The organism is Autumnicola musiva (assembly GCF_031846585.1).
GTDB classification, from domain to species: Bacteria; Bacteroidota; Bacteroidia; order Flavobacteriales; family Flavobacteriaceae; genus Autumnicola; species Autumnicola musiva.
Window position 1 is genome coordinate 173,014 of the sequence record NZ_JAVRHK010000001.1, and the last position, 57,671, is coordinate 230,684.

Consider the following 57,671-nt stretch of genomic DNA (forward strand, 5'->3'; position numbering starts at 1 on the left):
TCATTTGATTTAAGGCTTTCGCCGCCATTGGCCCTCTCCAAACCACAGCCTGGTTAGGCTTGGTAAAAAAACCTATAGACAAAATTTTTACGCCATAATTTTCAACAGGTTTCATTTTGGATTTACCATCTACATTTACCGAAAGTGGCCTTTCTGCTTCCACATCAAACATCATAGGCGTTGAAGGACCGTAGATATCAGCATCAAGAATTCCTACTTTAAAGCCCATTTTAGATAAAGTCACCGCAAGATTGGCTGTAACGGTAGATTTTCCCACACCACCTTTTCCTGAAGCAACAGCAATAATATTATTTATACCGGGTATTGGCTTACCTTTTATTTCCGGCTTTTTCTTTTCCGGGGCCTCCACCTTTATATTTACCTTTATTTTGGCTTTTTCATAAACCTTCTCGTGGATAGCCTTCATCACATCAACCTCTGCCCTCTTTTTAATATGGAGTGCGGGAGAACCCAAAACAAGGTCTACCTCTACCTCATCTCCAAAAATCATAATGTTCTGAACCACTCCGGCTTCAACCATATTTTTACCATCTCCGGCTACGGAAACCGATTCAAGAGCTTTTAAAATATCCTTCTTATTCAATACCACAATTTTACATTTTTCAGCAGAAAAATATTCTGCTCAATTCTTAGCCTGACAGGCTTCTCTTTATATCAAATTCCTAATTTTAGAACCAGCTTATATAGACTGATTCTAAATGCAAATATAAGTTGAAAACCTAAGAATACGAAGTATTTACCTGGAATTGATTAAGGCAGAAATACGCCTGATCTTAGATTTTTAATACTAGTAGGATTTATGATTAAGTTCCTTCAAGGGATTCCAAAATATTTCTTTAAAATTCTCTATTTGAAGCTCTTTAACTTTAACTCCCTCCTCCTCCAGTAATACCTGCATTGCGTTTGTCCCGCTAAAATGATTTTTCCCGGTAAGCACTCCATTCCGGTTTACCACTCTGTGAGCAGGAATGCCGTCCATTTCTTTTGAAGCATTCATTGCCCAACCTACCATTCTCGCACTTTGGGGAGAGCCTAGAAACCGTGCAATTGCACCATAGGAAGTTACCCTGCCGGCCGGAATTTGCTTTGCTACTTCATAAACTTTTTCAAAAAAGCCGCTGTTAGAATCTTTTTTCATGCATTATAAATTCTAACCAGTGTAATAATTACCAAAATTAGCATAAGGGCCGCCATGAAATAATTAGAATATTTGGCAAAAGTATCTGTTTTACCTTCAATCCTGTTAAAAAAGATCACGTACAGGTACAAACTGGTAAAAGTTCCCATTGAAGCAGCCACAGCAAAAGTAATAATCCTGTACCAGTGGTAATTCAACCCCACACCTACATTTAAGGCTCCTGCTATTGCAACAAAATACGGAATAGGAAAAACATTTAAAGCTGCAATCAGCATCCCTTTAAACACGCTGTTGGAATTTGCTTTGTGAGATTTATGCTCTATACCCGTTTTTCTTTTTGCCATCACAAAAAAATAAACCCCAAGGATTAGAAAAATAACCAGCCCAGCACGAAGCAGAATGTTCTGTACAAAAGGATTTGCAAAAATGTACTTAGCTAGCAGCACCGCTATAAAAGCCTGCAGCAATACAATGGTTGAAGCCCCGGATGCTACATAAATTCCGCTTTTTTTACCCGCTTTTACGCAAGTTTTTGCCACCGTCATATTCACCAAACCGGGAGGCAGGACTCCAAGCAAGGCTGCAAAATAAGTGATAACAAAAAGTTTAGCTTCTTCCAATCTTCTATTTTATCCTGAATTTCACGTAAGTAATAGGTTTTCCTCTTTCAAGATACTGTTTTTCATAGAAAGTTTGAATCTCCCGTACTTCTTTTGGGGAATATTCATTTTTATAAATATCATGATGAGCATAAATTACTTCATGACCCTCTCCATGCAAAAGCCCAAGGGTATAACCATGCATAAATTCGCTGTCGGTTTTTAGATTAACAAAACCTTCCGGTTTAAGAATATGTTTATACTTCTGCAGGAATTCTGTATTTGTTAAACGGTGTTTTGTTCTTTTATACTTAATCTGCGGATCGGGAAAGGTAATCCATATTTCTTCCACTTCATTTTCAGCAAAAACGTGATCAATAAGTTCTATTTGTGTGCGTAAAAAGGCAACATTGGAAAGATTTTCTTCCAGAGCGGTCTTAGCTCCACGCCAGAACCGTGCACCCTTTATGTCAATTCCTATAAAATTAGCTCCGGAGTTTTGCTTTGCCAGCCCAACACTGTATTCTCCTTTTCCGCAGCCCAGTTCCAGGATAACAGGTTTATTATTTCCGAAGAATTCATTCCACCGGCCCTTCCATTTGAAATTTTCATCGGTTAATTCTTCCCGTGAAGGTTGAATAACATTTGAAAAATTCTCATTTTCCCTGAATCTCTTAAGCTTATTTTTACTTCCCACGTGATTATTTAATATTTTGGTAAAATTAACGAAAATAGACCACTCCATTAATTCCCTGTCCTTTACGCTTTGACAATTACCTTTTTATCCAACATTTGTCTAACATAAGCTTTTTTTAAGAGTATCTTAAGACTATGGTGGCCAAACAAACCTTATAAAAGCTCAACCCTTTTTAACTTAAAATACTTTGTAAAAGTACGGTTTTTAGATAGATCTTATTTTATCCGTGGTATATGAGGTAAATGATTTTATGATAAATCCAAAGGTGTGAAGCCAGATAGCACAACCCACCACATTTAATAAATTACATTGATGAAACCTTGGATAATGTACAAATGATTGATGGTAGTGATATCATAGCCAGAATGTTAATAGAAGAGGGTGGAAAATAAGGTTCTTTAAATACTGTATTGATTTTTCTTTCTCTTCATAGTTGTTCTAATAATGAATTAAAGAAATTAGCCTCCTAATTTATAAAAGATTAAATTTCTAACGTTTTAATTATAAAGTGCTTCCAAATAAATTACCAAATATCCTCTAGGTCTCAAAATGACTATATCCATAGTTCTTTTGATAAAAGCTAATTAAATAGACTTCGAGTTATCATTACCTTCTTAACTTTTGCTACGGTAGCTGTACTTTTTCCAGTTATGTCAGCAATGTCTCTATACTGCATGCCCTTCTTCAACTTAGCTACAATAAGAGGATGCCTTTCTAACAGTTTCGTATCGGACTGTATTGACCCTGGTTTACGGCCCTTAAACTTACCTTTAGCCTTTGCTATCTGAATACCCTCTCTAGTCCTTTCTTTGATTCTTGAACGTTCCATCTCAGCAATAGAACCCATTACACTAACCACAACCTTCGCAATAGGGTTCTCCTTACCATTAATAATGGTTTGAAAACCTTCCTTGTTACTCTGAACATTAATTCCATTTTGGGTAAAGAGTTCGATGGTATGAAGAATATCTATTAAATTACGTCCTAGACGGTCAATGCTGTCGATATATACAGTTATATCTTCAGAAGACTTTTTAAAAGATGTTATTTGGTCAAATAATTTTACGGCTTCGGGCCGCTCCATAAAAGGGATATTACCCTGAACTTTATCGACAAATAAGTTGTTCGGTTTAAATCCAGTAATCTTTTTAAAGCTTTCAGTTTGTCTACTTAAGTTTTGACCTGCAGTTGAAACCCTAGAATAAAAATATAAAGGCATGGTGGAATAGTTTTGAATAAAAACAAAGATACAAAATAATTCATTTTTAGACTATAAATTATTTTAAAACATTATGGACGGTTTTGCTGAGCCTGGCGATTAATTATTGAATTAATTTAAAACTACAGTCTAAATTTAAAACATACTATTATCAAAAAGGATTTCTTGATTCCTCCTTTGTGATAATCATTCCATCACCAACAGTTTTATGATTTTTTAAAAAGGTGACAATAAGACTGTTTTAAAAATTCAAAAACCGTTAGATTCGTATCAATATAAAAAATAAATGTAATAGGGCATTTATTAGCTTGGTACCAGTAATTTAAAAACAGATGTTTGGAATAAAAAGTAAAATAAATGATGGAATGCTATATCTCTTAAACGATATGGTCGAAAATCAAGTTGTTAATGCAAAAAAAGAATTAACTGAACTTCCAGAAGAAAATAGTGAAAGAAGAGAATTTTTAACTGCTCAAATTGCAGCTTATGAAGCACAACTTAAACAATTCAAAGAAGACATAGATAAACAACTGTCTGAGAAATTTCAGTTTTCTGTTGAAGAACTTTATGCAATGTATGGTCAATATGACCGTAAATATATATCAGTAGAGTTCCATAAATTTTCAGAGTCTGCTGCAAAATTTGGTAGGAATATTGGTGGAGTTCTAACATATTATAAGAAAGAACGAGAGGAGTTAGAGGATGCTATTTCACAAGAAAATGTTCCGAGAACAAATGGATTGGTAAAGATTGACTGTTCAAAAGACGAGAAACTGTCTGATGGCCAAAAAAAAGAGCTAATCGAAAACGGATTTGTTTCAGGCGATATTTATGAAGTTTTAGCTTCTGACTTTCCAGTTGCAAAATCTTATAATCAGACTGGAGTAAAAGATATTCCTAACACAATTACTGTAAATGTCGACCCGACTGACTTTGACCCAAATAGCGCTTACTTATGGTTATATGGTCAGAGAATAAAAAATGGAGTCTTTCTAATCGAGGAAGAAATTGCTAAATTCTGCGGACTTTCTTTGTATTTAAAACCTGGTTCTGAAAACTATGATTTCGTTAAAGAAAATGGTTTTGATGAAAATGGTCAAAAACTGACAAAGGTTAGATATTTTGAACTTGAGGCTAAACTTTACGCCACAGATATAAGTAAAGAGGAACTTTTAGAATTTAACGAATTTCTTCAAGCTCGCAAAGTAGAAAGAATTGAAGCAATCAAAAAGGAAATTAAGAGGTCGACTAATAAAACCCTCGAACAATTTGCAGAAGAATATCCTGATATTTATTCTGAACTTCAAAAATCAAGGGTTCAATTTGAAACCGAAAGTCTTGAATATCATGAGGTAGTTATACCAATTTATTGGGATTACCCAAGTTTCCTTCATATATATTTAAGACATTGTGATGAACTTGCTATTGAAGGCCATTTTGAGAATAAAACGAAATTTCAGTACACTCAAAAAGATATTAAACGGATTTTAAAAATTGCAATAGAAGAATTAAAACCACAAATAAACGAGAAATTAAAAGAAGGAAAGGATTTCAGAATTTATGGAGATAGGTCATTATATTTTAATGGTAATCACTATTCTCTACATATTTTGGCTGATGGTCGAGTAGCAGCATTCCATCCAATGGAAAATCCGACTGAATAAAACTACTGGTAACACATATAAAAACAATGCTAAAATCTGTCTCAAATCCAAACTCCTTGCTCGCTTGCTTAGTGGATTCTCCTGCTTACAATCACGCTTGCCAGCTCGCTGTTTTTATACGGGCCGTTGGCGGTAATTAGAAAAAATGACGGATATTGATTTTGACATCTTAACTCAGAAGGTAACGAATACAGCATTACAAGTTACACCAATTATAAGTGTTCCCAATCCACCTTCTGCCATTCCTTTGGGCTGTGGAATTTTTCTCAAAATAAATGATGACAGATATTTAATTAGTGCAGGACATCTTTTAAACTTAGAGGATTGGCCAAAACTTATGGTTCCTGGAGCTGATGATAAATTGGTTTTACTAAACGGGGTTGTTATAACAACGTATAAAGACTCAAGTACTAACAATAAAATTGATTTTGGCATATTAAAATTTTCAGCAAGGCAAAATAAGCATTTCGTTGGTGGAAATTTAGGTTTTTGTAATCCTTCAAATATTATTGTAAATCATAAAGTCCAACAAGGTGGATATTATGTAATTGCAGGATATCCTGTCTCGGGGGTAAAAAAAACAAGTGGCAAAGCTGAATTCAAGCCTATTCCAGTTAAATTTTTGACATACCCAATAAAAGAAAATAAATATGAAAAATTTGGTTTCAACCCTGACCACTTTATTTTAGTGAAATATCAAAGAAAACTAGTCCCATTTGGTTCAAAGGAAAAACAAATTACCAAAGAATTAAAAGGAATTAGTGGAAGTGGACTTTGGTATATTCCAAATTGGAATGACAGAAAAAAAGGAGTTCCTAAATTCTATCTTGTCGGGATTATGACTGAGAACTATAAAGACAAAGGATTTGTAGCAGCATTGAGAATTGATTTTGCGACAGAGGCAATTAAACAGTTTTTTATTTATTCACCATTTGAGCATACTCAATTTGATTTCGGAGTTAATATTAAAAACTTATATGGTTCGGAAATAAAATAACTACCGCCAATAACAACATATCTAAAAAATGCTTAAACCTGTCTTAAATCGAAACTCGGTGCTCGTTTGTTGATTGACCTGAGGAAAAAATTCGCCATCTTGCACTGTCAAAATTTAAACATAAAAAAATCATTAGAATGAATAAAGAACAACAAGAAGAATTTGAAAATCAGAAAAAACAATCGATTTTAAAGAACTTGAACATATTGAATAATGACCCAAAATTTGCAAATATAAAGAAATGCTATTTCAACAATTTTGAAACTATCAAATCTTTGATTTTAAGCAGTAATTCGCACCTTGCCATTGAGGATATAAATGAATTATGTCAATTGGATTACAATAAAATGGACAGTTTTGTAATGAAGGATATCAACAACGGGATACAGCAGAATATTATAAATAAATCCAACATAATATAGTCCACCGAAGATTAATATCCTTTTTCTAATGATGCTGCCCCAGGGATGAAGTCGTAGGGCACGCTCGATTTTTCATTACAATAATTGGAAAGGTCCAATTACGAAAAAATTGGGGGTATGAAAAGAGATTTTAGCTTTAAGAAGTCGTGAGTAAAAAGGATTGAGGCTTCGGGAAGGTGTTATATGTTGTAGAAGTACTTTGAAATTATCAGTAAAACGAGTTAGTTACCCTTTGAAATGGGCTATTGGGGAAGCCCCATAAATATTGATAAAAGCTTCGAGGGTTCTGGAGCCTCTTTTTCTGACTAAAATCACTCTTATTTACCAGACATATAAGAATATCTTGCCAAATCTAAATTGGAAACCATTGTTAAAGTATAGTCTGAACTGAAACAAGGGGTAAATGGAATTGAAATGCACCTTGAATATGCGTAAGAGCTAAAACTTATCTATTTTTAATTTGTGCCTGTAGTAATAGGTCTTTTCACGTGGCAACATATTCTCCCTTGAATCCTTCCTTAATTTTTCTATATTTATCTTATGGGAAATAAGGGTTATATAAAGGCATATGGTATTCATTATATTGGTGCTTTGTCAAAGATTAAAAAAAATGACAAATTTCTACAGCCAATTTTTGAAGCTATTACTAATTCCTTAGAATCAATCAGGATACTAAAGAAGAAAACTGGAATTAATAGAGGACCCCAAATTAATCTGAAATTGTACTTCACGAAAAATCTTTTATCAGAAGAGGATAAAAAATACAATTTTGAAAAACTGGAAATAACAGATACGGGCATAGGTTTTGATGATACTGAATTTGAAAGATTAATTGCCCTTAACAATGATGAAAAAGGCTTCTTCAATAAAGGTACGGGAAGAGTTCAATTTCTCCACAACTTCAATAAAACCAAGGTGGTAAGTTTTTTTAGAGATGAAACTTCCTTAACAGGTTTCAGAGAACGGATATTCACTTTGTCGAAGTCCAAACCCTTCATGAAAGAAAATTCAATCATCAGGCTGGAAGAAGGGAATTTCAATGAAATTAAAACCAATAACTCCTTTACATCCCTCACTTTCGAGGGGTTACTTGAGGAGCGAGATAAAAGTTTTTATGATTCATTGACAGTGGCAGAATTAAAAGAGCAAATTTTAACACATTATCTTGCATATTTTTGTGAAAACAGAGAAAATTTACCTCGCATTCTTATAACGCCCATTATTAATAACAAACCAGGAGAATCTTTAGAAATTATGTCTGAAGATATCCCCATTCCAGACAAAGAAGAGAATGTTATTGTTCACTACTGTACAATGCAGGAAGGTCAGGTTAAAAAAACCTCAAAGAAGGAAACTCTGAAACTTAAAGCTTTTAAGTTATCTGCAGAAAAATTGGAGAGAAATGAACTTAAACTTGTCAGCAAAGGAGAACTTGCTAATAATATTAAGTTAGAAAATCTTTTGGCCCAAGATGAAATAGACGGGAATAGATACCTATTCTTATTATCAGGCGATTATATTGATGAGAGGGATAGTGATACGAGAGGTAAAATTAGGATACCCCAAAAAAAAGAATTTAAAAAGCGGGATAGCCTTGAAATTTTCGAGGATGAGGAAATTTTGCTGGAAGATATTGAAGAGAAAACTAACAATGTAATCCTATCAATATATGATGAAATAAAAAAACACATTGAAGATAAACAGAAGAACATTAAGCAGCTTCAAAAAATGTTTTTGTTAAATCCTAGAATATTAGATTCTGTAAGAAATAAAATAAAAATCGGGGATTCAGATGATGTCATTCTGCGAAAGGTCTATGAAGCGGAGGCAAAACTAACAGCCGATGGAGATGCGGAATTGAAAAAGCAAATTGAAGCTTTGTCTCATTTGAATACCTCCCATCCCGATTATAACCGTGTGCTTATGCAGCAAGTAGAAGAAGTGGTTCGAGCCATTCCGCTGCAGAATAGAACGGCTCTAACTCATTATGTAGCTAGGCGTCAGTTAGTACTTGAGCTGTTTAATAAAATTATAAGAAAAGAGCTAGACATTCAGAAAGACAGCAAAAAAAATATGGATGAAAAACTAATGCATAACTTAATTTTCCAGCAGAGTACGGATGATACGGAGCATAGCGATTTATGGTTGCTAAATGAAGAATATATCTATTTTAGAGGGACATCTGAAGGGCAGCTGAACAAAATCTCAATAGATGGTGAACCCATCCTTAAAGAAGTGTTAACAGAAGAAGAGGATGAATACAGATTAAAGCAGCAGGGTGATGCTAACCAAAAAAGACCTGATATTTTGCTTTTTCCAAAAGAAGGCAAGTGTATAATAATAGAATTAAAATCTTTAGATACAAATATATCTGAACACCTCAATCAAATAAATAGGTATGCCTCTTTAATAAACAATCTTTCAAAAGAAAAATATAACTTCCATACCTATTATGGATATTTAATAGGTGAAAATATCGACATAGATGACATTGAAGATAATGATAGTGATTTTAAACCTGCTCATCAATTAAATTTCCTGTTCCGACCCCACAAGAGAATTGTAGGGAAATTTGGTAAGAATGATGGTGCACTTTATACGGAAGTTATAAAATATTCTACTATTCTAGAGCGGGCCTTAGTCCGAAATGAAGTTTTTATCCAAAAATTAACCACTCCAATAAAACCCAATAAAGACCATTCTATTAAAGTAACCACAGAAACCGTTGATTTATCAGAATTGGCGAAAAGGTGATTTCCAATTTTTCGAAATGCTTCACTTGTCCAATGCTCTGTGTGAAGATTTATCGAATCACCTATAATAATGACTCAAAATCAATCCAAAAAAAGATGGTAAAAAATGAAACTAAATATCTTCAATGGCTAAATGATAATGGTGTGGGTAAAAGAGATAATATTGCTTCTTCCCCCAAATCTTATATTTCCTATTTAAATACAGTTTCTCAGATTATTGGAGAAGATATATCGGAAAAAAACCTGTATAATGAAAACTGTATTTCGTTCTTGGAGGAAAAGATGAAGGGAGCAAGAAGTGCTAAATCCATTTCCAATTACAAATCTGCTATGCGGCAATATGTGAAGATGGTTCAGAAATAAAAAATACGGTTACTAGGAATTATCAAATTGGTCACACCCCTATGGTGGAGTTAAAGGAATATTTAAAGGACGGTAATAGATGCATCCTGTGCGTTGCACGAAAAAAACTTATCAGAATAACTCCTGAGGAAGTTGTTCGTCAAAGAACAATAAATAAACTTATTTCTGAAAATGGTGTCCCCCGTCAGATGATTGATGCAGAAGTTCCTCTATCATACTATAAAAAAGGTGCTAGTGGACGTGCCGATATCATTGTATCGGGTATTGCTAAAGATGGCGATAACCATATACCACTAGTCCTGGTGGAGTGCAAAGAACCCAATGTTCTTTTGACAGATAGGGTGGAATATCAAATTCTTAGGTACGACAGTGTTGTGCGGGCAAAAATTTTGCTTTTAACCAACGGGCGGGATGAAATTGTGTTCCATTATCTTTCTGAAGAAGACCGATATCAGCAACTAAATGGTTTACCACAGTATGAAGACTTGCTAGACACGGATTATTATGAGCCCAAAGAGCTTGAAGTTGTTGATTGGCAAAGGCCATCTCATAACATTCTTGATGATAGACTTATCAAAGAACTTAAAGAGTATGGTCATATAGGAGAAGATTCTGATTCACAATACCATTCCCTATTGGTAAATCTATTAGGTTTAATATTTGACCCCAATTCCAATATTGAGAGTCTAAACCTTCCGTCTAGAAGGTTGATAGAAGATGGCGGTATGCGATTTACAACATTCGGTAACGCTTCAGGAGGAGGTTTCCCTAGAGATTACAGATATTTAATTTTTGAACGAAATGACGGAGAAACTCAAATTTTAAGCTTTACCATTATGGGAAAACTTAGTGCTGTAAATCATCCCTTATATAGAAATAGCAACGGTCACTCTCTGTTCCTTTTTGCAATTGATGATTACGAAAACAGCCACCTTTCATTTGAATATGCTATTGATAGATTTGTAGTAAAAGAAAACCAAACGTTTACTTTTTGGCACGATGGGACCTTAACTCTAGGCAAAAGGGGAAGAGTTAAGAATCAGGAGGTCATAGATTACATGAAAGGTCGCAGACCTGAATTAATAAGAGATGGTAAAGTTTATTTAGGTCAAGTAGACAACAGCATCCAATTCGAGTGGCACCAAGAGGATGTCCAAAATTTAATAACAAACTTTATTGCATACTCCTTCCTTCGGGATGAGTTTAGAAACAGCAAAAAGTATTTAAGTTAATCTCTGGGTGCAAGTGAATATAAACCCCATTATGGTCTGACATTATCTTTCCTTGAGGGGTGAAATTGTACCAAGCCCATATCTCCGTATTAGTCTTATCAATGACCTGAAGAACCAACGATAATATGAGTTAAAGAGGAAGCCAAAACACTAAGCATTTTTCACGTAAGAACTGGGGGTTAAGTATAGTGAAAGCTTCAAGTTCTCATTACAAGAACTTAAATGAAATAATTAAGACAAAAGAAAAGAGAAAAAAGAATCAAACTGCAGTTCAGAAAAATTACGGATAAATTTAATTAAGATATTTCAGAACCAAAAAATCTCGCAGTCTTTGAAAAAACCGTAAAATTATTTTGCTCCATTAGCAATAGTAAAAAAAGTATAAAGGCTTTACAAAATATTAAAAGCTTTAAACTTTAATGTAAAAAATGCGATGAAGATTTCAATTTAGAGAACTATTTCAACAAGCAGTATTATTTGGTCGTTTTTAAAAAAGGACATTCCCGATTTATATTACTTGAATGTATTGAAAAAGCCAAAAGAAAATAGAAGGTAATTGAAAGAAATTGCTGCAAAACTCGCTACTTACCTTATTGGTCATATGAGCTCTGAGTGTTTATATGGTTAAGTTTTTTCCATTCTTAATAATCAGAGAATTAAAACTTTTTACGGTCTTCTATGCTTGACCTGATGACGCCATAGTCAGATTTATCAATCATTTCATTTCTTGCTAATCCATTTGCAGGTTTCGTCAGGTGCCAATTTCTACCCATTAATTCTCTTACGGGTGGATATGCCGTTATTTTTCCTTCTGGAACTATCCCGTAAATTTTTTTAAAAAGAACCGCCTCAAATAATTCATCTAAGACGTAAGTCAACATGCTTGCCCAAGCTAGTATAGGGAAAATCATAGGCCAAGCAAAACCAAAGTATTCCGCAACTAGAGTAATAGTAATAATAAAACAAATTACAAATAGCGGTAAGGAAATATATAGAAACTTTAATTCGTGCTTGTTATGACACTTTTTACACCGTGGTATATTCAATTTTTTTGTCCTGTAGGAGTAGCCCGTTATTTCCACTAAATTCTGCTTTACCACACCCACCATTTCATGTGTATAAAAAGACTTTTCATCATGAGTATAGGCTCCACAATAAAAGCATTCTTGTAAATCCATTATATATCTTTTATATAGTTATTACTCTGAATGAAATTAATGTACTCTTCCGAATAAAATCTTTTTTGAATATTTTCCTCGGCTTGTTTTTGATAATAACCTTGGGATATGAGGAATTCCAAAAAATCCTCATCATTCCATCTATCAGTAACACCGTCATCAGGTCTGTATTTAGATTCTACAATACGTTCTTTAGGTTCTCCGCTTTTATGTTGTGTAATAAAGTATATTTGAGAATTTTGTAAATCAAGTAAGTAATAACTCTGATAGGTAATATATGCGGTTTTAGAAAATTCACCCTTTTCATCATAATATGCACCTGCTTCTTCCAAACTCAATGTCTGAAAGACTAAGAAGTCAGACTGATTTACATCTAATGAAACCTGGTAGGAATGAGAAAGCAATTCCTTATTTAAAAAATGGTCCATTTCAAACACATCTTGGGCATTTTCATCAAGAGATAATCGAGCTGTAATAACTGAACTACCATCCAAAGGGAGTATCTGTTTTTGATAGGCTAAATGATGGAACCTATCTCCATCATCAATCTTTCTAAGTTTATTCTTTATCTCTGAATTTAGACTCGTATTAAACCTATTGTCCAAATCCTTGATGTACCTGTCCTCTTTATCATAAGCACTCTCGCAGCTAATTATTATTAGCAGTAACGTTAATAAGGGAAATAAGGATTTTTCTCTCATACTTTTTAACCATTTAACTGTTTATAAACTCTCTTAAGAAGATAATTTTTCACCAATACCCCAAATTCCTTATCATCCATAATCTTGGTAAAGATGTCTTGATTTTGCTCCATACGACCTATTAGCTTGTCCATAAAGGCATCTTCAAAGCCAAACTTAAAGTTCTCCATAGTATTGCTTTTAGCCTGCTCAGATAGCTTCTCATCTTTAGCTAATTCCGTTTCCATCTGGTCAAAGAATAGTTTATCTGCATCGTTAAACTCAGTTCCAAAACGGTGGTTTAATACCTCTATTATTTCGGATAATTGACCTTCTTCTTCCTTAGGTTTTCTTATACCCGCATCACCACCACTTTTCAGCTCTGCTTCTCCTTCACTTACTAGGTTTATATTTGCATCTGCAATTTTCTGTAACCTATAATACTCCAATGATACTTCATCTCCCAATTCAAATTTATTGGCTTGATTATTACGGGGTAACTTCTTTAGTAAGAACCTTCCGTATGTGTAAAGCTTTTCTAATTCAACATCAGAAAACGGCATAATTTGGGTTAAAAACGAATACAGACGAGTAAAAGACTGTAGTGCATTTTTAAAATCATCCTGAGATATTTGGTTGGTCAAATTATTACGTAATTCTCCACTACCATCTGGCAAGCGTTTATATCTTTCTACTGCAGGGTCTATAAATCCATTAAGTTTCTTCTGCTCCCCTTTGGATAAAGTAGCTGAGGATTTGTAAAAAATATTACAAAAGTTATCTACTTCAGTATCCCAAATTATCTGAGCATTTTCAATCACAGATTTTAAATCATATAAATGGTTCGGGTCTGAATTTTCCTGAATGGTCGTTAACTCGTAATAGTCCTGAAATGATTTTAATATATCTTCGGTATCATTAGCAAAATCCAGAATAAAGGTATCTTCTTTACCTGGATGGGTTCTATTTAACCTGGATAAAGTTTGAACACACTTAACACCTGATAACTTTTTATCTACATACATTGTATGTAATAATGGCTGGTCAAAACCTGTTTGATATTTATCAGCAACCAATAGTATTTGGTATTCATTAGAAGAAAATTTTGTAGGAAGTTCTTTTTCCTTAAAGCCGTTTATCTCAGGTTCTGTGATTCCTTCTGGATAAGTATCGTACATTACCTTTCCTGAGAACGCTACCAGGGTTTTAATATCCTTATAACCCTTAGACTTAATATATTTATCAAACTCTTCTTTATATCTTACCGCATGGAGCCTAGAGCTACTAACTACCATAGCTTTCGCTTTACCTCCTATTTTTTTGGCCACCACCTGTCTAAAGTGTTCTACCATCACTTCTGCCTTTTGAGCAAGATTATGAGGATGTAAAGACATAAATCTACCTATGGCCCTGGCTGCTTGTTTTTTATTGACCTTTGGGTCATCTTCAATCTCTTTAGATAATCGAAAATATGTTTTATAAGTTGTATAATTTTTAAGTACATCCAGAATGAAGCCTTCTTCAATAGCCTGCCTCATCGAATATAAATGAAAGGGTTTGGGTTTACCATTTTTATCAGGAGTTCCAAATACTTCTACTGTCTTAGGTTTTGGCGTAGCGGTAAACCCGAAAAAACTAAGATTGTTCTGCTTACCCCTGGACTCCATAGACTTTCTTATACTATCTTCAGCATCTTCATCAAGACCTGAATCCAGGTCCTCTTGCTCTGCTTGTTCCAAGGATTTAGTCGATAATACTTCTTTCATTTTTTTTGTTGCTTCACCACCCTGAGATGAATGTGCTTCATCAATTATAACGGCATAATTTCTTGAAGGTAGCTCCTCAATCTTATCCAGAACGAATGGAAACTTCTGGAGGGTTGTAATTATAATATTACAACCAGCCCCTAAAGCATCGGCAAGTTGTTGGGAATCTTTATCAATTTTTTGAACCACACCCTGTTTATGTTCAAACTGGTAAATGGTATTTTGTAATTGGGAATCGAGAACCCGTCTATCTGTAATAACGATAACGGAATCAAAAACCCGTTCATCTTGATTATTATGAAGACTGGATAACCTATAACTAAGCCATGCTATGGAATTTGATTTTCCTGAACCAGCCGAGTGTTGAATTAAGTAATTTTCACCCGCCCCTTTTATCTTGGCATCTTTAGTCAACTTTCTAACCACATCCATTTGGTGGTAACGAGGAAAAATCATTGTTTCCTTGGTTTTAACTACCCCATTCATCTCAAACTCTACTACATTTAAATGAAGAAATTTTCCGATTAGGTCTAGAAAGGAATCTTTAGCCCATACTTTCTCCCATAGGTATGAAGTCCTATAATTATCTTGGATTGGTGGGTTACCCGCACCATTGTTGTAACCAGTATTAAAAGGTAAATATCTTGTATTTTTCCCAGCTAATTTAGTAGTCATATAACACTCATCAGTATCTACTGCAAAATGAACTAGAGAACGTTTTTTAAATTTAAATATAGGTTCGTTAGGCTCACGGTCAAAGATATATTGGGTTTTTGCATTACCTACATTCTGACCAGAAAACTGATTTTTAAGCTCTACAGTCGTGATTGGCAAACCGTTTAGGGATAATACCAGATCTAAAGAGTTCTTCCCTTTACGCTCATAATACAACTGCCTGATAACGGTTAAGCTATTCTTGTTGTATAAAACTTCCGCATCTGGATTTAAATTGGTTTCAGGTTTAAAATATGCCATCTGAAATTTCACCCCATAATCAGTAAATCCATTTCTTAAAATATCCAGCGTACCCCTAAGGTCCATCTCCTGAAGTAACCTTCGAACCACTTTGGCTTCTACATCATCAACATGAATACTTTCAAGCTTTTGCCAGGGTTTTGGCTGGGAATTCTTTAAAAAATCTGTGATATACTCAGGAAAAACCCCTAGATGCGTATCAAAGTCTTTAGAATAACCACGCTTATACCCACCATCTTCAATTAAAGAATGTTCTATACTTATTTCGAATGTTGTTTCCGTATGTATATTATTGCTCATAGGCAGTTAGTTTATCTTTTTGCATTACAAATTTGATGGAGTCCAGACAAAGTACATTATAAACAAGGTTGAAAATTATATTTACCGTCTTGCATACTAACTTTTAATTGGGTTTCGGGCCTTACTCTCATCTTATCAAAGAAGTTCTTCCCTACCTTTAAAATTGAGGACCTACCTTCTTTATGGATGTAATTTATTGAGTAATTCTTCCCCAAATACTTAATGTTTACTACACGAGATTGATTGGGGAAGTAATCCTTAAAATCTACTGTAATTCTCAATTGCCCTTTTTCAATATCCTTTTTAGTGATACTATTACCAGGTTTCGGTATAACAAATGTTTTTTCACTCTTGTTTATGGGTACCTTCTTTTTCTCAGGGCTACGCTGAAATTGTGTAGCAAGTGTCTTCTGGACTTTCTCAGCCTCTACACCAATCAGTTTAGAATAGTAGGAATCTTTATTAGGTAAGGTGGCATTATGAAAAGGAACTTCATAAATAGCCGTATTGCCGTATGTTCCTATTTTCCCATAACGGTTTTGATTAAAGGTAATACCTGAATACTTTCTAAACGCTTCACCAACCTTACTATGCATAAGGCAAAGCCTATCTACTTTATTATTTTTTAAAATACCCAAAATACGTCTTACATCTTCAGGCTGAGTCTCAACTTTAGTACTATCAGTTTCCACAATAGTTCTTATCAAATCAGTAACCCCAATTCTCCAATTTTTATGATTAATAGATGTGCCACCAAATACCAATTCATCTCCTTCCAGTTTGTTGGCTATGGGCGTTTTAATTATTCCAACCCGATACAATAAGTTCCAAAATGATAGATTGTTGGTGAACCAGTGACCATTATTATTTGAGTTAACGGGTGCGTTCAAGGCCACAAAAATTAAGTCCATCTCTGGATGTATATATTCACTAAGGTTAACTTTTGCAGACATATTTTTTAATTGACCATTACTTCTTCCCGAACATCTATCTTTCCTGTTACCACCTCACTGATTAATGCTGTTTTATATTCTTTAAGAAGTTTGATTTCCTTATCAACTTTCATGATAATCTTATCAGAACGTTGATTCTCCCTGAATATAAAGTTTACGATATCGATTTGTTCTTTTTCCGATGGAAATGGAATCGGAAATTTATTCAAAGAATACAGACTTAAATTATTAATAGTCGAACCTGATAACTGTAAATTAATAAAATCAGAAGCTGATTTAGATTTGAGAAAATAATATACATAATACTTGTTTATCGAATTTATTAGCTTGAGATAGCCAACGCTCTTACTTAACATTACTTTCTCTGTATTATAAAAAGCTAAATTACCAATGGTCCCGTTTAAAGAAATTAATAAAGTGTTTTTGTCAAGACCCCTATTATTGGACATATACTCCTTTTCAGATACAAACTTTGTTTTATCAGTAATTCTAATTCCTCCTTTATAGAGATTATTACCATTTATAAAAGGGAACGAGGATTTTTCCACATAAGCTGGAGTTCCATGTAAACCATCACCAATTTTATTCGTAATAAAACCAATTCTATTCATTTCCCAATGCTTAGGAATTTCCCCTAGCCACTTCACACCAGAATTTTTCATGGGTACCTCTGCGTTTAATCCTTTTGTAACTGCTTGGTTGATAACAGCCGTTTGTTCTTCTTCCAATAGCTTAATTAAGCTTTCCTTCTTGATAACGAGGTTATCGATTTCTGTAGTTTTTTGGTTTAGGTAAGTGGTAATTGCAGTTTGTTCTTCCTTTGACGGGAGGGGAAAATTAAATTCATCAAAAACATACTGATATAGATGTTGAATAGTAGAACCAGATTTATTAAAATCGTAAAAGGCAGAAAATATATCTGATACTAATACCCAATAAAGGAACTTATTAGAATATTCTATATTTAATGGTCTGGTGACAAAAATCCCACTATTTAAGGTTGCCACTTTAGGCATATCTTCTACCAATGCTATCTTCCCAATAGTACCATCTTTAGTGATCAGCAAATCATCTTCCTTAAGTTGGATGTATGGGTCTTCATCGTAACGGTCTCTACTTATTTGATAACAATTCTCCCAATCAATTTTCCCATTTTTGAAATCTGTTCCAGTCACAGCAATACTATCACTCTCTTTTCTAAACTCATCGGAACGCAGCCCTTTCCAGCCAATCCTACCTTTTACGTAGGTGGTATGTTTTATTCTCTTTAATGACCAGGATTTAGGAATTGCACCAATCCATTCAACACCCGAATCTTTATATGAATCGTATTTATTCATTAGAAGTATTTTCCAAATTCTTTAGCCATTTTTTCCGCAGTGGTCATTAGCCACTGGAAATATTCAGGCCAATTATCCTCTATAGATACATCAGCAGTTCTTTCAGTTTTTATTCTAGAAGCTTTACGATTTTCCAATTCCATCCATACCAAATCAAAATCCAGATTATTCGAAATGGATTCCTTATTAAATTTAAGTTTTTCATATAGCTCTGGACAGTCAGGGATATAAATACCGCTGGATATCAAATTTTCTCTTGAGCTTATTGTTAGGCTTAAGTTAGCATCTGAAGTCCCGATACTGATATCATACCAATGCTGAGCCCGAGGTTTTCTTCCGACACGTAAAGAAGTATTATGCTCTTCTGTAAAGTTTTTAAACTCTTGCCAGAATTCTAATTGTGATAATTTAGTATCGGTAAGTTCTTTTGATTGACCTTCGCCTTCCTTTAGCGTTTTTGCCCATTCGTTGGGTTGAACAAGTATATGAAACTTCGGGGCAAAAGGGGATTCCCCTATTTGCCATAATTCCATGCGAATTAGAAAAAAACTAAATTGGGCGTTGGTGTTATTATTTAACCATTCTACCGCCTTTTGATGTTCTTCTCTAACATCCTTAACTATCCAGATTATAACATCGGCATCATAACCAGAAGCATAAGTAATTAACTGACCAAGATGTTTATGGTCAGTATATTCCAATTGATTCTCAATTATCACTCTCTTTTTCGAATCTTCATCCACGGCTACCAAATCAACATTATATCTTCCAATTGCCTCTTCAGCCTGTACTTCTGTAAGTGATATTCCGATTTCATCACTTAGCAACGAAATATTTTCTTCTCTGGCCAGCCATCTGGTAAAATCTAAGGCTTCATGTGCCCAATAGCTTCTTAAATCTATCTTTTTTAATGTACCTAGGTTAGTTGTCATTTATTTAATATCTTCTAATACTTTTTATTAAATGTTTTATGAAATTACCTGCTTAACCATATTATCAGTTTCCTCTTCTAATGCCAGTATATCAGCTCTAATCTCATCCAGTGAACGCAATGGCTTGTATTCGTAAAAATACTTGGTGAAGTTTATTTCGTAACCTGTTTTAGTTTTGCTTTCATCAATCCACGCATAAGGAACATGAGGTAAAACTTCCCGTTTCATATATTCCTGAATATCTTCTTTTAAGGGTATGTTTTCAGTATCACGTAGGCTACTATCGGGTTTAGGCTTACCGTTTTTATCCTTTACGATTTTGCCGCTCTTTTTAAGTGGTCTTTCTACAGTTACTTTATGATAACCAAAATCTTTATTATCAAATACTTTACAAAATTCACTTTCATCAAAATTACCATACACTTGTGTGAGTTGCTCTATTTGAGAATCAGATATTTCTTTACGCTTATTTCCTAAACTTTTACTCATCTTCTCATAGAACCCAACCCCATTGATAAGCTGTACCTTCCCACGCCTTTCAGGCTCTTTATGGTTACTTAAAAGCCAAATGTAAGTGCTTATCCCAGTATTATAAAAAAGTTGGTCTGGAAGCGCTATAACGGCTTCTAAAAGGTCGTTCTCTATTATCCATTGGCGAATTGAACTTTCATTCTTCTTAGAGCTTGGTGAACCACTAAATAAGGGTGAGCCATTTAATACAATAGCCAACCTGGAACCTTCAGGTTTCATTTTTGAAATCAAGTTCATTAGGAATAGAAAGGACCCATCGCTCTTTGATGGTAAGCCTGGCCCAAAACGACCACCATGTCCCAAATCATCATGTTCTTCCTGTACCTCTTTAGCAACTTTACCCCACTTCACTCCAAATGGTGGGTTGGTGATGAGGTAATCAAATTTTTGATTTCGGAATTGGTCACCCTTTTGCTTTGGTGAATCCTTATATTTAAGGCTATTACCTTTTTCTATATTGGAAGCTTTCTGCCCCTTTATTAGCATATCACTCTTACAGATAGCATAAGACTCAGAATTCAATTCCTGGCCAAAAACCTGTAGCCTAGCATCTGGATTTAATTCGTTAAGATATTCTTCAGCAACCGACAACATTCCTCCAGTTCCTGCACAACAATCAAAAATGGTTTTTACCACACCTTTTTTTGTTAGGATATCACGGTCGTTCATAAATAGAAGATTAACCATGAGTTTTATAACTTCCCTAGGGGTAAAATGTTCCCCAGCCGTATCATTACTTATCTCAGCAAATTTTCTAATGAGTTCTTCAAACATATAACCCATTTCCAAACTGGTCACCTTTTCTGGGTGTAGGTCCACTTCCTGAAACCGCTTGAGCACCATAAATAGTAGATTGTTATCATCTAAAATAGTGATTTGAACATCGAAGTTAAACTCTTCAATTATCTCCCTGGCTTCTTGTGAAAAACCGTTGATATAGTTCCTCAGATTAGATGCTAAGTTATTCGGGTCGGCAATAAGTTTATCAAAATTGAAGTTGCTTCGATTATGGAAGTTATATCCAGCCTCTTTATTTAGTATTGGGTCCAGGTTTTGAATATTCATGTTTTTAACCTGATCATATTTCTTTAAAACATTGACTTTGGTGTTTTCCAAGACACAATCTAATCTCCGTAGTACTGTGAACGGAAGTATTACCTTTCCATAGTCACTTTGCTTATAATCTCCTCTTAGAAGGTCTGCTATAGACCATATAAAATTAGCTGATTCTTTAACGTTGGTCATTATATTCTATAAATCTTAATTTTTGTTAAATATATAAAAAGTATGTCTAGAAGCTTTATATCTTCCCGTAAGGGATTTGTAATCTTCTAAACTCATATCCCCACCCTCTTTTTTCATTATTTAGTATTTACTAAAGTATTCTTATAATTAAAAACCCCTCCAGGTGTACACCTGTGGAATGATTTACTATAGTAAGTTAAACTAGGGTAGAGCCTAAATTAAAAAGGTAAATTACCTATAGTAATATTTTCATGAAGTATATCTCCAATATATGATTCATTTGAGTTGAAGTAGCTTACCTCGAATTCATAATTATTAACAAAACGTGGTAAAGCTGAATTAAGTTTCCATGGTAAAAACAAAAGACCATCGTGTAATCTTATACCTTCATTATCCAGATGGTCATTATAGGTAATTATTATATCTTTCTCAAATCTTGTCATTTGTTTATAAAACGAGCCTTTTTCCACCTGAGCTGTAAGTGAAGCCAAATTTGCTGCACTACTTTTCTCGTAGCCACAAATTTCATGATAAAACCTTTCAGCTTCATTCCTCTTCAGATGATAGGAGTTTAAAATGTGACTATATAATTGTTTAGCTTTATTTCTACTGATGTCTTGATTAGAAATAATGTTCCCGTACACATCCTTATACATTTTTGTGCCAATTAATTTATCTACAAATTGGGCGTTGGCACTTACTAAATCAACAAGCACCAATTTAAATGGAATAAGGGGACGAAAAAGTTTAGGTAATCTAGTGGCGGGATTAAATACCCTACTGTTTTTTTCTTCAAAATCAGCTTCAGGGTTAATAAGATATAGTATAAAATCCTTAAAAGAATTTTTTATTGATTTCTCACTATATCTGCAAAATGCTAAGGATTTTGGATTATCCAACCCTGTTTCAACAATTCGTTTTATATCAGAAATTTCGGAATCTGTTAGGGCACTCCCCAATTCTAATTCTACTTTACTTTTAACCACATCCAAGGCACTAGAAACAGATTTATTTTCCATTTCTAAAATTTTTAAATCAGCCGCAGAAGCTCTAATAATAAAATATCTTTTGATATCTATAGGCAAATCCAGTTTTTCCATTCGATAGACAGCATAAAATAAGTGCCAATGATATAGATAATCATCAAGCTTTTCCTTAATTTCTGGCTTTACTAAATCTTTGATTTGACGAAGAGATTGGTCAGTTCGTTTCTTGAAATCTGTAAAATTTTTATCGGTAAAGTTGCGCTGGAAAAGCTTATCTAAATAAGCATATAAATCACGTTGTTTTAGTTTTTCATTATTTAATTTTTTTAATATTTCCGTATCATTTATAATCTTTAATATAATGCTAGTAAGGCGTTCCATAACTTGGTTATGATTATGAGATCCTTGTTGAGCAAAGTTCACTTTACTAACCACCTCGTCATACCGCAACTGCATATTAATTAAATCCCCCCTCATCAAATTAGTAAGTCTCTCATTGAACCTGATTGATTTACTATTTAATTCTTCCAAATTAGGTGCTTGGTAAGGAATCATACTATAACCATAACTTTGAAAATAAGATTTAATAAAATCTTTATTCATTAACTGATATCGATATATCTGTGTTAGCGTATTGGTTGCTATCGCAGCTCGATCACAAAAAAGTTCTTTTGTGATTTTATCACTTTTTTTAATCTGAAATGAATCCCAATATTTAGAAGCCTTTTGGGTAGTAAATTCTATTTCTTCCTTAAAATTATCTAATTCTAAATTTACAGCTGAGTCCACATCACCATCCAATTTACCTAATCGTGAATTCACAAATAATGCATTATGAAGCGTCCCACGGCACCTATAAAGGGCCTGAATAACCTGGCTTAAGGGTGTAGTAGTTGCAGGATGACCAGCCTCACTTATCACTACAATAGAAATATCCTGCTCGATATCAAAGCCAATAAAATATTTCCCGCTATATATAATTAAGTTATTAACGTCAAATAAATCCTCATCAGTTAGCACATCGGTTTTAACATCATATGCTTCCAATTTTAATTCTAAATTGTGGCCGACTAAACTTTTTTGAAGTTCAGATATTTTTTTGCGATGAACTTTACTGTTGTTTGAGAAACAAGCTACCTTCCGCCCCTCTTCCAGTTCCCTATGCATAAAAATGAAGGCATCTTTATACTTTGTGGTATATAAAAGATTTTTTGTTTCCTTCTTAGATGGTCCTATTTGAATATAATTAATCTCAATATTGGATGGCACATCTATATTCCTATAATTGGGAGTAGCCGTAGTAAGGGTAAAATTGGCCTTCCATTTATTAAATAGAAGTTCCAGAAAACGACCGCAATTAGCTCTTAAACTCGACTGAAATACTACATTATCATACTCATCAACCACCACAGGAATTGTTAATAGTCGGTCAAATAAATTTGGATTCTTGTCTCGGATACTGCAAATAGAATCAGGTGTACAATTAATTATTAGGTTTTGTTTATTTTTAGGAACAGAAATAAAGTAATCACTTACCGTCTTCCATTTACCATTTAAACCTGTACACTTAAAAAACTGTTTATCGCTTTTATAGCTTGAGGCAGCATATGATTTTTTTTTAATCATTGGAGTTAAGGGGCTAATTATGATTAAATTTCCAGCCTGATAATTCATTAGAGCTGTGGTCACTCCCACCCCAGGAGCAGTTTTAGTAATATATTTATTTTTCGAAAAGTCATATAGCTCTGCTAATGCTTTTCCATTTATATATTGGCCTTGAAATAGTATTTTATTTTCGTTCATTTTAGACAATAATTTACACCCTCGTAAGAGGCGAGTGTTTTTTTAGTACTTGGTTTGATTTTTAGTCAGTAAATACATCAGTTGGAGCAAACCAGAAATTAATGATGCCCTACAAATTAACTATATGTACTACTTATTGTAAGTAATATTTCAATCGATAAATATTATACAAATATATTTTGTGAAGAGCATAAAAACAACGGTTCCAACTGAAATTAATTAACAAATATTCTCTAGAATTTTAACATTTAATCAAACCTCCAATAACCCGCTTAAAAATTCGTTGTTTACTCCAATCTCATACCACCCCCTACTTGGGTTTTTCATTATACCCAGTCCTTGCCCCGTTACCGTTCTTTTCATACCTCCCTGTTAAGTAAAAATTCTATCCATGCAGGTATCCGCTTTAAAAAATTTTCATGAAAATTATGCGATTTCTATAGGTCCTTTATTCAAATTCTATGACAAGTATCTGCTAGGGGGATATGAGGTGAAAAATGTAACCTCAGGGGGATATGAGGTGAAATAGTAGCCTTCTATGTGAGATAAGCAATCTAATATTAACTATTTTTTAGTTACAACAAAAAGTCCAAAATTGGAATTATTAAATATGGCTCTAAATATTGATTTCTTAACGAAACTATTATTATAAATCATTTTATAACATTAAAATTCCTAGAAAGAATAATCACAAGTCGGCTAACTGGTCGTTGTAAGAATCTAATTTAGCATTATGTAAGCTGCTAATATAGTTTTGGGTAATAGCTATTGATGAATGTCCTAATAACATACTCAAGTGATGTACGTTCGCACCCATATCCACCAGCAATTGGCTGTATGTATGCCGAGCAGCATGGCTTGTAAATTTAGGTATTTTCAGTTTTTTAGCTATTTCCTTTAAATTGTAATTTAGCCTTTGATTTGCACTAATTAGCTTATTTTTTGCTGCGGTAGACATATATCCGTTTGGCTGCACTTCAATATCCTTGGCAAAGTCAAAAACGGTAGTAGTAAGTTCATTCGCTGTCAGTTGATACAAATACACTTTAATTAACTCATTAAGTTGCGCTTGTGAAGCTTTTAGCTTATTTGCTAATTGGAGTTGGTCCAATTCCGTTTTTTCGTGATTATCAAGCTGTAATACATACCCCTCGATATTGCTTAGATATAAATCAATCTTGTGCCTTATATCAATGGGAAAAGCAATGGATAAAAAATGGATGGCCTTGTAACTCAACTTGCTATTCACATTTTTCTTAGTTTTATTTTGAAAATAGCTGAGGTATATACCATGCTCCTTAACCAAAATATTTTCCCACTTTAATAATAGTAAGTCTCCTACCCTCATGCCACCACCATATAGCTGAAAAAGGAACATTTTGCGACCATAGTTTTGTTTGCTTGGCAATTCGATACTTGATATTTGATTAACCTGCGAAATATTTAGGCTTTTACTCTGTTTACGACACGTGGGCTTAGTTTGGGTGTCTATAAAAGGATGCACACGATATTGAACAATTTGGTATTTTACCGCCTTATTCACAATAGCTTTTAGAAAGGATAAGTATATTTTTCCAGATAAATTTCCAATACCCTTTGTAGTTAAAAATGTTTGATAAGCCTTTACAATTTCGGGGGTAAGGAATGCTAGCTTTAATGCTGGTTGTTTGGTATTAACTAAAAACAAACGGAAATTATTAAATGCTGTTCGGTATGCTGCCTTTGTCGATGGGTTTTCAATGGTAGGTATATATTTCTCCCAGTAATCCAGTATAATGGTGTTGCCAACATTTAATACCTCTATACTATTATAATTTTCATTAAGCTGCCCTAAAATGCTATTTATCTTTTCATTAAATTTTTTATAGTTAGCATTTGCTGATAGAACTTGTTGTTTATCTTTACTCCAGTGCGTTTTTAAAACCTTAATCCCTAAAGATTTTAATCTAGATTTTCGGTTGGTAGTAGTACGAACATTTAAATAAATATAACGTCTATTTTTTGGGTCTTCTTTGCCTGTAATTTTCACCGTTGTGCTCATCTTTGTTTAGAATAAATTATTAATAAAAACAGTAAAAAAGCTTTGTCCAACATTTGTCCAACAAATGGAGGATTTTAACGGTATTTATCGCATCTTGAGAGAGTACGAGATTCTAAAAAACAGGGAGGGAAATATTAACACAAAACGTTCGGAAGCCTTTCTCTAACTCTTCTCTTGATGGCTGAATTACATTCGAAAATTCTTCGTTTTCTTTAAATCGTTTAAGCTTATTTTTACTTCCCACGTATAATTTAATATTTTGGTAAAATTAACAAAAATAGCCCACAGGCAGATAACAATATATTTGTTATATGCGAAAGAAAAGAATTTTAGTAGCACCGCTTAACTGGGGCCTTGGTCATGCCACACGTTGCATTCCCATAATCAATGCTTTACAGGAAGAACAATTTGAGCCTGTTTTGGCTTCAGATGGAGCAGCACTCCTTTTACTGGAAAAAGAGTTTCCTCACCTTCCCGGTTTTGAACTACCTTCATATAATATTAAATACACCCAGTCCGGCAGCAACCTGAAATGGAAAATGATGTGGGACAGCCCCAAAATACTGAAGACTATAAAAGCTGAAAAAAAGTTCACCAAAAAACTGGTAGAGGATTATAACCTGAGCGGGATAATTTCTGACAACCGCTTTGGGGTAAGGTACAAGCACCTGAAGAACGTATTTATCACCCACCAGTTAAACGTTCTGAGCGGAAGCACTACCTACTTCAGCAGTAAAATCCACCGGAAGTATATTAAAAAGTTTGATGAATGCTGGATTCCCGATGCTCCCGGCAGTAAAAATCTAAGCGGGATCCTGGGCCATCTGCCAAAAACAGATGAAACTATAAAATACATGGGGCCGGTTAGCCGTTTAAAGAAAGAGGAGCTCCCGATAAAATTCAAATATCTCATTCTTCTTTCGGGGCCGGAACCACAAAGGACAATTTTAGAGAAGTTGCTTCTCGAGAAATTTGCAGGCACTTCAGAAAACATATTAATGATTCGCGGACTGATGGATGAAAAAAAGCAGCTTATAGGACCCACACACATTACTATTGAAAATTACCGGTTTGGGCGCGAACTTGAAGAAGCTATTAATTCTGCAGAAATAATCATCTCCCGGTCCGGTTATACCAGCATTATGGACCTGGCAAAACTGGAGAAAAAAGCTTTTTTTATCCCCACTCCCGGCCAGTTTGAACAGGAATATTTAGCTGAAAGATTAATGAACCTTGGTATCGCCCCGTTTGCCAGGCAGGATACGTTTCAACTTTCTCTACTCAAGGATATTAAAAATTATAAAGGCTTAAAGAATATTAGCTGCAGTAACAAACTAAGGGAGCTCTTTACTCTTTTCTAAAGTAAAGGAAAATTCGCTTCCAACACCAAATACACTTTCCACATATATTTTCTCTTCATGGGCTTCAATAATGTGCTTTACAATAGAAAGCCCCAACCCGGAGCCGCCTTCTTTCCTGGAGCCGCTTTTATCTACCCTGTAGAAACGTTCAAAAAGACGCGGAATATTTTCTTTGGCGATCCCTTCCCCATTATCAGTTACCCGCACAATTACCTTATTTTTAATAAGGTTTTCTATGGTAATTTCTGTAGTTCCGTCTTTTTTGCCGTATTTGATGGAATTTACTATCAGGTTTGTTAATACCTGCTGGATTCGCTCCCTGTCGGCATGCACATAGATGGTTTCCGGATAATCGGTATCAAAAGTAAGGGTGATGTTTTTTTTTGCTGCTTTCATTTCAAGCAGGTCAAAAGTATTCTGGATTAAATCTACAATATTAAAATCTTCCAGCTGAAGGTGCAGGTCTCCTGCTTCCAGTTTGGTGATCATATCCAGATCTTTCACAATATAAATAAGACGTTCTACGCCTTTACTTGCCCTGTTAAGGTATTTTTTTCTTACCGACTTATCTTTCATAGCACCATCCAGCAACGTTAAAATATATCCCTGAACGGTGAAAAGTGGCGTTTTAAGTTCATGGGAAACATTACCCATAAATTCTTTCCTATAGGTTTCCCTTATTTTTAAGGCTTCAATTTCAAGCTTTTTTGTTTCGGCAAATTTTTCCACCTCTTTGGTAAGCGTACCCATATCTGTAGTTACCTGGCCGGGGCGTAAAGTAGTAGAATCCAGCAGGGAAACATCGTCGTAGATTTTTTTAATACGACGGTAAATGAAATATTCCACCCGTTGCTGTATAATGATAAAAGTAAAAATATAAGTTACCGCTATAAAAACAATTATTGGGACCAGCTGCAGGTTCCCTACGAAAAACAGAAAAGTACTCACCAAAAAACTTACGAAAATCGTAATATAGACTGATGTCTTTATTGCAAATTTGTATGAACGCTTAAACTTTTTTGCCATTAAACTACAAACTTATACCCTACTCCTTTTACAGTTTTAAAACTGGCGTCACCAATTTTCTCCCGTAGTTTTCTTATATGAACATCTATAGTCCGGCCACCTACCACTACATCATTGCCCCAGATTTTGTCCATTATATCTTCCCTCTTAAACACCTTTCCCGGTTTGGAAGCCAAAAGGGATAAAAGCTCAAATTCCTTACGGGGAAGAAGCATTTCCTTATCGTTTTTTATGATTTTGTATTCTTCCCGATTTATAGTGAGATCGCCAATTTTAACAATATTGGCATTAGGAGTGTCGTCCTTAAATCTTCTCAACAATGCCTTCACTTTACTAACCAACACCTTTGGTTTGATTGGTTTTGTAATATAATCATCGGCACCAGCATCAAAGCCAGCCATCTGAGAGTAATCTTCTCCCCTGGCGGTAAGAAATGTAATAATGGCATCTTCCAGTTCAGGAATTTTCCTGATTTTCTCACAGGCTTCAATGCCATCCATTCCCGGCATCATCACATCAAGGATAATCAGCTGTGGATTTTTCTTCTTAGCGAGCTTCACCCCTTCTGCACCATTATCGGCAGTAATTACTTTATATCCTTCCGAAGAAAGGTTATACCCAACGATCTCCAGGATATCTGGCTCATCGTCAACCAGGAGGATAGTGATGTCTTTTTTCTTCATGTTATTAGGTAGTTAAGATAAATTAAGGGTAAAAATAAAGATAAATTTCATTCCAGGCCTCAACCTGCTCATTGGTAACCTTTAACTAACATTAACATCATAAACGATTAATATGTAATTAACCATGTGTTTACATACTTGCACTTTATTTGCGCCAGAGAATTAAACACAGGAATGAAACAAATTTTAACGTTTTTCGCAATATTATTTTTAACAGCATTACCAATGTTGGCCCAGCAGGAAACTACTGGCTCCATTGTGGGGAAACTAACCGACAAAGAAATGAACGGGGAACCACTTCCCTTTGCCAATGTAATAATTAAAGGTACATCAAAAGGAACAACTACAGATTTTGACGGCCTGTATGTACTAAATAATCTTCAACCGGGAACATATACGGTAGAATTTAGCTTTGTGGGGTACGAAACTTTAGAAGTACCTAATGTAGAGGTGGTGGCCGGGAAAGTTACTGAAGTAAACACAGGAATTGGTGCGAGTGCTGCTTCGCTTGACGAGGTAATAATCTCTACCGTTTCCCGAAGAGATTCTGAAGTTGCCCTTTTACTGGAACAAAAAGGCGCTATTGAAATTAAAGAGAGCATTGGTGCACAGGAGCTGGCTAAATTAGGAGTTTCTGATGCTGGAACAGCCACCACAAAGATTTCGGGAGTGACCAGTAGTGAAGCATCCGGAGATATTTATGTACGAGGACTTGGTGATCGTTACCTTTATTCTACTTTAAATGGCCTGCCCATCCCGTCAGATGATGTGGAACGTAAGAACATTGATTTGAACTTGTTCCCTACCAGAATCATAGAAGGGGTTGGAATCAGCAAAACTTATTCGCCACAATATTCCGCAGATCAAGCTTCCGGAAATGTTAATATTGACTCTAGGTCTTTAGTTGGCTCGCAGGAATTAAGTGCCAGTGCGAGAGCAGGTATTAACACTAATGTGTTTCAGGATGGCGTAGTAGATAACTTTAAGGCCTCCCCTAATGCTGATGATGTATCATTTGGATTCTACTCCAAGGACCTGCCTACCCAGACTGCGCTTACTCAACAAAGCTGGAATACGCAGACTGTGGATCTTCCATTAAATTATCGCTATACATTAAATGGAGGTACGAAAATCGGCGAAAAATTCAAATTTTTCTTTTCCGGGTCCCAAACTATAGAACATGAATACAGACAGGGGTTATTTCAAAATTATGACACCAATACCTTGGAAGATTATTATTCTGATGCCACTCGTTATTCGAAAACAATTAATACCACCGGACTTTTAGATTTGGGGTATGAGTTTAATGATAATCACTCACTAGGGGCTATAAGTCTTCTAATTAATAAAACCAGCGATATCGTTTATGAAGCTGGCAGAAATGGAGAAGGTTTTACCCAGGATGAAACTGATCCGGCACAAGATTTAAATCAATTCGTCAGGGATCAAAATCTACGAAATACCAGGCTATCTGTTAATCAATTGCTTGGTGACCACCACTTAGGAGATAAAAACCATCTCACCTGGGGTATTGGAGCGAATATTATTGATTCCGATGAGCCCAACCGTATAAGAAATGAAATTAATTTTAATGAGGAGCAGGTTAGCCTTGGTAGACAGGGGAACTATCAAAGCAGGAAGAGCACGCAAACTATACATGACAATGAGATAGGTGCACGCTTAAACGATGAATTTAAAATTTTTAAGAAAGATTCCTCCAGTTTAATTTTAAATATTGGAGGAAACTACAGAAATAAAGATCGGGATTTTGCTTCACAATTTTTTGGACTTGACGAACCTGATGGCACGGTTCTAAGGGCCAGCTCCATCGATAATTTAAACAGCATCTTAAATCAGGAAAATGTTGATAATGGCAGTTTAAGAAGTAACGAACAAAAAGAAGATACCTACACCGGGAACTTAAAATCAACTGCAGGATATATATCGGCAAATTATACAATTAATAAGCTCAACTTCAATGTAGGCGCCAGGTATCAAAAAGATGATATTAATGTTCATTATAATGTTAGTAATACATTTCCAAGAGAGGATATTGTAGAGAAATCTTATGATAATATCTATCCCTCTTTAAATATTCGATACGCCTTAAATGACAGAAATAATTTAAGACTTGCTGCAAGTAAGACCATTACGCTGCCAGAATTTAAGGAAATTTCTCCCTTTCCATATGTAGATCCAAGAGCACAAACTACACAGGGTAATCCTGACTTAATAGCTAGTAACGCATACAATTTGGATATTAAATGGGAGCTATTTCCCTCAAATGCTCAACTAATATCTTTAACAGGTTTCTATAAACAAATTGAGGATCCTATTCAGAAAAGCCAGGTAACGGGTTCCTCCGGATATTTCAGATTTTTTAATACTTCAGAAAAAGCTGAAGTATACGGTCTGGAATTCGATGCTGATCTCAAAATTTTAAATCCGAAAGAAGGCAGTAGTTTGGATTTTAGTATTAATGCAACAAAAATGTGGCACGAGCAGGATCTAAAAGATGTTTATAACGAGGAAGGTGCTTTAGTAAGAACTTTTAAATACAAAAACAAAACCAGCAGCGGATTGCAGGGAGCATCTGATTGGATCTTTAATGCCGCTTTAAATTATGAGACAGATTGGGAGCGATCTTTATCCGCCAATTTATCTGCTAACTATGCCTCGGATAAAATTTTCGCCTTAGGATCTACTAACAATGTTAGGGATTATGAAAATTACTATAATGACGAGATCATTGAAAAGGGTTTTGTTTCGTTAAATGCAGTATTGGTACAGGAGTTAAATGAAAATTGGAACCTAAGATTTACCGGAAAAAACCTGATTAATCCCGAAATAGAAAGAACTCAAAAAATTAAACCTATAGGCGGCCAGGAAAGAAACGAAACAGTGTTTTCCTATACACGTGGTACAGTACTTAATTTAGGAATAAGCTATAAGTTCTAGACATTACTACTAAATTTTAATAATTATTAATCAATCTTAATTCAAACCATGATGAAACTAAATTCAAATTTAACAATGGTGTTTTCGCTACTCTTACTTGCGGTTTTTGCAAGCTGTAGCAATGATGACGATCAAGTAGATCCAAATCCAGAACCTCCGGTTGAAGAGGAAAACGAATTGGTTGGATCTTTAGAAGAAGATCTAACGCTAGATTCTTCTGTAGAGTATCAATTAACAGGTATCTATAGCGTCGAGGAAGGTGCTACTTTAACAATTCCCGCTGGTACTACTATTAATACTGCAACAGGAACTGATGTTTTTATTGTTGTTCAGCAGGGCGCAATGATAGATATTCAGGGTACTGCAGATGCACCGGTAAGAATGAGACCTTCTGAAGAAGGCGTTTGGGGAGGTCTTATCCTTTTGGGTGAAGCTGAAACTACAGCAGGTTCTGATGCAACAGCCGAAGTTCAGGACCTTGTTTATGGAGGTACTGACAGTGAAGATAACTCAGGATCTATTCAATACTTAATTATCGAAAACTCAGGTGCCCAAATCAGTCCAGATTCTCAGTACAACGGGCTTACGCTATATGCAGTAGGTTCTGGTACAACTATTGAAAACGTAGCTTTATTAAACGGGGAAGATGATGGCGTGGAATTCTTTGGTGGTAGCGTAAATGCTTCAAATATCTACATAGAAAACCTACAGGATGATGCCATTGACTGGACTGAAGGATGGAATGGAACGCTTACCAATACCTACGTAAAACATACACGTAACGATTTCTCGACAGCTTTAGAGGCTGATGGTACTGAAGCGCAGCCTACCATTACTAATTTCACTGCAGTATCAGAAACCGGTGGTACTGCACTGCAGTTTAAGGCTAGTTCAGGAGCTATTATTACGGGACTTTCTTTATCCGGATATGATACCAGCATTGAGTTAGCCGATGAAGATCAGGGTGACTTTGCTAATATTCAAATTAATGGTGCAGATTCAAATCCTGATAATTCTTATTCAACTCCTAACCAAATAGACCTTTCTATCTTCTCCTGGGTTAATGATGCTTTGACTGAACCCGAAGCCCTGGCAGGATCAGTTGAAGAGGATATGACTTTAAATGCTTCCACTACTTACTATTTAGATGGCATTCTAAGCATTGAAGAAGGTGCAACTCTAACTATTCCTGCTGGTACTACAATTAATACCGCAACAGGAACTGATGTCTTTATTGTTGTTCAGCAAGGGGCAATGATAGATATTCAAGGTACTGCAGATGCACCGGTAAGAATGAGACCTTCTGAAGAAGGCGTTTGGGGAGGTCTTATCCTTTTGGGTGAAGCTGAAACTACAGCAGGTTCTGATGCAACAGCTGAAGTTCAGGACCTTGTTTATGGAGGTACTGACAGTGAAGATAACTCAGGATCTATTCAATACTTAATTATCGAAAACTCAGGTGCGCAAATCAGCCCGGATTCTCAGTACAACGGGCTTACGCTATATGCAGTAGGTTCTGGTACAACTATTGAAAACGTAGCTTTATTAAACGGGGAAGATGATGGTGTGGAGTTCTTTGGTGGTAGCGTTAATGCTTCAAATATCTACATAGAAAACCTACAGGATGATGCCATTGACTGGACTGAAGGTTGGAATGGAACACTTACCAATACCTACGTAAAACATACACGTAACGATTTCTCTACAGCTTTGGAAGCTGATGGTACTGAAGCGCAGCCTACCATTACTAATTTCACTGCAGTATCAGAAACCGGTGGTACTGCACTGCAGTTTAAGGCTAGTTCAGGAGCTATTATCACAGGCCTTTCATTATCCGGATATGATACCAGCATTGAGTTAGCCGATGAGGCTGGTGACTTTGCCAACATTCAAATTGAAGGTGCAGATTCAAATCCTGATAATTTCTACGATGCTGATGCTACTGTAGATTCCAGCATGTTCGATTGGGTAAATTAATCTTTGTATTTCTTTAATGTAAATTAGCCATTTAAAGGCCGCAAAATGCGGCCTTTACTATTTTTCAAGAAATCATTAACGTATTTGGCAAAATTTTATGGCAGGGTTTTTGAATTTTCTTTGTAAGTTTGTAGAAACCAGCCAGGAAAGAATGAAGCAAAAATACTTTTTTAGTTTCTTCATAATATGTTTACTGTTCTTCGCCATTCCGGCTGAAGCTCAGGATACTACTAGCACCGGGAATAAAACCGAAGTGCCTATTTCTGGCCTTTCCATTTATCCTAATCCCGTAACTGGCGGTAAAGTATACATAAGTACCTCCAGAAACCTTGATAAAGAAATTGAAATTTATAATGTTCTTGGCAAACCTGTTAAAAGACTAAGATTAAGAGGAAAGGAACTTGATGTTTCCTCGTTAACTCCAGGCATTTATATTCTTAAAATTGAGGAAGAAGCCAGTAAGGCCACTCGGAAGCTGGTAATAAAATAAAAAGAAAATATTTTTAACAAGCAAATAAGCTTCTATTTATAGAGGCTTTTTTACTTTCGGGTATATTCAAAAGGGATTCAATGCTTAAAGACAAAATTTTTAATATTTCTTCTGAAAAAGAATTTTATCAAACCGCTCTGGAGGTTTTTAAATTCCAATATCAACACAATAGCGTATATAAACAATTTTGTGATTTACTAAAGAAAAACCCTGAATCTGTAAATGAGCTTAGTGCAATTCCATTTTTGCCAATTGAGCTTTTTAAAACAAAAAAAATTCTTTCTTCCCGGGAAGAACCGGAGATAATTTTTTCCAGTAGCGGCACTACCGGTACAAATGTTAGCAAGCATTATGTAACTGATTTAAGCCTTTACGAAAACAGCTTTCTACAATGCTTTAAAAGCTTTTATGGCAAACCCGAAGAACTGGTAACCTTTGCACTGTTGCCCTCTTACCTGGAGCGGGAAGGTTCTTCTTTAATCTATATGGCAGATTACCTTATAAAAAAAAGTCAACATCCTGAAAGTGGTTTTTATCTGAATGAACTGGATGAGCTTGCTAAAAAGCTAAAGGAAATAGACAGCACAGGCAGGAAAATTTTACTCATTGGCGTTTCATTTGCTTTGCTTGACCTTGTTGAAAATCATAATTTTCAGCTGCAAAACACCATTATTATGGAAACAGGTGGAATGAAAGGCCGGCGTAAAGAAATGATAAGGGAAGAACTACATAATATTCTTGCAACAGGATTTGGTGTTGACAAAGTTCATAGTGAATATGGAATGACAGAATTATTATCCCAGGCGTATTCACAAGGTTCGGGAATTTTTAAATGCCCTCCCTGGATGAAGATTATTATTCGTGATCCTGAAGATGCCGTAACTGTTCTTCCGCCGGGGAAAAACGGCGGAATAAACATTATTGACCTTGCTAACTTAAACTCCTGCTCCTTTATTGCCACACAGGATCTAGGAAAAAAAATAGCTGGAGAAAAATATGAAATTCTGGGAAGATTCGATAATAGCGATATACGCGGCTGCAATTTAATGGTCCTGTAATTTCCTGAAGCAGCATTCTCTTTATAAATTCAGAAAAAATTTCTTCACATTGTAATGCAGGGAAGTTTTAGCGACTTAATATACGCGAAAGAAGTTGTCATAAATAGCAAATTTCGTTAGCCTGAACTTATTTCAAAACTACATTATCCATTTTGAAATTCTGAAATAATCCTGCCTTAACGGAAGGCATTTTTAGAGTAACGATTTTTATGATTTCCAGGCAACCACAACTTCGCAGGTTGTTAAGTTTGTTTTTATAGTTGATTGGTTAGTTAGTTGCAATCCCTCTGTGTCTCCTACGATGCAGAGGGATTTTGCATTTTAAACCACTCTTATTATATAGGTATTCTTCTTCCCTTTGTTTAGGATCACATATTTATTATTGATCAAATCTGTTTTGGTGATTAAATAATCTGCATTTACCTTTTCCTTATTTACTGAAACAGAATTCTCTTTTAAAGCCCTTCTCGCTTCACCGTTGGATTTCAGGAAATTAGTACGGGCACATAATGCACCAATCATGTCCAGGCCGGTTTCCACTTCTGCTACATGAACTTCCGCCTGCGGCACTCCTTCAAAAATGTCCAGAAATGTACTCTCATTCAGGCCTTTTAAATCTTCAGCAGTACTTTTTCCGAAGAGCACCTCCGAAGCCTTTACAGCATTCTCAAATTCTTCTTCGCTATGCACCGTAATAGTAACCTCTTTAGCCAGCCTCTTTTGAAGTAAACGCTGGTGTGGCGCTTCTTTATGCGCATTAATTAGCTGCTCTATGGTCTCACGTTCCAAAAATGTGAAAATCTTAATATATTTTTCAGCATCCTCATCACTGGTGTTAAGCCAATATTGATAGAACTTATAGGGAGAAGTTCTGTTAGCATCCAACCATACATTGCCGCCCTCGCTCTTACCAAATTTACTACCATCACTTTTGGTAATGAGCTGGCAGGTAAGCGCAAAGCCTTTTCCGCCGGCAATACGCCGAATCAATTCGGTTCCGGTGGTAATATTTCCCCATTGGTCACTGCCACCCATTTGCAGCGTACAATCTTCATTTTTATATAAATGAAGAAAATCATAACCCTGTACTAACTGATAGGTAAATTCGGTAAAAGACATACCTTCGGTTCCTTCTCCCGAAAGTCGGTTTTTCACCGAATCTTTCGCCATCATATAATTTACCGTTATATGTTTTCCTACATCCCTGATAAAGTCCAAAAAGGAAATTTTCTTCATCCAATCATAGTTATTTACAAGTACGGCTTCGTTTTTACGGCCCGAATTGAAATCCAGAAACTGGGACAATTGCGCCTTTACACACTCCTGGTTATGCCTGAGTGTTTTCTCATCAAGCAAATTACGCTCGGCAGATTTTCCCGAAGGATCACCAATCATTCCCGTTGCCCCGCCAATAAGGGCGTAAGGCTTATGCCCGCAACGCTGGAAATGGCCTAACAGCATAATTGGCACAAGATGACCAATATGAAGGGAATCTGCAGTGGGGTCAAAACCAATATATGCCGATCTAATAGCAGCATTAAGATGTTCCTCGGCTCCAGGCATCACGTCATGCAGCATTCCGCGCCACTTCAATTCTTCTATAAAGTTTTTAATCATAATATTACATTCTTCTAAAAACAGCCGTAAAGATACCATAAACCGTTAATTTTCCTAAGTGCTTTGGTTATATTTACTGCATGATTTTAGTTACCGGAGGTACAGGACTTGTTGGCTCACACCTGCTGTTTAATCTCACCAGGTCAGAAAATAAAATCCGGGCCACTTATAGAAAAAACAGCAACATTAAAGCCGTTGAGAAAGTCTTTTCCTATTACGTTTCTTCTTCGGAAGCAAAAAACCAATTCAGCAAGATTGAATGGTTTGAGGCCGATATTCAGGATATCCCTGCTCTTAGCCGTGCTTTTAGAGGAGTGAAATTTGTTTATCATTGCGCTGCCCTGGTATCTTTTGATCCAAAAGACGCTAAAAATTTAAGAAACATCAACATTGCCGGTACGGCAAATATTGTAAATCTTTGCATAGCAAATTCCATCATAAAACTTTGCCATGTAAGCAGCACGGCAAGTCTGGGGAAACCTTTGGAAGGAAAAACAATTACAGAGGAAACAGCCTGGAACCCGGAAGAAAACTACAGTGACTATGCCATTTCAAAATACGGAGCCGAAATTGAAGTGTGGCGCGGTACCCAGGAGGGAGTACATGCTGTAATTGTAAATCCGGGGATTATAATTGGTCCCGGTTACTGGGATTCTGGTAGCGGACTTTTATTCAGCAAAGTCAGTAAGGGGTTTAATTTTTATTTTCCAAAAATCACGGCATTTGTAGATGTGAAAGACGTGGTAAGGGCGATGCAGGAATTAATGATTTCTGATAGAAAAAATGAGCAATATCTTTTGGTTGCAGAAAACCTAAGCTTTAGAGAAGTCCTTTGTTTAACCGCGGGAAGCCTGGATAAAAACCCACCTTCAATAGAATTAAAAAGGTGGATGGTTTTTACCGGTTGGATTTTTCAAACCTTTGGCAGTCTTTTTGGCTTTAAAAAACAAATTACCCGGGATGCTGTAAAAACGCTCTTTGACGAATGGCACTTCAGCAATAAAAAAATAAAAAATGATCTTGATTTCACATTCACTCCTATAGCTGATAGTGTTTTGAAAACAGGAAAAATTTTTAAAAATGAAAATTAATTTTCCCGATTTCTCCTATATTTCACAGGTGGCGCAAGGCTATCTGGTGATATAGCATCTTCCCCTGGTAATTCTTTAATTGAATCACGATGTATGGAATCCATCCTGGCTATGGAGTCTTCTATTCGCACTTCCTCCTCTCTTATAGAATCTCGTATCGTTTTAATTTTTTCCAGCCTTTCCTTTACCCGCTGAAAAATACCCTCATAAATGGTGAAATTTTCAGAATAATAATCGTTGCTTTCCTGAAACTGAAGACTGTCTATATTATATTTTTTATAGATGTAATTTTCCGGCTGTATTCCTGCTTCCTCAATTATATTTCGATTTAGATTTCTTGCCGACTGCAGAATGGATAATTCCGTAAGCACATCTACCATTTTATCTTCGCCAATAAGATTATCGGGCCTTTCAGTACGCTCAATATCCTGGCAGGCTGAAATTAACAGCAAACTTATAAATAGGACTGAGAGCTTTTTTTTCATATTATCGGTCAAACGTCAATCGTTCAGCTACCGGTGCAAAAGACTGGTGTTTAAAATTTCGGTAAACCAGACGGCCGTTCACGAAAGTATGGGTGATGCGCGATTTAAAAGTAGTCCCCTCAAAAGGAGACCATCCGCATTTATATAAAGTATTGTCCGGCTGTACTGCCCACGGCGCATTCAAATCCACAAGCACAAGATCGGCTTTGTAACCTTCTTTTATAAATCCGCGTTTTTCTATCTGAAACAAAATAGCCGGATTATGGCACATTTTTTCAACAATTTTCTCCAGACTTATTTTTTCCTGATGATACATTTGGAGAAGTGCCGGTAAGGCATGTTGCACCAGCGGCCCACCACTTGGCGCCTTGGTATAAACATTTTTCTTTTCTTCCCTGGTATGCGGAGCATGATCTGTAGCGATCACATCTATAAAATTATCTTTAACTGCCTGTAGTAAAGCATCTTTGTCTTTTTTTGTCTTTACGGCAGGATTCCATTTTATAAAAGTTCCTTTTTTAGCATAATCTGATTCATCAAACCAAAGATGATGAATACAAACCTCTGCAGTAATTTTTTTATCCTTTAGTGCTTTCTTATTACTGAAAAGCCCTATTTCCTTTGCAGTAGATACATGAAAAACATGAAGCCGTGCTCCGGTTTTTTTGGCGAGTGCCACTGCTTTGGAAGAAGATTTATAACAAGCTTCCTCACTACGTATTTTAGGATGCAATTCAATTGGAATATCGTCTCCATAACGTTCCACACATTCCTGCATGTTTTTTTTAATAATTGCCTCATCTTCACAATGTGCGGCGATCATTAAAGGAGATTTGGCAAAAATTTGCTCCAGTGTTTTTTCATCATCCACCAACATATTTCCTGTAGATGACCCCAGAAATAATTTAAGTGCTGCTGTAGTTTTTGGATCAACTTTCAGGATTTCTTCCAAATTATCATTTGTTCCCCCAAACATAAAAGAGTAATTGGCGTAAGAAGATTCCTTAGCTAATTTAAATTTTTCTTCCAGAAGTTCTACAGTAGTGGTTTGTGGCAGCGTGTTGGGCATTTCAATAAAAGAGGTAATTCCTCCAGCCACTGCAGCCTTTGAACCTGTCTCAATGGATTCTTTGTGTGTTAAACCCGGCTCCCTGAAATGAACCTGGTCATCTATAAGCCCCGGCAAAAGGTAATTCCCTTCTGCATCAAAAATATTCACATCCGGGGATTTTGCACTAATGCTCTCAGCTATTTCTACAATTATTCCATCTTCTATAAAAACATCGCCTTCTTTTATTTTACCTTCATTTACGATCCTGGCGTTTTTTATCAAAACCTTTTTCATTGCACTTCAACCTTATTAAAAAGACTTTTAATCTTCATTTTTATTACCCCAAAAACAGCTTCAGAAATTATAGAGCTGCTCATTTTAGATGTTCCCTTTGTCCTATCGGTAAAAATTACCGGTACTTCTACAATTCTATATTTTAAAAGATGGGCCTTAAATTTCATTTCAATTTGAAATGCATAACCCACAAATTGTATTTTATCTAAATTTATATTTTCCAGCACTTTTCTTTTGTAACAAACAAAGCCCGCCGTGGTATCCTGAATATCCATTCCCGTAATAAAGCGCACATACCTGGAGGCCAGCCAGGACATTAATACCCTGCTCATTGGCCAGTTTATCACATTAACCCCGGTTTTATACCTGGAACCGATACTAACATCTGCACTATCCCTTCTGCATGCATTATAGAGTCTTACAAGATCATTGGGATTATGGGAAAAATCGGCATCCATTTCAAAAATATAATCATAATGCCGCTTCAGAGCCCATTTAAACCCGGCGATATATGCCGTTCCCAAACCAAGTTTGCCCTGTCTTTCTTCCAGAAATAGCAACTCCGGGAATTCAGCCTGCAAAGTACGTACACTCGTTGCAGTACCATCGGGAGAATTATCATCAACCACCAAAATATGAAATTTACGCCGTTGAGAAAATACATTCCTTATAATGCGTTCAATATTTTCAATTTCATTATAGGTGGGTATAATAATTATCCCTTTTACCATCCCGGAAAATTTTGCACAAATGTAGACATTTTAACTAATGCTTTCCCTTGTAACAAGCCCAAGTTTTTCCACCAATATTATACATTTGTAAAAAAATACCCTTGCAAGCAATAGAAAGACAAGTAGATTCTACAGATTGGATAACAATAATACTTGTGGCCTGCATTCTGTTGCTTGCCATAATAAGGAATGGTTATCCACAGCGTCTCAGAGAGTTCCTGTCATTACTGACGTCCAACAAATTTATGATGTTTAGAGGAAAAGAGAACAATGCTTTTCATCCTTTTAACATATTATTGTTTACAGTAAACATGGCAGTTGTATCCCTTTTCCTGTTCATGCTTTTCACTTTTTTTGTGGACAAAGCAGAAGAATTTTCTCCGGTAATTTTATACATTAGAATCGCCACGGGATATACCTGCTTTGTGATGGTAAAAACAGGTGTGGAAAAAATAATTGCCAATATCTTTCAGCTGGACCAGCAAATGGATGATTATATCTTCAGGAAGCTGGGTTACAGGAATTTCCTTTCTCTTTTTCTTTTTTCCGCAGTTATAATGTTAACCTATACCATTAGTCCCACCCGTAATATCTTATATGGTCTGCTGCTGTTTCTGCTCGTAAGCAACGCTATATCTATGGTTATGGTCATAAAGCAAAATCAACGGATAGTTTCACAGCAGTTGTTTTATTTTATTTTGTACCTTTGCGCTCTCGAAATTGCCCCTTATATTATTTTGTACAAGCTATTTACAGATAATTGGGGATAAAATAAAGACCGATATATGAAAGTGAAAACAATTTTGATTTCTCAACCTGAACCTAAAGTAGAAAACTCTCCATATTTTGAGCTTGAGGAAAAACAAAAAGTAAAAATTGATTTCATCCCTTTTATACATGTTGAAGGCGTGCCATCTAAAGAAGTAAGACAGCAAAAAATAGATCTTACCAAATACACCGCCATCATCTTAACCAGTAGAAACGCCGTAGACCACTTCTTTAGAATTGCTGAAGAAATGCGTTATAAAGTGCCCGATACCCTTAAATACTTTTGCCTTAGTGAAGCCGTAGCCTATTATCTTCAGAAATATGTTGTTTACAGAAAACGGAAAATATATGTAGGAAAGAGAACTTTTGCTGAACTTTCCCCGCTTATTAAGAAATATAAAAGTGAAAAGTTTTTACTTCCTTCATCTGATATGCTGAAGCCTGATGTTCCTAAAACCCTTAATAAATTGGGGGTAGAATGGCAAAAAGCAGTGCTTTATCGAACTGTGGTAAGTGATTTGTCTGATTTGAGGGAGGTGACATATGATATTCTTGTATTTTTTAGCCCTAGCGGTATAAAATCCCTTTTTGAAAATTTCCCTGATTTTGAACAAAAAGAAACACGAATAGCTGTTTTTGGAAATACTACCATTAAGGCCGCCAAAGAACACGGTCTAACCGTTAATATTAAGGCACCAACAGCAGAAACACCTTCGATGACCATGGCACTTGACAAGTATATTGCTCAGGTAAATAAGAAATAACTTTTTTAGAGTTCCCGGGTTGGCTGTAAAGGTTCAGGAATTTTAAGCTGTAGACTGGAAATCTAGAATTGGAGGTCACACCTCATATTTTTTATATGTCAACTGCCCACTCCTCACTTTAATCATTAAAAAATCCGGCATCTTTCTAAAAATACCGGATTTTTGTTTTCAACTAATTAAACTCAAACAACAGGTCCTCCATTTATAATTTCCTTATTTGCAAAGCTTTTGTACTGCCTGAAATTAGATTTAAATGAAGATGCCAATTCTCTAACTTTGTGATCATAATTCTCTTTATTGCTCCATGTGTTACGTGGGTTAAGAACTTCAGATGGCACATTATTACAGGTTAAAGGTATGTGTAAACCAAAGACATCATGCGTTTCAAATTCAACATTATCAAGTTTTCCTTCCAGAGCAGCACTTATCATTGCCCTGGTATAATGCAATTTCATACGGCTTCCGGTACCATATGATCCTCCTGTCCAGCCGGTATTTACCAGCCATACATTTACATTGGCATCTTTCATCTTTTTGATAAGCATTTCAGCATAACGCGTGGGATGCAGCGGCATAAAAGGTGCCCCAAAACAGGCTGAAAAACTTGGCACAGGCTCGTCTATTCCCGCCTCTGTTCCCGCTACTTTAGCCGTATAACCGCTAATAAAATGGTAGGCAGCCTGGCCGGGTGTTAATTTGCTGATAGGAGGCAAAACACCAAAAGCATCGGCAGTAAGGAAGAAAACATTCTTAGGATTTTCCCCAACCGAAGATTCCTGAATTTTATTAATATAGTCTATAGGATAGCTCACCCGTGTATTAGGTGTTATTGAAGTACTTTTAAAATCTACATTTCCTTTTTTATCTAATATCACATTTTCCAGAATTGCCCCGGGTTTTATAGCGTTAAAGATTTCCGATTCGTTTTCTTCAGTGAGATTAATGACCTTTGCATAGCAACCGCCTTCAAAATTAAAGATGGTATTTTCCGGGGTCCAGCCGTGTTCATCATCTCCTATCAATTTTCTCTCAGGATCTGCTGAAAGGGTTGTTTTTCCGGTTCCGGACAAACCGAAGAAAATAGCAGTATCCTCTGCTTCACCTACATTGGCTGAACAGTGCATGGGTAAAGTCTTATGGTACATTGGCAGGATAAAATTAAGTGCTGAAAAAATCCCTTTCTTTATCTCTCCCGTATAGCCTGTACCTCCAATTAAGACTATCTTTTTCTTAAAATTAAGTATCGCGAAGTTTCCCTGGCGCGTCCCGTCAGTCTCAGGATCAGCCTGAAATCCCGGCGCATTAATAATACTCCATTCCTGCTCAAAACTTTCCAGTTCCCCCTCATCAGGCCTCAAAAACATATTGTAGGCAAACATATTAGACCAGGGATATTCTGTAATTGCCCTAATGTTCATGCGGTAATTTTCATCTGCACAGGCATAGGCATCCCGAACATAAACCTCCTTACCCGAAAGATATGTTGTTACTTTCTTATATAAATGGTCAAATTTGTCTTCTTCAAAAGGAATATTAATGTCTCCCCACCAAACATCATCTTTGGTAACTTCATCTTTAACTATAAAGCGGTCTTTGGGAGAACGGCCTGTAAACCTCCCTGTATTTACTGCTAAAGCTCCTGAACCGGCTTCTACGCCCTCTCCCTTTTTGATTGTTTCATTATGAAGCTCCTGTGGAGACAATTGATATTTAATTTTAGCATCCTGAATTCCGTAAGCTTCTAACGAAATCGTTTTCGTAGTTTGAGTGTTAGCAAACATAATTTGAATTTTGTGTGGTTTATTACTGTTACAAAATTAGAAATCTTTATGTACCGGAAAGCTTATATGGCTGTTTTATTTCTTTTTTAACTTTAAAATGCTTATTAGTACCAGAAGCCATCCAATTATTAGTAAGCTTCCACCAAGTGGTGTAACTAAAGCTATACTTCTAAAGTCAATATTTGTAAGATTATTAGTGGCTAAGAGATAAATTGATCCGGAAAAAAAAGTTATACCGAATACCAAAAGGTAAAAAGTAGCATCCTTCAACTTTTGCGAAAGGAAATTCCATCCTCCTAATATTAGTAAAAATAAAGCATGGTACATTTGATATTTCACTCCCGTTTCAAAAGACTGAAAGGATTCCTGAGATATGAGCGGCTTAAGCCCATGGGCAGCGAAAGCTCCAATAATAACTCCTAAAAGACCGAAAATGGCTCCCGCAATAAGAAACTTTTTATTCATCACAAAGTATTTCAGCATACTGAAGGTCCTGTTGAATTCCTGCAGATACAAAGTTTAATGATTTAAAGTACGCTGCACAAAACTAATTTAATTTATACAACAAATATTAAAATAATATCTGCAAAAATCATAATAAACCCTTTGCTGAACTGCCTGCAGCGGGATGAGTAATTCAAGAGATAAAGTGCCATAGCAAGAAGTTGACCTGGACGATCTTGTGTAGATAAAACTCCAGGTATCCGCAGCTACTTCAAAAACTAATTCTTCAGCAGAAAATTACAAGCCGGTTCTTCAGAACTATGGGTCATGATATCGATTTTAAAAGAAATATACAGCGAGTACTTATGCCATAATATCCATGATGGATTAGAAATTAAAGTTGTGAAGCTAATTTCTTATTTTAGCTTTACAACCAAAACCTGCCAATATGAAAGTTGTTGATCAAAATGTAGTTATAGATGGTATAGACAAAACCATCTTAAGTGCTTTAATGGAAGATGCAAAAAAACCCATTCTTGAGATTGCCCGTAAAATTGGCATTACCGGAGCAGCCGTACATCAACGTTTAAGAAAGCTGGAAAAATCCGGCCTGATTGAAGGTTCTAAATTAATGATAGACCCGAGGATTCTTGGCTACAAAACAATGGCCTTTGTAGGCGTATATCTGGATAAAGCAGTAAGTAATCCAAGGGCGGTTAATCAATTAAGGGAAATCCCGGAAGTTATAGAATGCCACTACACCACGGGAAACTGGTCAATTTTTTTAAAAATCCTGTGTAAAGACAATGAACATCTAATGCAGGTGCTTAACAAAAACATTCAGGGTATAGAAGGCGTTTCAAGAACTGAAACTTTTATTTCTCTAAATCAGCAAATAAAGCGACAAATTAAGATTTGATATTTGTATTTATTCTAAATAAGAATTAAGTTTGCCCTGCCATGAAGCGATTATATTCTTCTCAATACTTTACATCTTTTCAGTGCGACAGGGGCCGCTGCTTTTATGTAGATTTTAATCATAAAACAGTAAAATTTAGCTTTTGCCAGCTTCTGGCATTTCGCCAACAGGTGAAAAATATAAATCCGAAATCCCACTTTAACGGAGAAAATAAACATGGTTTTGAAATTCTTATGCTTTGTAACCGTGAGCATATTTTTATTCTGGACACTGTAGATATACTTGATCTTCAGGAGTTAGTTATTGGAACATTTGGAATGCTCGAGCTTAATTCTATCCTTAGTACGAGCGTTTAAACCCTATTTCTTCAATTGATTTAGATTACTTCTAAATTTATTAGGCAATTAGGCACATACCTGCTTTTTCATTAAATTTATAAAAAAGTAATATGAAAGATCTTGTAAGACAAAAATTGAGCATTCATGTGGAAGTCATGGATCTTCTTAATAACCAAATCAGGAAAGAAGCACAATCTTCTTCGGCATATCTTGCCATGGCCTCCTGGTGTGATCATAATGGCCTTATCTATAGTGCTGAGTTTTTCTATGCACAAGCTGCTGAAGAAAGGGAGCATATGATGAAGATTTTCCGCTTTATCAATGATAATGGTGGTACGGCATATTCCCCGGAAGTTTCAAATATTCTCCATGAATACAATTCTCTGGAAGAAATTTTTGAATCTGCGCTGGACCAGGAAATTGCCATCACAAAATCCATCCATAACATAGTTTACAAGTGCAGAAAGATTCAGGATCTTACCACCGAAACATTTTTACAGTGGTTTGTAAAAGAACAAATGGAAGAAGAACAAATGATGAGACGTGCCCTGGAATTGTTTGATCTAATTGATGCTAACAATAAACCCGGGTTAAAGTTAATCGACGAAAGAATCCCCCAAATCAGGGAATAATATAAACCTGTTATAACAGTAAAAGGCTGCATTTTCTGCAGCCTTTTTTGTTGTTTATGGTACCATCCATTACCTTATTTGAACAATCCCTTAGTCTCTTCCTCCCATATAAATACTAAGGAAGTAAAGCAAGGTAGCTAAAGAACCAATTGCCGCCACCACATAAGTCCTGGCAGCCCACTTTAACGAATCTTCAGCAGCTTCATGTTCCTGCCGGCTTAGCATGTTTTCAGTTTCAAGCCACACCAGTGCCCGCTTACTTGCATCATATTCCACTGGAAGTGTAATAAAGCTGAATAAAGTTCCCAAACCAAACATAATTATACCAATCAATAATATGGTACTCCCCATGGCAGTGGTTACCATTAGCATAAGACCTCCAAAAATCACCCATTGAGACAATCGTGAAGCCACACTCACCACCGGCACCAGTTTGCTTCTCATTTGCAACCAGCTATATGCCTTTGCGTGCTGAACGGCATGACCACACTCATGCGCAGCAACCGCAGCCGCTGCAGCATTATGCTGGGAGTACACACCCTCGCTTAAATTGATGGTTTTTTTACTGGGGTTGTAATGGTCAGTTAACATTCCCGGCGTAGAAATCACCTTTACGTCATAAATGCCATTATCATGAAGCATTTTTTCAGCAATTTCCTTTCCTGTCATCCCGTTCTGAAGATGAACCTTAGAGTATTTTTTAAACTTACTCTTCAATTTATTGCTCACGTACAAGCTCACAATAAATATTAATCCTGCAATTATATAATATCCAAACATGTTTATTCTTCTTGAATTATTAGCATTTAAGATAACAAAAATCCGGCCAATCCAATTCTTACCGCAAACATGTCAATTTGTTTCTGCCACAAGATTTAATCCTAAATGGAATTACATTCCTTTTATATATGTTATTTCTCAAACTAAGATATTATATATATTTGCATCAATCATTTATAAATCTCGCTATGCACTATAAAAGAATACTTCTTAAATTATCCGGGGAAGCCTTAATGGGAGAACGCCAATATGGCATTGATCCTACACGACTGGCAGAATATGCCGAAGAAATAAAAACTGTTATCAACACGGGAATTGAAGTAGCAATAGTGATTGGCGGGGGAAACATTTTTAGGGGTGTTGCCGGTGCCAGCAAAGGAATGGATCGTGTACAGGGAGACCACATGGGAATGCTTGCAACAGTAATTAACGGGCTTGCACTGCAGAGCGCACTGGAAGATAATGGCGTGCAGACCAGGTTACAATCGGCTATAAAAATTAATGAGGTTGCAGAACCTTTTATCCGCAGGAAAGCCATAAGGCACCTGGAAAAAGGAAGAGTGGTTATTTTTGGTGGCGGCACGGGAAATCCATATTTCACTACAGATTCTGCCGCAGTACTTAGAGCGATTGAAATACATTCTGATGTTATCCTGAAGGGAACCCGCGTGGATGGTATTTATACTGCAGATCCTGAAAAAGACAAGAAGGCAACCAAATTTGATTATATTACTTTTGAAGATGTTATAAAAAAGGGTCTAAAAGTAATGGATACCACAGCTTTTACTTTAAGCCAGGAAAATGAACTGCCTATTATTGTTTTTGATATGAACACCCCGGGCAACCTGCTTAAGGTTGTTACAGGAGAAAAGGTGGGCACTAAAGTCAATTTATAATTAAAAAGAAAAGGTTAAAAATTCTAATAAAATGGAAGAAATTGAATTTGTTATAGATAGCGCCAAAGAAGGCATGGATAAAGCCATCGAGCATTTAAAAAAGCAATTGGTAAATATTCGTGCAGGAAAAGCAAATCCGGCCATGCTGGGAGGAGTGATGGTAGAGTATTATGGATCCCAAACGCCTCTAAACCAGGTGGCCAATGTTAGCACTCCCGATGCACGCACTATTACCATCCAGCCCTTCGAAAAAAATCTCATTGGGGAAATTGAAAAAGGCATTATGCATGCCAACCTTGGTTTTAACCCAATGAACAACGGTGATAGCGTTATCATCAATGTACCGCCATTAACTGAAGAAAGACGTACACAGCTGGTTAAAAATGCTAAAGCTGAAGCTGAAGATGCAAAGGTAGGAGTGCGTAATGACCGAAAGCTTGCCAATAACGAATTAAAGAAACTGGATATATCAGAAGATCTTAAAAAAAATGCTGAAGTGGATATTCAGGAACTTACCGATGCCCATATTGAAAAAATAGATGAAATCCTTGCTGCCAAAGAAAAAGAGATCATGACTATATAATAGTTCTCTCATGATACATATTAAAATTGCCAAATTGATTGCTTTGCAGCAGTCCGAATTTGGCAATTTTATTTTAATTGTAGCTAAAATCTGTGGTATCTTTTATCCAAAGAAGAAGATATGAGTAATTGGCTGATTTTGCTTTCAATTTTATTTTCTGTTTGCAGCATTAATGCCCAAACAAGTATTTCAGGAAGAATTGTAAATGCAGAAAACGGCGAACCTCTGCCTTATGCCAGCATCAACTTTGGAAATAATAGTCAGCTTTTAACAAATATCGACGGTTCATTTCAGCTTGAGTATGACCAAAAGGAAATCCAACTAAATATTTCCTATGTAGGCTTCCGCAGCAAAACCGTTGAAATTTCCAATGCGGTGCAGTACGTGATGATAAAACTGCAACCTGCTGTAGAGCAATTGCAAAGCGTGGTGCTTTCTTCCGAAGAAAATCCGGCAAATGCCATTATCCGTAGAGCAATTGCGAATAAAGATCAAAATGACCCGCAAAGGGCACTCAGGCATTTTAGTTATAAAACCTATACTAAATTTTTGATTGATAACCTTTCAAAAGATATGCGCCTTAGAGCTGATACCTCCAATCTTGAAATGGAAACGATCATTAATGCCGGAAGGGCTTTTCTTTCAGAAAAAGTTTCCCGCAACAGTTACAATAGCCGCAAGGGATTAAAAGAAACCGTTCTGGGCCTTGAAAACGCAGGTTTTGAAGAACCGGTTTACGAAGTGCTTTCTCTTAAAAGCAATCCGCTTTCCCTCTATAAAAATGATTACAAGCTTTTTGAGACCGAATATGCCGGGCCGCTGGCAGATAACAGCTTCAAAAACTATTATTACACCATTCTGGATACCACCACAGTTGAGCGTCCTGCATACGTTATCTACTTTGAACCCAGGAGACAGGAAGCCGTAGCAGGCCTGGAAGGATTGCTTTACCTGGATACATTAAGTTATGCCATACAACAGGCAAAAGCCCAGCTTTTGGGCGCAATAAAACTGGAGGTTAACCATTACTACAATTATCATCCTGAACACGATCTATGGTTCCCGAAAAAGCAGGTCACCACCATAAGACCAGGTTCAGGAGGTAAGGATATTTCGGTTTTTGGCGGGCTGATTTCTGTGGGAACACTGCAGAGAAAGGACAACATCCTGAATAACATTTTTGGAGGCGCCCCTGGTGACAATAATGCTTACCTCTCTTCCACATCCACTAATTATGATATAGACCTGAAAGGATTTTCTCCAATTAAAACGGGTGCTGCACATATTGAGGTTCTACCCGGGGTTGAGGAACAACCGGAAACATTCTGGCGCGAAAACCGTCAGGAAATTTTCACGCAACGGGACAGGAATACGGCCGCTTTGGTTGACAGTGTTATTAACGCCCGGAACATCGAACGGAAACTGGAAGTAAAAAAGGCCGTAGGGAACGGCTATTATCCACTATCTTTTTGGGATTTGAGCCTAAATAATCTATTAAAGTATAACCGTTATGAAGGAATTAAAATTGGGGCAGGCGGAAAAACCAACAGCCGTTTTTCAAACAGCTTCAACTTAAACGGTTATATCGCTTATGGATTTAAAGATCATACCTTTAAATACAGTCTGGGCAGCGAGATTTTTTTAAATAAATCTACCGGCACCAGCCTGGAATTAACATACACCAGCGAAATAAAAGAATTTGGAGCATTTTCTTATCAAAAGAAGGTAAATGACTTTTCTATACTTCAGCCGCGATATTCCAATATTACCAATTTCTACGACTATGAAAATCTACATGCCTCTCTGGAGCATCGCTTTACCTCTTCGCTGGAAACAGAAATCACCGTAAGCAGAAGCGATATATCAATGAATGATAGTTTCGATTATCGCTATTTACATGAAGGAAGGGTTTATTCGGAATATCAACTTGCCGAAGCAGGCCTGTCATTTTTGTGGCAGCCCTTCAGCAAATTTTTGCATACTCCTGAAGATTATGTAGTGATTGAACATGGGTTTCCCCGTTTTACCGCTCAATTTTCCCATGCCTTTAAAGACATTGCAGAAGGAGATTTTACCTTTAGCAGGCTTGGTCTTAGAGTAGATTACCAAATAAGAAGGCTGGACCAAAGCCGTACAGAATTTATCCTGGAGGGGAATTATGCTTTTGGCGAACTTCCTCTTACCCATACCTTCCACGCCTCCCCCAATAACACAAATGAATATGAAATTCTAAACCGCTTTGCCGTGGCCGGAAAAACAAGTTTTGAGACCATGTATTTTAACGAATTTTACAGCGACAGGCAGGCAATGCTGAATATTAGGCATCAACTAAGGCCTTTTTATTTCACCCGTTCCATCCAACCCAATCTGGTAATCGTTTCCCGGTTTGCCATTGGTGATTTTGAAAATAAAGATAAACACACTGATAGCGATTTTAAAGTGATGGAACATGGTTTTTCTGAAGTTGGACTGGAACTAAATAATATCTTCGCAGGTTTTGGTCTTACTACAGCATATCGCTATGGCGCGTATCATCTTCCGGATTTTGAGGATAATATTTCACTCAAATTCAGCTTTCAGCTACAACTGTGAGACCTCTTTATTTGAAAGCTATAACTTAAGAAGTTAGAGAAGCTTTTTCTACCTTTGCACTCCTTTAAAAAATCAGCATGTCTAAGATTTTCAGCTTTGGATTCTGGAATTCCGTAGCCCGGCTTATTCTTCGGAACAGGCTGGCCATTATAATTCTTATTGTTGGGATAACAGTTGCGCTGGCTACACAGTGGAAAAACATGCGTTTTTCATATACTGAAGCCAACCTGTTGCCGGACGATCATCCTATAAATCAGGCTTATAATGATTTTCTTGACAAGTTTGGAGAAGAAGGGAACCTTATTGTAATTGCGGTACAGGACTCCGCTCTCTTTACCCCTGAAAAATTCAAGGCCTGGACGGCTCTTAACGACAGCCTGGAAACTTTTCCGCAGGTAGATTACGTGCTATCCATTAACGGTTTACAGACCCTGGAGAAATTTAATGACCCCAACAGGTTTGAAATGGTTCCTTTTATTGAAGAAGGGAATCCCGATAAAAACCAATTACAGGAATACGAAAATGAGCTTTTTAACGGTCTTCCTTTTTATGAAAATTTAATTTACAGTTCACATTCCAATACCATACAGTCTGCACTTTACGTAAACAAAGACATAGTAAATTCAAAAGAGCGAAAAACATTTGTGCTGGACCAGCTGGAACCACTGCTAAACGAATTTAATGAAAGATATGATCTTGATGTTCGGGTTTCGGGAATGCCATACATACGAACGCTTAATTCCCAGAATATCATAGATGAGATCAGCCTTTTTCTATTAGCTGCCCTCTTAGTAACCTCACTCATCTTCTTTTTCTTTTTCCGCTCGGTCAGGGCTACTTTTATTTCTATGATTACCGTGTGCATTGGGGTAATGTGGGCTTTTGGAGTAATTGGTCTTTTGCATTATGAAATTACCATTCTCACGGCAATAATCCCGCCGCTCATTATTGTAATTGGAATCCCAAACTGTATTTTCCTGATTAACAAGTACCAGCAGGAAATCCAGAAACATGGGAACCAGGCGAAATCCCTGCAACGTGTAATCACCAAGGTTGGTAATGCCACTCTTATGACCAACCTTACCACCGCCTCCGGTTTTGCCACTTTTATCCTTACTGACAGCACACTGCTAAAGGAATTCGGTATTGTGGCTTCAATAAATATTCTTGCACTTTTCCTCCTTTGCCTTATGGTTATTCCGGTGATCTACAGCTATATGTCGCTGCCCAAAGAAAAACACCTGAAACATCTTAACAAAAGGTGGATAGGGGCCTTTGTGGGATGGATGGAAAAAATGGTGCGCCACCGCCGCATTAGTATTTATATAGCCTCTGTAACCTTGCTGGCGCTGAGTATTATTGGGATTTACAACATAAAGGTTTCGGGAAGTTTACTAGAGGATATGCCGCAGGATGCGGAATTTTTTCATGATATTGAATTTTTTGAAGAGAAATTTGACGGAATAATGCCTCTGGAAATCCTTATCGACACTAAAAGAAAGCAGGGCGTTATGAAACTTTCCACCCTGAAAAGGATGGAAAACCTGGAAAATATTATTGCTGATGTCCCTGAACTTTCCCAACCACTTTCAGTAGTTCGGCTGGTAAAATATTCAAAACAGGCTTTTTACAATAATGATCCCCAATATTATCAATTACCTTCTTCGCAGGAACAAAACTTTATTATGCCATATATAAAAGGCATGTCTTCTACAGATAACCTTCTTTCTTCCTATATAGATTCTACAGGACAATATGGCCGTATAACAACTTTTATGAAGGATATTGGCACCGAAGAAATGGAGCGAATTGAAGAAAACCTCTGGCCGCAGATTAATAAAATTTTTCCCGAAGATCGTTATGAAGTTTCCCTTACCGGAAAGGCCTTAATTTTTCAGAAAGGTACAAGTTACCTGGTAAAAAATCTGGTACTCTCTTTATCACTGGCAATTTTTCTTATTGCCATACTTATGGCCTGGATGTTCAGGTCTTTTCGAATGATCCTGATCTCGCTGGTGCCAAACCTTCTTCCTTTACTGGTAACAGCAGGAATGATGGGTTTTCTCGGCGTACCTATTAAACCGTCCACAATTCTGGTTTTCAGCATCGCCTTTGGTATATCAGTAGACGATACTATACACTTTTTGGCAAAATACCGCCAGGAATTAAAAAGCAATAACTGGAAAATAAAGCGATCGGTTTATGCCGCGCTAAAAGAAACCGGGGTGAGCATGTTTTATACTTCTATTGTGCTGTTCTTTGGATTTTCAGTATTTATGATAAGCAGTTTCGGCGGAACCGTTGCACTTGGCGGACTCGTTTCTGCCACATTACTATTCGCTATGCTTGCCAATCTCCTCTTATTACCTTCCCTGCTGCTTTCACTGGAAAAAAGCATCGCCAATAAAGAGGTACTTAAAGAGCCGGCCATAGATATTATTGAAAGCGATGAAGAAGCTGATAATAATGTGGAAAATAAGGAGAATAACAACAAATATTAAAATTGAAAATCAAAGCTTTGTGGGCTTCAAGGGAAAATTTATCTTTGTTTTCATCTAAATCCAACCAATAATGATACAATCAAAAATTGCTGAAATACTGGACAGCAATCAGTTTTTACAGGAGTTTCAGGTGAACGGATGGGTGCGTTCCTTCAGAAGCAATAGATTTATTGCACTTAATGACGGATCAACCATTAATAACCTGCAGTGCGTGCTGGATTTTGAAAAAACCGATGAAGAAATTCTGAAAAGAATAACTGTAGGTGCTGCAATAGGAATAAAAGGTACTTTAAAAGAAAGTGCCGGAAGCCAGCAGCGGGTAGAACTTGAAGTAAAGGAAATCAAAATACATGGGGACGCCAATCCCGAAGAAGTAAAACTCACCATACTTTCACCTAAACGCCACAGTCTTGAAAAGCTAAGAGAGCAGGCACATTTAAGAGTTCGAACCAATACCTTTGGGGCGGTAATGCGTGTGCGATCAAAACTTTCTTTTGCTGTGCACAGCTATTTTCAGCAAAACAATTTTCACTACGTAAACACCCCCATTATTACCGGAAGTGATGCTGAAGGGGCAGGAGAAATGTTTAAAGTCACCGGTCTGGATTTAAAGAATCCGCCAAAAAAGGAAGACGGCTCCATTGACTATAAAAGAGATTTCTTCGGAAAAGAGACCAACCTTACCGTTTCCGGACAGTTAGAAGGAGAAGCTTATGCGCTTGGTTTAGGCCAGATTTATACCTTTGGGCCTACTTTTAGGGCTGAAAATTCCAATACTTCCCGTCATCTGGCCGAATTCTGGATGATAGAACCTGAAGTTGCTTTTTGTGACCTGGACGGGAATATGGACCTTGCCGAAGATTTTATTAAATATGTACTGAAATATATTCTTGAAAACTGCAAAGATGACCTTCAGTTCCTTGACCAGCGTCTGGAAAACGAGGATAAGGCAAAGCCGAAGGCAGAACGCAGTGAAATGGGACTTTTGGAGAAACTTCATTTTGTACTGGACAATAACTTTAAAAGGGTAAGTTATACCGAAGCAATTGAAATACTGAAAGATTGCAAGCCCAATAAAAAGAAAAAATTTCAGTACCTCATTGAAGACTGGGGTGCCGATCTGCAGAGTGAGCACGAGCGTTATCTGGTAGAAAAACATTTTAAATCGCCCGTAATCCTTTTTGATTATCCTGCCAACATCAAAGCCTTTTATATGAGGCTTAATGAAGACGGAAAAACGGTAAGGGCAATGGATATCCTTTTTCCCGGAATTGGTGAAATTGTAGGAGGTTCCCAACGGGAAGAGCGCCTGGAAGTTCTTCAAGACAAAATGAAGGCACTGGATATTGATGAAAAAGAGCTTTGGTGGTACCTGGACACCAGGAAATTTGGCACCTGTGTACACAGCGGATTTGGACTTGGCTTTGAAAGGCTGGTACAATTCACCACCGGAATGGGCAATATCAGGGATGTAATTCCTTTCCCCCGGACACCGCAAAACGCCGAGTTTTAAGAACAATCTATGGTGAGTAATTTTTAAAAATATGCAAACCTCGCAGGTTTTTGAAATCTGTGAGGTTTTTATTTTTTGAAAAGACCTGTAAGATTAGTCTAAAGATGAAAATAATAGAAACCCATATAGTCCCTGCCATTGCTGAAAAAATACGCCTGCAGGAATATGCTGTTTCTATTTTTAAAGTCATTTCTACCCGCAGCGGTATAAAAAAAGCCATTAAGCGCGGAGAAATTCTCCTGAATGGTAAACCTGCCCTAACCTCGGACTGGATTGCTGAAGGACAGAAAATAGATTTACTTCAGCCAAAAGAAAATAATAAAAAGATATTTAAACTAAAACTTGAAATCCTTTTTGAAGATGAAGATCTGGCGATCATTAACAAACCTGCAGGAATCCCCACCAGTGGCAATTACTTCAAAACAGTTGAAAACGCTCTTCCCTTTAATCTTAAAATTCCCAAAAATGATTCGGCACTACCTGCTCCCCTTCCTGTACACAGGCTTGATAATCCCACCAGCGGCCTCTTGATTTGTGCCAAAACAAGACAGGCATTAAATATGATGCAACACAAATTCCAGGAGAGGGAGGTCCAAAAAATTTATTTAGCTATGGTGACCGGAAAAACTCCTGAAAAGGTAATTTTTACAGATGGCATTGAAGGAAAATGTGCAAAAACTGCAGTAGAAAGGCTGGAAATTTTTAGTTCTGAGGATAAGTTTTTTTCACTTTTAAAGGTGTATCCGCATACGGGACGTACACATCAAATCAGGATTCATTTATCTCAAAATAGATTCCCTATTGTTGGAGATAAGCAATACGGAGGGTCAAACTTTGCCAAATTTAAAGGATTGTTTTTGACTGCTATCGGCCTGGAGTTTAATCACCCAGTTAGGGATAAACAATTAAAATTTGAGCTTCCATATCCGAATAAATTCTTAAAATTAAAGAGTTTATTCCTGACTCCTTAACAAAATTTTACCACAAACATCTTCTATGCCAAATCAAGCGTAGCATTGTTTTCCTTATTTTTGTATAAAGGAAAAAGTTCTATGCTTAAGCAACAATTAAATTTTAAATTATCTCAAAAACTCTCTCCTCAGCAGATTCAGTTAATGAAACTGATCCAACTGCCTACACAAGCATTTGAACAAAGATTAAAGCAGGAAATTGAAGAAAACCCTGCTCTTGAGGATGGGAGGGAAGAAGTGCGCGACGAATATGAAGATGATTTTTCCAATGAAAATGAGCCGGAGGAAGACAACTATGATGAGGCACTTGAAGATTTTAATGTTGATGAATATTTGAGCGATGATGAAATTCCCAGTTACAGGTTAAATGCCAATAATTACAGTGCTGATGATGAAGAAAAAAGAGTCCCCTATGCTGCAGGAACTTCTTTTACACAGCATCTAAAATCCCAGCTTAACACCTTCCGCTTTGATGAAACTGAACAGGAAATAGCGGAATTCCTTGTAGGAAGTGTGGATGAAAGCGGATACATACGCAGGAGTATTCAGGATATTGTGGATGATCTAGCCTTCACACAAAATATCTATACCGATGAAGAAACCGTTGAAAAAGTACTACAGCTGGTTCAAAAACTGGATCCGGCAGGCGTAGGTGCAAGGTCTCTGCAGGAATGCCTTCTCATTCAGCTTAAAAGAAAGGAAAACACAGAAGCTGTTACACTGGCTTATGATTTAATGGAAAAATCCTTTGATCATTTTAGTAAAAAGCATTATTCAAAATTATTAACGCGGCACGATATTTCTGAAGAGCAGCTACGGGATGCCATAGAGGTTATAGAACATCTAAATCCTAAACCGGGTGGAGCCTTTTCGGGAAACACAAGAGTTGTAGAGCATGTGATTCCCGATTTTACGATAAAAATAGTAGACGGGGATCTTGAACTCAGCCTGAACGGACGTAACGCTCCTGAAATGCATGTTTCCCGCGATTACAGCAATATGCTGAAAGGTTACAAAGAGTCGAAGAAAAAAACCAGGGAGCAAAAAGATGCGGTGATGTTTATCAAGCAGAAATTAGATGCTGCCAAATGGTTTATAGAAGCCATTAAACAACGGCAGCAAACTCTTATGGTTACCATGAGCTCAATAATGAATTACCAGAAAGAATATTTTCTAACAGGTGATGAGCGTAACCTGCGGCCAATGATTTTAAAAGATATTGCCGACGAAATAGAAATGGATGTTTCTACAGTATCCCGTGTGGCTAATAGTAAATATGTAGATACGCCGTATGGCACTAAACTTATTAAGGAGTTCTTTTCAGAATCTATGAAAAACGATCAGGGGGAAGATGTTTCTACACGTGAGATTAAAAAAATCCTGGAAATTTCTATTGAGGAGGAAGACAAAAAAAAGCCACTTACTGATGAAAAGCTGGCAAAAGTATTAAAGGAAAAAGGATATCCTATTGCCCGCAGGACCGTGGCAAAATACAGGGAACAGCTTGATATATCTGTGGCCCGACTTCGCAA

Annotated in this window: 47 protein-coding genes and 1 pseudogene (2 of these 48 only partly in view); 24 read left to right on the top strand and 24 right to left on the bottom strand. The window is 36.4% G+C overall.

All coding sequences use genetic code 11. The annotated features are described in order from the left end of the window. From RM539_RS00740 to RM539_RS00760, 5 genes are all read right to left on the bottom strand, one after another. A protein-coding gene (locus tag RM539_RS00740) for an Mrp/NBP35 family ATP-binding protein (protein WP_311501553.1) crosses the window boundary here: on the bottom strand, window positions 1-610 show its 5' portion. The gene continues 527 nt to the left of window position 1, outside the view; only the first 610 of its 1,137 coding nucleotides appear in the window; its start codon is at window positions 608-610; its stop codon lies off the left edge, out of view. Between the two features lie 198 nt (window positions 611-808). Further along, a complete protein-coding gene (locus RM539_RS00745) occupies window positions 809-1,159 on the bottom strand; it encodes an MGMT family protein (RefSeq protein ID WP_311501554.1) in 351 nt (116 codons plus the stop codon). Beyond that, the gene (locus RM539_RS00750; RefSeq protein ID WP_311501555.1) at window positions 1,156-1,779 is read right to left on the bottom strand and encodes a LysE family translocator; all 624 of its coding nucleotides are present in this window, start codon (window positions 1,777-1,779) and stop codon (window positions 1,156-1,158) included. The genes RM539_RS00745 and RM539_RS00750 overlap by 4 nt, the downstream gene beginning before the upstream one ends. Window positions 1,780-1,783: 4 nt before the next feature. Continuing rightward, window positions 1,784-2,455: a tRNA (guanosine(46)-N7)-methyltransferase TrmB gene (gene trmB, locus RM539_RS00755; protein ID WP_311501881.1), complete on the bottom strand. Its 672-nt coding sequence runs from the start codon at window positions 2,453-2,455 to the stop codon at window positions 1,784-1,786. Between the two features lie 580 nt (window positions 2,456-3,035). Then, window positions 3,036-3,674, bottom strand: coding sequence for a recombinase family protein (locus tag RM539_RS00760; RefSeq protein ID WP_311501556.1), 639 nt, complete (start codon window positions 3,672-3,674; stop codon window positions 3,036-3,038). A gap of 332 nt (window positions 3,675-4,006) precedes the next feature. Between RM539_RS00760 and RM539_RS00765 the strand changes: the two genes are divergently transcribed. The 6 genes from RM539_RS00765 to RM539_RS00790 all read left to right on the top strand — a co-directional run bounded on the left by RM539_RS00765 (window position 4,007) and on the right by RM539_RS00790 (window position 11,105). After that, the gene (locus tag RM539_RS00765; protein WP_311501557.1) at window positions 4,007-5,338 is read left to right on the top strand and encodes a hypothetical protein; all 1,332 of its coding nucleotides are present in this window, start codon (window positions 4,007-4,009) and stop codon (window positions 5,336-5,338) included. Window positions 5,339-5,483: 145 nt separating this feature from the next. Then, entirely contained in the window at window positions 5,484-6,335 is an 852-nt protein-coding gene (locus RM539_RS00770; protein WP_311501558.1) for a hypothetical protein, read from the top strand. A gap of 137 nt (window positions 6,336-6,472) precedes the next feature. Beyond that, complete coding sequence (locus RM539_RS00775) at window positions 6,473-6,757, top strand: hypothetical protein (protein WP_311501559.1); 285 nt, start codon at window positions 6,473-6,475, stop codon at window positions 6,755-6,757. Between the two features lie 540 nt (window positions 6,758-7,297). Further along, the gene (locus RM539_RS00780) at window positions 7,298-9,511 is read left to right on the top strand and encodes a hypothetical protein (RefSeq protein ID WP_311501560.1); all 2,214 of its coding nucleotides are present in this window, start codon (window positions 7,298-7,300) and stop codon (window positions 9,509-9,511) included. A 95-nt stretch (window positions 9,512-9,606) separates the two neighbouring features. Next, a complete protein-coding gene (locus RM539_RS00785; RefSeq protein WP_311501561.1) occupies window positions 9,607-9,873 on the top strand; it encodes a hypothetical protein in 267 nt (88 codons plus the stop codon). 41 nt (window positions 9,874-9,914) lie between these two features. After that, on the top strand, window positions 9,915-11,105 hold the full coding sequence (locus RM539_RS00790; protein WP_311501562.1) for a type I restriction enzyme HsdR N-terminal domain-containing protein: 1,191 nt from the start codon (window positions 9,915-9,917) through the stop codon (window positions 11,103-11,105). A gap of 656 nt (window positions 11,106-11,761) precedes the next feature. On the opposite strand, the gene RM539_RS00795 is transcribed toward RM539_RS00790, so the two are convergent. The 10 genes and pseudogenes from RM539_RS00795 to RM539_RS00840 all read right to left on the bottom strand — a co-directional run. After that, window positions 11,762-12,283 carry a hypothetical protein gene (locus tag RM539_RS00795; RefSeq protein ID WP_311501563.1) on the bottom strand — a complete coding sequence of 174 codons (522 nt, stop codon included), beginning with the start codon at window positions 12,281-12,283 and terminating at the stop codon, window positions 11,762-11,764. Next, window positions 12,283-12,984, bottom strand: a complete 702-nt coding sequence (locus RM539_RS00800; RefSeq protein ID WP_311501564.1) for a hypothetical protein — start codon at window positions 12,982-12,984, stop codon at window positions 12,283-12,285. The genes RM539_RS00795 and RM539_RS00800 overlap by 1 nt, the downstream gene beginning before the upstream one ends. Window positions 12,985-12,989: 5 nt before the next feature. Continuing rightward, on the bottom strand, window positions 12,990-16,004 hold the full coding sequence (locus tag RM539_RS00805) for a type I restriction endonuclease subunit R (RefSeq protein WP_311501565.1): 3,015 nt from the start codon (window positions 16,002-16,004) through the stop codon (window positions 12,990-12,992). Window positions 16,005-16,060: 56 nt separating this feature from the next. Further along, complete coding sequence (locus RM539_RS00810) at window positions 16,061-16,957, bottom strand: uracil-DNA glycosylase family protein (protein ID WP_311501566.1); 897 nt, start codon at window positions 16,955-16,957, stop codon at window positions 16,061-16,063. Between the two features lie 5 nt (window positions 16,958-16,962). Continuing rightward, window positions 16,963-18,297 (bottom strand): restriction endonuclease subunit S, encoded by a 1,335-nt coding sequence (locus RM539_RS00815; protein WP_311501567.1) that lies wholly within the window; start codon window positions 18,295-18,297, stop codon window positions 16,963-16,965. Next, window positions 18,297-19,229, bottom strand: coding sequence for a DUF4268 domain-containing protein (locus tag RM539_RS00820; protein ID WP_311501568.1), 933 nt, complete (start codon window positions 19,227-19,229; stop codon window positions 18,297-18,299). Before RM539_RS00820 ends, RM539_RS00815 begins: the two co-directional genes overlap by 1 nt. Before the next feature lie 36 nt (window positions 19,230-19,265). Next, the gene (locus tag RM539_RS00825; protein ID WP_311501569.1) at window positions 19,266-21,005 is read right to left on the bottom strand and encodes a type I restriction-modification system subunit M; all 1,740 of its coding nucleotides are present in this window, start codon (window positions 21,003-21,005) and stop codon (window positions 19,266-19,268) included. A gap of 218 nt (window positions 21,006-21,223) precedes the next feature. Next, window positions 21,224-23,794 carry a hypothetical protein gene (locus RM539_RS00830; protein WP_311501570.1) on the bottom strand — a complete coding sequence of 857 codons (2,571 nt, stop codon included), beginning with the start codon at window positions 23,792-23,794 and terminating at the stop codon, window positions 21,224-21,226. A gap of 688 nt (window positions 23,795-24,482) precedes the next feature. Beyond that, entirely contained in the window at window positions 24,483-25,835 is a 1,353-nt protein-coding gene (locus RM539_RS00835) for a tyrosine-type recombinase/integrase (RefSeq protein WP_311501571.1), read from the bottom strand. A 154-nt stretch (window positions 25,836-25,989) separates the two neighbouring features. Further along, a pseudogene (locus RM539_RS00840) lies at window positions 25,990-26,079 on the bottom strand (tRNA (guanosine(46)-N7)-methyltransferase TrmB); the annotation flags it as partial. Between the two features lie 67 nt (window positions 26,080-26,146). On the opposite strand from RM539_RS00840, the gene RM539_RS00845 reads away from it, so the two are divergent. Continuing rightward, the gene (locus RM539_RS00845) at window positions 26,147-27,196 is read left to right on the top strand and encodes a glycosyltransferase (RefSeq protein WP_311501572.1); all 1,050 of its coding nucleotides are present in this window, start codon (window positions 26,147-26,149) and stop codon (window positions 27,194-27,196) included. Here RM539_RS00845 and RM539_RS00850 read toward each other — a convergent pair. Further along, window positions 27,170-28,222, bottom strand: coding sequence for a sensor histidine kinase (locus RM539_RS00850; protein WP_311501573.1), 1,053 nt, complete (start codon window positions 28,220-28,222; stop codon window positions 27,170-27,172). The genes RM539_RS00845 and RM539_RS00850 overlap by 27 nt on opposite strands. Next, a complete protein-coding gene (locus RM539_RS00855; RefSeq protein WP_311501574.1) occupies window positions 28,222-28,905 on the bottom strand; it encodes a response regulator transcription factor in 684 nt (227 codons plus the stop codon). Before RM539_RS00855 ends, RM539_RS00850 begins: the two co-directional genes overlap by 1 nt. A gap of 174 nt (window positions 28,906-29,079) precedes the next feature. Here RM539_RS00855 and RM539_RS00860 point away from each other — a divergent pair, with 174 nt between their 5' ends. From RM539_RS00860 to RM539_RS00875, 4 genes are all read left to right on the top strand, one after another. Beyond that, the gene (locus RM539_RS00860) at window positions 29,080-31,863 is read left to right on the top strand and encodes a TonB-dependent receptor (RefSeq protein WP_311501575.1); all 2,784 of its coding nucleotides are present in this window, start codon (window positions 29,080-29,082) and stop codon (window positions 31,861-31,863) included. Window positions 31,864-31,911: 48 nt separating this feature from the next. After that, a complete protein-coding gene (locus tag RM539_RS00865) occupies window positions 31,912-33,840 on the top strand; it encodes a hypothetical protein (RefSeq protein ID WP_311501576.1) in 1,929 nt (642 codons plus the stop codon). Between the two features lie 97 nt (window positions 33,841-33,937). After that, window positions 33,938-34,330 carry a T9SS type A sorting domain-containing protein gene (locus RM539_RS00870; RefSeq protein ID WP_311501577.1) on the top strand — a complete coding sequence of 131 codons (393 nt, stop codon included), beginning with the start codon at window positions 33,938-33,940 and terminating at the stop codon, window positions 34,328-34,330. 80 nt (window positions 34,331-34,410) lie between these two features. Continuing rightward, complete coding sequence (locus RM539_RS00875) at window positions 34,411-35,388, top strand: LuxE/PaaK family acyltransferase (RefSeq protein WP_311501578.1); 978 nt, start codon at window positions 34,411-34,413, stop codon at window positions 35,386-35,388. Between the two features lie 321 nt (window positions 35,389-35,709). Here the strand turns inward: RM539_RS00875 and tyrS are convergent, their stop codons facing one another. Beyond that, window positions 35,710-37,005, bottom strand: a complete 1,296-nt coding sequence (gene tyrS / locus RM539_RS00880; protein WP_311501579.1) for a tyrosine--tRNA ligase — start codon at window positions 37,003-37,005, stop codon at window positions 35,710-35,712. A gap of 80 nt (window positions 37,006-37,085) precedes the next feature. On the opposite strand from tyrS, the gene RM539_RS00885 reads away from it, so the two are divergent. Continuing rightward, entirely contained in the window at window positions 37,086-38,096 is a 1,011-nt protein-coding gene (locus tag RM539_RS00885; protein WP_311501580.1) for an NAD-dependent epimerase/dehydratase family protein, read from the top strand. Here the strand turns inward: RM539_RS00885 and RM539_RS00890 are convergent. From RM539_RS00890 to RM539_RS00900, 3 genes are read right to left on the bottom strand one after another with little or no spacing between them, the layout of a single operon-like run. Further along, on the bottom strand, window positions 38,093-38,581 hold the full coding sequence (locus tag RM539_RS00890; RefSeq protein WP_311501581.1) for a DUF4296 domain-containing protein: 489 nt from the start codon (window positions 38,579-38,581) through the stop codon (window positions 38,093-38,095). The genes RM539_RS00885 and RM539_RS00890 overlap by 4 nt on opposite strands. A gap of 1 nt (window position 38,582) precedes the next feature. Beyond that, complete coding sequence (locus RM539_RS00895; RefSeq protein WP_311501582.1) at window positions 38,583-39,926, bottom strand: dihydroorotase; 1,344 nt, start codon at window positions 39,924-39,926, stop codon at window positions 38,583-38,585. Then, window positions 39,923-40,657, bottom strand: coding sequence for a polyprenol monophosphomannose synthase (locus RM539_RS00900; protein WP_311501583.1), 735 nt, complete (start codon window positions 40,655-40,657; stop codon window positions 39,923-39,925). Before RM539_RS00900 ends, RM539_RS00895 begins: the two co-directional genes overlap by 4 nt. Before the next feature lie 101 nt (window positions 40,658-40,758). On the opposite strand from RM539_RS00900, the gene RM539_RS00905 reads away from it, so the two are divergent. Next, window positions 40,759-41,427, top strand: coding sequence for a DUF4271 domain-containing protein (locus RM539_RS00905; protein WP_311501584.1), 669 nt, complete (start codon window positions 40,759-40,761; stop codon window positions 41,425-41,427). Between the two features lie 15 nt (window positions 41,428-41,442). Next, entirely contained in the window at window positions 41,443-42,189 is a 747-nt protein-coding gene (locus tag RM539_RS00910) for a uroporphyrinogen-III synthase (protein ID WP_311501585.1), read from the top strand. Window positions 42,190-42,371: 182 nt separating this feature from the next. Here the strand turns inward: RM539_RS00910 and pckA are convergent, their stop codons facing one another. Together pckA and RM539_RS00920 are read right to left on the bottom strand one after the other, a co-directional pair. After that, window positions 42,372-43,970 (bottom strand): phosphoenolpyruvate carboxykinase (ATP), encoded by a 1,599-nt coding sequence (gene pckA, locus RM539_RS00915; RefSeq protein WP_311501586.1) that lies wholly within the window; start codon window positions 43,968-43,970, stop codon window positions 42,372-42,374. Between the two features lie 75 nt (window positions 43,971-44,045). Continuing rightward, a complete protein-coding gene (locus tag RM539_RS00920; protein ID WP_311501587.1) occupies window positions 44,046-44,435 on the bottom strand; it encodes a DUF423 domain-containing protein in 390 nt (129 codons plus the stop codon). Window positions 44,436-44,862: 427 nt separating this feature from the next. Between RM539_RS00920 and RM539_RS00925 the strand changes: the two genes are divergently transcribed. From RM539_RS00925 to RM539_RS00935, 3 genes are all read left to right on the top strand, one after another. Beyond that, a complete protein-coding gene (locus tag RM539_RS00925; RefSeq protein WP_311501588.1) occupies window positions 44,863-45,333 on the top strand; it encodes an Lrp/AsnC family transcriptional regulator in 471 nt (156 codons plus the stop codon). A 41-nt stretch (window positions 45,334-45,374) separates the two neighbouring features. Next, entirely contained in the window at window positions 45,375-45,689 is a 315-nt protein-coding gene (locus RM539_RS00930) for a hypothetical protein (protein WP_311501589.1), read from the top strand. 92 nt (window positions 45,690-45,781) lie between these two features. Next, window positions 45,782-46,303 (top strand): ferritin, encoded by a 522-nt coding sequence (locus RM539_RS00935; RefSeq protein ID WP_311501590.1) that lies wholly within the window; start codon window positions 45,782-45,784, stop codon window positions 46,301-46,303. Window positions 46,304-46,393: 90 nt separating this feature from the next. Here RM539_RS00935 and RM539_RS00940 read toward each other — a convergent pair whose 3' ends face one another. Continuing rightward, window positions 46,394-47,083 carry a zinc metallopeptidase gene (locus RM539_RS00940; RefSeq protein WP_311501591.1) on the bottom strand — a complete coding sequence of 230 codons (690 nt, stop codon included), beginning with the start codon at window positions 47,081-47,083 and terminating at the stop codon, window positions 46,394-46,396. A 188-nt stretch (window positions 47,084-47,271) separates the two neighbouring features. On the opposite strand from RM539_RS00940, the gene pyrH reads away from it, so the two are divergent. From pyrH to rpoN, 7 genes are all read left to right on the top strand, one after another. After that, complete coding sequence (pyrH, locus tag RM539_RS00945) at window positions 47,272-47,979, top strand: UMP kinase (protein WP_311501592.1); 708 nt, start codon at window positions 47,272-47,274, stop codon at window positions 47,977-47,979. 31 nt (window positions 47,980-48,010) lie between these two features. After that, window positions 48,011-48,562 (top strand): ribosome recycling factor, encoded by a 552-nt coding sequence (gene frr / locus RM539_RS00950; RefSeq protein ID WP_311501593.1) that lies wholly within the window; start codon window positions 48,011-48,013, stop codon window positions 48,560-48,562. A gap of 120 nt (window positions 48,563-48,682) precedes the next feature. Next, the gene (locus RM539_RS00955; protein WP_311501594.1) at window positions 48,683-51,154 is read left to right on the top strand and encodes a DUF5686 family protein; all 2,472 of its coding nucleotides are present in this window, start codon (window positions 48,683-48,685) and stop codon (window positions 51,152-51,154) included. 77 nt (window positions 51,155-51,231) lie between these two features. Beyond that, complete coding sequence (locus tag RM539_RS00960) at window positions 51,232-53,655, top strand: efflux RND transporter permease subunit (RefSeq protein WP_311501595.1); 2,424 nt, start codon at window positions 51,232-51,234, stop codon at window positions 53,653-53,655. Between the two features lie 70 nt (window positions 53,656-53,725). Then, the gene (gene asnS / locus RM539_RS00965; RefSeq protein ID WP_311501596.1) at window positions 53,726-55,168 is read left to right on the top strand and encodes an asparagine--tRNA ligase; all 1,443 of its coding nucleotides are present in this window, start codon (window positions 53,726-53,728) and stop codon (window positions 55,166-55,168) included. A 104-nt stretch (window positions 55,169-55,272) separates the two neighbouring features. Next, window positions 55,273-56,139, top strand: a complete 867-nt coding sequence (locus RM539_RS00970; protein WP_311501597.1) for an RluA family pseudouridine synthase — start codon at window positions 55,273-55,275, stop codon at window positions 56,137-56,139. 81 nt (window positions 56,140-56,220) lie between these two features. Further along, window positions 56,221-57,671, top strand: the 5' portion of a protein-coding gene (rpoN, locus tag RM539_RS00975) for an RNA polymerase factor sigma-54 (RefSeq protein ID WP_311501598.1). Its footprint extends 10 nt past the window's final position; the window shows 1,451 of its 1,461 coding nt (coding positions 1-1,451); its start codon is at window positions 56,221-56,223; its stop codon lies beyond the right edge, outside the window.

Coding starts and splice junctions, on each gene's coding strand:
- RM539_RS00745 (WP_311501554.1), bottom strand. CDS start 1,159: ATGAAAAAAGATTCTAACAGCGGCTTTTTTGAAAAAGTTTATGAAGTA.
- RM539_RS00760 (WP_311501556.1), bottom strand. CDS start 3,674: ATGCCTTTATATTTTTATTCTAGGGTTTCAACTGCAGGTCAAAACTTA.
- RM539_RS00765 (WP_311501557.1), top strand. CDS start 4,007: ATGTTTGGAATAAAAAGTAAAATAAATGATGGAATGCTATATCTCTTA.
- RM539_RS00770 (WP_311501558.1), top strand. CDS start 5,484: ATGACGGATATTGATTTTGACATCTTAACTCAGAAGGTAACGAATACA.
- RM539_RS00775 (WP_311501559.1), top strand. CDS start 6,473: ATGAATAAAGAACAACAAGAAGAATTTGAAAATCAGAAAAAACAATCG.
- RM539_RS00780 (WP_311501560.1), top strand. CDS start 7,298: ATGGGAAATAAGGGTTATATAAAGGCATATGGTATTCATTATATTGGT.
- RM539_RS00785 (WP_311501561.1), top strand. CDS start 9,607: ATGGTAAAAAATGAAACTAAATATCTTCAATGGCTAAATGATAATGGT.
- RM539_RS00790 (WP_311501562.1), top strand. CDS start 9,915: ATGGTGGAGTTAAAGGAATATTTAAAGGACGGTAATAGATGCATCCTG.
- RM539_RS00795 (WP_311501563.1), bottom strand. CDS start 12,283: ATGGATTTACAAGAATGCTTTTATTGTGGAGCCTATACTCATGATGAA.
- RM539_RS00800 (WP_311501564.1), bottom strand. CDS start 12,984: ATGAGAGAAAAATCCTTATTTCCCTTATTAACGTTACTGCTAATAATA.
- RM539_RS00805 (WP_311501565.1), bottom strand. CDS start 16,004: ATGAGCAATAATATACATACGGAAACAACATTCGAAATAAGTATAGAA.
- RM539_RS00810 (WP_311501566.1), bottom strand. CDS start 16,957: ATGTCTGCAAAAGTTAACCTTAGTGAATATATACATCCAGAGATGGAC.
- RM539_RS00815 (WP_311501567.1), bottom strand. CDS start 18,297: ATGAATAAATACGATTCATATAAAGATTCGGGTGTTGAATGGATTGGT.
- RM539_RS00820 (WP_311501568.1), bottom strand. CDS start 19,229: ATGACAACTAACCTAGGTACATTAAAAAAGATAGATTTAAGAAGCTAT.
- RM539_RS00825 (WP_311501569.1), bottom strand. CDS start 21,005: ATGACCAACGTTAAAGAATCAGCTAATTTTATATGGTCTATAGCAGAC.
- RM539_RS00830 (WP_311501570.1), bottom strand. CDS start 23,794: ATGAACGAAAATAAAATACTATTTCAAGGCCAATATATAAATGGAAAA.
- RM539_RS00835 (WP_311501571.1), bottom strand. CDS start 25,835: ATGAGCACAACGGTGAAAATTACAGGCAAAGAAGACCCAAAAAATAGA.
- RM539_RS00845 (WP_311501572.1), top strand. CDS start 26,147: ATGCGAAAGAAAAGAATTTTAGTAGCACCGCTTAACTGGGGCCTTGGT.
- RM539_RS00850 (WP_311501573.1), bottom strand. CDS start 28,222: ATGGCAAAAAAGTTTAAGCGTTCATACAAATTTGCAATAAAGACATCA.
- RM539_RS00855 (WP_311501574.1), bottom strand. CDS start 28,905: ATGAAGAAAAAAGACATCACTATCCTCCTGGTTGACGATGAGCCAGAT.
- RM539_RS00860 (WP_311501575.1), top strand. CDS start 29,080: ATGAAACAAATTTTAACGTTTTTCGCAATATTATTTTTAACAGCATTA.
- RM539_RS00865 (WP_311501576.1), top strand. CDS start 31,912: ATGATGAAACTAAATTCAAATTTAACAATGGTGTTTTCGCTACTCTTA.
- RM539_RS00870 (WP_311501577.1), top strand. CDS start 33,938: ATGGCAGGGTTTTTGAATTTTCTTTGTAAGTTTGTAGAAACCAGCCAG.
- RM539_RS00875 (WP_311501578.1), top strand. CDS start 34,411: ATGCTTAAAGACAAAATTTTTAATATTTCTTCTGAAAAAGAATTTTAT.
- tyrS (WP_311501579.1), bottom strand. CDS start 37,005: ATGATTAAAAACTTTATAGAAGAATTGAAGTGGCGCGGAATGCTGCAT.
- RM539_RS00885 (WP_311501580.1), top strand. CDS start 37,086: ATGATTTTAGTTACCGGAGGTACAGGACTTGTTGGCTCACACCTGCTG.
- RM539_RS00890 (WP_311501581.1), bottom strand. CDS start 38,581: ATGAAAAAAAAGCTCTCAGTCCTATTTATAAGTTTGCTGTTAATTTCA.
- RM539_RS00895 (WP_311501582.1), bottom strand. CDS start 39,926: ATGAAAAAGGTTTTGATAAAAAACGCCAGGATCGTAAATGAAGGTAAA.
- RM539_RS00900 (WP_311501583.1), bottom strand. CDS start 40,657: ATGGTAAAAGGGATAATTATTATACCCACCTATAATGAAATTGAAAAT.
- RM539_RS00910 (WP_311501585.1), top strand. CDS start 41,443: ATGAAAGTGAAAACAATTTTGATTTCTCAACCTGAACCTAAAGTAGAA.
- pckA (WP_311501586.1), bottom strand. CDS start 43,970: ATGTTTGCTAACACTCAAACTACGAAAACGATTTCGTTAGAAGCTTAC.
- RM539_RS00920 (WP_311501587.1), bottom strand. CDS start 44,435: ATGAATAAAAAGTTTCTTATTGCGGGAGCCATTTTCGGTCTTTTAGGA.
- RM539_RS00925 (WP_311501588.1), top strand. CDS start 44,863: ATGAAAGTTGTTGATCAAAATGTAGTTATAGATGGTATAGACAAAACC.
- RM539_RS00930 (WP_311501589.1), top strand. CDS start 45,375: ATGAAGCGATTATATTCTTCTCAATACTTTACATCTTTTCAGTGCGAC.
- RM539_RS00935 (WP_311501590.1), top strand. CDS start 45,782: ATGAAAGATCTTGTAAGACAAAAATTGAGCATTCATGTGGAAGTCATG.
- RM539_RS00940 (WP_311501591.1), bottom strand. CDS start 47,083: ATGTTTGGATATTATATAATTGCAGGATTAATATTTATTGTGAGCTTG.
- pyrH (WP_311501592.1), top strand. CDS start 47,272: ATGCACTATAAAAGAATACTTCTTAAATTATCCGGGGAAGCCTTAATG.
- frr (WP_311501593.1), top strand. CDS start 48,011: ATGGAAGAAATTGAATTTGTTATAGATAGCGCCAAAGAAGGCATGGAT.
- RM539_RS00955 (WP_311501594.1), top strand. CDS start 48,683: ATGAGTAATTGGCTGATTTTGCTTTCAATTTTATTTTCTGTTTGCAGC.
- RM539_RS00960 (WP_311501595.1), top strand. CDS start 51,232: ATGTCTAAGATTTTCAGCTTTGGATTCTGGAATTCCGTAGCCCGGCTT.
- asnS (WP_311501596.1), top strand. CDS start 53,726: ATGATACAATCAAAAATTGCTGAAATACTGGACAGCAATCAGTTTTTA.
- RM539_RS00970 (WP_311501597.1), top strand. CDS start 55,273: ATGAAAATAATAGAAACCCATATAGTCCCTGCCATTGCTGAAAAAATA.